The organism is Nonomuraea sp. NPDC049695, from assembly GCF_040674955.1.
Classification (GTDB): domain Bacteria; phylum Actinomycetota; class Actinomycetes; order Streptosporangiales; family Streptosporangiaceae; genus Nonomuraea; species Nonomuraea helvata.
Map to the genome: position 1 here is coordinate 1 of NZ_JBFANV010000033.1, position 57,157 is coordinate 57,157.

At 70.5% G+C, this 57,157-nt stretch carries 47 protein-coding genes and 3 tRNA genes (1 of these 50 cut by a window edge); 25 read left to right on the forward strand and 25 right to left on the reverse strand.

Features of this window, described 5'->3' with window-relative positions:
* The first annotated feature begins 162 nt into the window (after nt 1-162).
* The 3 genes from AB0J64_RS26705 to AB0J64_RS26715 are packed head-to-tail and all read left to right on the forward strand — an operon-like array spanning nt 163 to nt 3,964.
* The gene (locus AB0J64_RS26705; RefSeq protein WP_364032119.1) at nt 163-879 is read left to right on the forward strand and encodes a hypothetical protein; all 717 of its coding nucleotides are present in this window, start codon (nt 163-165) and stop codon (nt 877-879) included.
* A gap of 47 nt (nt 880-926) precedes the next feature.
* Complete coding sequence (locus AB0J64_RS26710) at nt 927-1,460, forward strand: N-acetyltransferase family protein (protein ID WP_364032122.1); 534 nt, start codon at nt 927-929, stop codon at nt 1,458-1,460.
* The gene (locus AB0J64_RS26715; RefSeq protein WP_364032354.1) at nt 1,457-3,964 is read left to right on the forward strand and encodes a DUF3516 domain-containing protein; all 2,508 of its coding nucleotides are present in this window, start codon (nt 1,457-1,459) and stop codon (nt 3,962-3,964) included. Before AB0J64_RS26710 ends, AB0J64_RS26715 begins: the two co-directional genes overlap by 4 nt.
* Nucleotides 3,965-4,146: 182 nt before the next feature.
* Here AB0J64_RS26715 and AB0J64_RS26720 read toward each other — a convergent pair whose 3' ends face one another.
* Nucleotides 4,147-4,710, reverse strand: a complete 564-nt coding sequence (locus AB0J64_RS26720) for a hypothetical protein (protein WP_364032124.1) — start codon at nt 4,708-4,710, stop codon at nt 4,147-4,149.
* An 8-nt stretch (nt 4,711-4,718) separates the two neighbouring features.
* Here AB0J64_RS26720 and AB0J64_RS26725 point away from each other — a divergent pair, with 8 nt between their 5' ends.
* Nucleotides 4,719-5,222, forward strand: a complete 504-nt coding sequence (locus tag AB0J64_RS26725; RefSeq protein WP_364032127.1) for a DUF2087 domain-containing protein — start codon at nt 4,719-4,721, stop codon at nt 5,220-5,222.
* Here AB0J64_RS26725 and AB0J64_RS26730 read toward each other — a convergent pair.
* Genes AB0J64_RS26730 through AB0J64_RS26760 form a run of 7 tightly spaced genes read right to left on the reverse strand, consistent with a single transcriptional unit; the run spans nt 5,219 to nt 14,733 of the window.
* Nucleotides 5,219-6,811 (reverse strand): beta-N-acetylhexosaminidase, encoded by a 1,593-nt coding sequence (locus tag AB0J64_RS26730; RefSeq protein ID WP_364032357.1) that lies wholly within the window; start codon nt 6,809-6,811, stop codon nt 5,219-5,221. The genes AB0J64_RS26725 and AB0J64_RS26730 overlap by 4 nt on opposite strands.
* Before the next feature lie 19 nt (nt 6,812-6,830).
* Nucleotides 6,831-8,768 (reverse strand): NPCBM/NEW2 domain-containing protein, encoded by a 1,938-nt coding sequence (locus AB0J64_RS26735; RefSeq protein ID WP_364032130.1) that lies wholly within the window; start codon nt 8,766-8,768, stop codon nt 6,831-6,833.
* An 11-nt stretch (nt 8,769-8,779) separates the two neighbouring features.
* Nucleotides 8,780-10,324 carry an alkaline phosphatase D family protein gene (locus AB0J64_RS26740; protein WP_364032133.1) on the reverse strand — a complete coding sequence of 515 codons (1,545 nt, stop codon included), beginning with the start codon at nt 10,322-10,324 and terminating at the stop codon, nt 8,780-8,782.
* Between the two features lie 10 nt (nt 10,325-10,334).
* A complete protein-coding gene (locus tag AB0J64_RS26745; protein WP_364032136.1) occupies nt 10,335-11,648 on the reverse strand; it encodes a sugar ABC transporter substrate-binding protein in 1,314 nt (437 codons plus the stop codon).
* A gap of 32 nt (nt 11,649-11,680) precedes the next feature.
* On the reverse strand, nt 11,681-12,490 hold the full coding sequence (locus AB0J64_RS26750) for a carbohydrate ABC transporter permease (protein WP_364032139.1): 810 nt from the start codon (nt 12,488-12,490) through the stop codon (nt 11,681-11,683).
* Nucleotides 12,491-12,499: 9 nt separating this feature from the next.
* Nucleotides 12,500-13,435 carry a sugar ABC transporter permease gene (locus AB0J64_RS26755; RefSeq protein ID WP_364032142.1) on the reverse strand — a complete coding sequence of 312 codons (936 nt, stop codon included), beginning with the start codon at nt 13,433-13,435 and terminating at the stop codon, nt 12,500-12,502.
* Nucleotides 13,432-14,733 carry a glycoside hydrolase family 36 protein gene (locus tag AB0J64_RS26760; RefSeq protein WP_364032145.1) on the reverse strand — a complete coding sequence of 434 codons (1,302 nt, stop codon included), beginning with the start codon at nt 14,731-14,733 and terminating at the stop codon, nt 13,432-13,434. The genes AB0J64_RS26755 and AB0J64_RS26760 overlap by 4 nt, the downstream gene beginning before the upstream one ends.
* Nucleotides 14,734-14,900: 167 nt before the next feature.
* Here AB0J64_RS26760 and AB0J64_RS26765 point away from each other — a divergent pair, with 167 nt between their 5' ends.
* Entirely contained in the window at nt 14,901-16,055 is a 1,155-nt protein-coding gene (locus tag AB0J64_RS26765) for an ROK family protein (RefSeq protein ID WP_364032148.1), read from the forward strand.
* On the opposite strand, the gene AB0J64_RS26770 is transcribed toward AB0J64_RS26765, so the two are convergent.
* The gene (locus AB0J64_RS26770) at nt 16,052-16,939 is read right to left on the reverse strand and encodes an AraC family transcriptional regulator (RefSeq protein ID WP_364032151.1); all 888 of its coding nucleotides are present in this window, start codon (nt 16,937-16,939) and stop codon (nt 16,052-16,054) included. The genes AB0J64_RS26765 and AB0J64_RS26770 overlap by 4 nt on opposite strands.
* A gap of 41 nt (nt 16,940-16,980) precedes the next feature.
* On the opposite strand from AB0J64_RS26770, the gene AB0J64_RS26775 reads away from it, so the two are divergent.
* Complete coding sequence (locus tag AB0J64_RS26775) at nt 16,981-17,760, forward strand: phytanoyl-CoA dioxygenase family protein (protein ID WP_364032154.1); 780 nt, start codon at nt 16,981-16,983, stop codon at nt 17,758-17,760.
* Here AB0J64_RS26775 and dusB read toward each other — a convergent pair.
* The gene (gene dusB / locus AB0J64_RS26780) at nt 17,757-18,869 is read right to left on the reverse strand and encodes a tRNA dihydrouridine synthase DusB (protein WP_364032157.1); all 1,113 of its coding nucleotides are present in this window, start codon (nt 18,867-18,869) and stop codon (nt 17,757-17,759) included. The two genes, AB0J64_RS26775 and dusB, sit on opposite strands and share 4 nt — an antisense overlap.
* A 79-nt stretch (nt 18,870-18,948) precedes the next feature.
* On the opposite strand from dusB, the gene AB0J64_RS26785 reads away from it, so the two are divergent.
* The 5 genes from AB0J64_RS26785 to AB0J64_RS26805 all read left to right on the forward strand — a co-directional run bounded on the left by AB0J64_RS26785 (nt 18,949) and on the right by AB0J64_RS26805 (nt 21,310).
* Nucleotides 18,949-19,584, forward strand: a complete 636-nt coding sequence (locus tag AB0J64_RS26785; RefSeq protein ID WP_364032160.1) for an amino acid-binding protein — start codon at nt 18,949-18,951, stop codon at nt 19,582-19,584.
* Nucleotides 19,585-19,671: 87 nt separating this feature from the next.
* Nucleotides 19,672-19,743, forward strand: a tRNA-Gly gene (locus AB0J64_RS26790).
* A gap of 16 nt (nt 19,744-19,759) precedes the next feature.
* Nucleotides 19,760-19,833: transfer RNA gene (locus AB0J64_RS26795), tRNA-Cys, on the forward strand.
* A gap of 2 nt (nt 19,834-19,835) precedes the next feature.
* A tRNA-Val gene (locus AB0J64_RS26800) sits at nt 19,836-19,910 on the forward strand.
* 179 nt (nt 19,911-20,089) lie between these two features.
* Nucleotides 20,090-21,310, forward strand: a complete 1,221-nt coding sequence (locus AB0J64_RS26805; protein ID WP_364032163.1) for a cytochrome P450 — start codon at nt 20,090-20,092, stop codon at nt 21,308-21,310.
* 148 nt (nt 21,311-21,458) lie between these two features.
* Here AB0J64_RS26805 and AB0J64_RS26810 read toward each other — a convergent pair whose 3' ends face one another.
* Together AB0J64_RS26810 and AB0J64_RS26815 are read right to left on the reverse strand one after the other, a co-directional pair.
* Nucleotides 21,459-22,424, reverse strand: coding sequence for a hypothetical protein (locus tag AB0J64_RS26810; protein WP_364032166.1), 966 nt, complete (start codon nt 22,422-22,424; stop codon nt 21,459-21,461).
* Between the two features lie 96 nt (nt 22,425-22,520).
* Nucleotides 22,521-22,865 (reverse strand): VOC family protein, encoded by a 345-nt coding sequence (locus AB0J64_RS26815; RefSeq protein WP_364032169.1) that lies wholly within the window; start codon nt 22,863-22,865, stop codon nt 22,521-22,523.
* A gap of 197 nt (nt 22,866-23,062) precedes the next feature.
* On the opposite strand from AB0J64_RS26815, the gene AB0J64_RS26820 reads away from it, so the two are divergent.
* A complete protein-coding gene (locus AB0J64_RS26820) occupies nt 23,063-24,043 on the forward strand; it encodes a LacI family DNA-binding transcriptional regulator (protein WP_364032360.1) in 981 nt (326 codons plus the stop codon).
* A gap of 6 nt (nt 24,044-24,049) precedes the next feature.
* Here the strand turns inward: AB0J64_RS26820 and AB0J64_RS26825 are convergent, their stop codons facing one another.
* Complete coding sequence (locus AB0J64_RS26825; protein ID WP_364032172.1) at nt 24,050-25,540, reverse strand: alpha-N-arabinofuranosidase; 1,491 nt, start codon at nt 25,538-25,540, stop codon at nt 24,050-24,052.
* Between the two features lie 222 nt (nt 25,541-25,762).
* Here AB0J64_RS26825 and AB0J64_RS26830 point away from each other — a divergent pair, with 222 nt between their 5' ends.
* From AB0J64_RS26830 to AB0J64_RS26860, 7 genes are all read left to right on the forward strand, one after another.
* Complete coding sequence (locus AB0J64_RS26830) at nt 25,763-27,094, forward strand: extracellular solute-binding protein (RefSeq protein ID WP_364032175.1); 1,332 nt, start codon at nt 25,763-25,765, stop codon at nt 27,092-27,094.
* Nucleotides 27,091-28,014: a sugar ABC transporter permease gene (locus AB0J64_RS26835; protein ID WP_364032178.1), complete on the forward strand. Its 924-nt coding sequence runs from the start codon at nt 27,091-27,093 to the stop codon at nt 28,012-28,014. Before AB0J64_RS26830 ends, AB0J64_RS26835 begins: the two co-directional genes overlap by 4 nt.
* Nucleotides 28,011-28,844, forward strand: a complete 834-nt coding sequence (locus AB0J64_RS26840) for a carbohydrate ABC transporter permease (RefSeq protein ID WP_364032181.1) — start codon at nt 28,011-28,013, stop codon at nt 28,842-28,844. The genes AB0J64_RS26835 and AB0J64_RS26840 overlap by 4 nt, the downstream gene beginning before the upstream one ends.
* A gap of 86 nt (nt 28,845-28,930) precedes the next feature.
* Complete coding sequence (locus AB0J64_RS26845; RefSeq protein ID WP_364032184.1) at nt 28,931-29,776, forward strand: sulfotransferase; 846 nt, start codon at nt 28,931-28,933, stop codon at nt 29,774-29,776.
* A complete protein-coding gene (locus tag AB0J64_RS26850; RefSeq protein ID WP_364032187.1) occupies nt 29,773-30,951 on the forward strand; it encodes a glycosyltransferase family 4 protein in 1,179 nt (392 codons plus the stop codon). The genes AB0J64_RS26845 and AB0J64_RS26850 overlap by 4 nt, the downstream gene beginning before the upstream one ends.
* Before the next feature lie 132 nt (nt 30,952-31,083).
* On the forward strand, nt 31,084-31,962 hold the full coding sequence (locus tag AB0J64_RS26855; RefSeq protein ID WP_364032190.1) for a D-alanyl-D-alanine carboxypeptidase family protein: 879 nt from the start codon (nt 31,084-31,086) through the stop codon (nt 31,960-31,962).
* Nucleotides 31,963-32,001: 39 nt separating this feature from the next.
* Nucleotides 32,002-33,060: an oxidoreductase gene (locus tag AB0J64_RS26860; RefSeq protein WP_364032193.1), complete on the forward strand. Its 1,059-nt coding sequence runs from the start codon at nt 32,002-32,004 to the stop codon at nt 33,058-33,060.
* A 152-nt stretch (nt 33,061-33,212) separates the two neighbouring features.
* On the opposite strand, the gene AB0J64_RS26865 is transcribed toward AB0J64_RS26860, so the two are convergent.
* The gene (locus tag AB0J64_RS26865) at nt 33,213-33,842 is read right to left on the reverse strand and encodes an alpha-ketoglutarate-dependent dioxygenase AlkB (protein ID WP_364032196.1); all 630 of its coding nucleotides are present in this window, start codon (nt 33,840-33,842) and stop codon (nt 33,213-33,215) included.
* Nucleotides 33,843-34,062: 220 nt separating this feature from the next.
* Nucleotides 34,063-35,322 (reverse strand): transposase, encoded by a 1,260-nt coding sequence (locus AB0J64_RS26870; protein ID WP_364032199.1) that lies wholly within the window; start codon nt 35,320-35,322, stop codon nt 34,063-34,065.
* Between the two features lie 22 nt (nt 35,323-35,344).
* Between AB0J64_RS26870 and tnpA the strand changes: the two genes are divergently transcribed.
* Nucleotides 35,345-35,761 carry an IS200/IS605 family transposase gene (gene tnpA / locus AB0J64_RS26875; protein WP_364032202.1) on the forward strand — a complete coding sequence of 139 codons (417 nt, stop codon included), beginning with the start codon at nt 35,345-35,347 and terminating at the stop codon, nt 35,759-35,761.
* Between the two features lie 69 nt (nt 35,762-35,830).
* Here the strand turns inward: tnpA and AB0J64_RS26880 are convergent, their stop codons facing one another.
* From AB0J64_RS26880 to AB0J64_RS26890, 3 genes are all read right to left on the reverse strand, one after another.
* Complete coding sequence (locus AB0J64_RS26880) at nt 35,831-36,106, reverse strand: hypothetical protein (RefSeq protein ID WP_364032205.1); 276 nt, start codon at nt 36,104-36,106, stop codon at nt 35,831-35,833.
* A gap of 62 nt (nt 36,107-36,168) precedes the next feature.
* Complete coding sequence (locus AB0J64_RS26885) at nt 36,169-37,134, reverse strand: hypothetical protein (RefSeq protein ID WP_364032208.1); 966 nt, start codon at nt 37,132-37,134, stop codon at nt 36,169-36,171.
* Between the two features lie 5 nt (nt 37,135-37,139).
* Nucleotides 37,140-38,123 carry a hypothetical protein gene (locus AB0J64_RS26890; protein ID WP_364032211.1) on the reverse strand — a complete coding sequence of 328 codons (984 nt, stop codon included), beginning with the start codon at nt 38,121-38,123 and terminating at the stop codon, nt 37,140-37,142.
* Nucleotides 38,124-38,233: 110 nt separating this feature from the next.
* On the opposite strand from AB0J64_RS26890, the gene AB0J64_RS26895 reads away from it, so the two are divergent.
* Entirely contained in the window at nt 38,234-39,466 is a 1,233-nt protein-coding gene (locus AB0J64_RS26895) for a hypothetical protein (protein WP_364032214.1), read from the forward strand.
* On the forward strand, nt 39,463-40,575 hold the full coding sequence (locus AB0J64_RS26900) for a hypothetical protein (RefSeq protein WP_364032217.1): 1,113 nt from the start codon (nt 39,463-39,465) through the stop codon (nt 40,573-40,575). Before AB0J64_RS26895 ends, AB0J64_RS26900 begins: the two co-directional genes overlap by 4 nt.
* A 17-nt stretch (nt 40,576-40,592) precedes the next feature.
* Here the strand turns inward: AB0J64_RS26900 and AB0J64_RS26905 are convergent, their stop codons facing one another.
* The 5 genes from AB0J64_RS26905 to AB0J64_RS26925 form a co-directional block, all read right to left on the reverse strand.
* Nucleotides 40,593-41,057 (reverse strand): hypothetical protein, encoded by a 465-nt coding sequence (locus AB0J64_RS26905; protein ID WP_364032220.1) that lies wholly within the window; start codon nt 41,055-41,057, stop codon nt 40,593-40,595.
* 75 nt (nt 41,058-41,132) lie between these two features.
* The gene (locus AB0J64_RS26910; protein WP_364032223.1) at nt 41,133-41,681 is read right to left on the reverse strand and encodes a GNAT family protein; all 549 of its coding nucleotides are present in this window, start codon (nt 41,679-41,681) and stop codon (nt 41,133-41,135) included.
* Nucleotides 41,682-41,724: 43 nt separating this feature from the next.
* On the reverse strand, nt 41,725-42,432 hold the full coding sequence (locus AB0J64_RS26915) for a hypothetical protein (protein ID WP_364032226.1): 708 nt from the start codon (nt 42,430-42,432) through the stop codon (nt 41,725-41,727).
* A gap of 22 nt (nt 42,433-42,454) precedes the next feature.
* The gene (locus tag AB0J64_RS26920) at nt 42,455-45,499 is read right to left on the reverse strand and encodes a glycoside hydrolase family 3 N-terminal domain-containing protein (RefSeq protein ID WP_364032229.1); all 3,045 of its coding nucleotides are present in this window, start codon (nt 45,497-45,499) and stop codon (nt 42,455-42,457) included.
* A 132-nt stretch (nt 45,500-45,631) separates the two neighbouring features.
* Nucleotides 45,632-48,142, reverse strand: coding sequence for a DNA topoisomerase IV subunit A (locus AB0J64_RS26925; protein ID WP_364032232.1), 2,511 nt, complete (start codon nt 48,140-48,142; stop codon nt 45,632-45,634).
* 393 nt (nt 48,143-48,535) lie between these two features.
* On the opposite strand from AB0J64_RS26925, the gene AB0J64_RS26930 reads away from it, so the two are divergent.
* Both AB0J64_RS26930 and AB0J64_RS26935 read left to right on the forward strand, forming a co-directional pair.
* Entirely contained in the window at nt 48,536-49,360 is an 825-nt protein-coding gene (locus tag AB0J64_RS26930) for a TauD/TfdA family dioxygenase (protein ID WP_364032235.1), read from the forward strand.
* 215 nt (nt 49,361-49,575) lie between these two features.
* A complete protein-coding gene (locus AB0J64_RS26935; RefSeq protein WP_364032238.1) occupies nt 49,576-51,681 on the forward strand; it encodes a RecQ family ATP-dependent DNA helicase in 2,106 nt (701 codons plus the stop codon).
* Here AB0J64_RS26935 and AB0J64_RS26940 read toward each other — a convergent pair.
* A complete protein-coding gene (locus AB0J64_RS26940; protein WP_364032241.1) occupies nt 51,674-54,424 on the reverse strand; it encodes an ABC transporter substrate-binding protein in 2,751 nt (916 codons plus the stop codon). The genes AB0J64_RS26935 and AB0J64_RS26940 overlap by 8 nt on opposite strands.
* 108 nt (nt 54,425-54,532) lie before the next feature.
* Nucleotides 54,533-55,426, reverse strand: a complete 894-nt coding sequence (locus AB0J64_RS26945; RefSeq protein ID WP_364032244.1) for a sugar kinase — start codon at nt 55,424-55,426, stop codon at nt 54,533-54,535.
* Between the two features lie 179 nt (nt 55,427-55,605).
* Between AB0J64_RS26945 and AB0J64_RS26950 the strand changes: the two genes are divergently transcribed.
* Nucleotides 55,606-57,157, forward strand: partial view of a GNAT family N-acetyltransferase gene (locus tag AB0J64_RS26950; protein ID WP_364032247.1) — the 5' portion only. Its footprint extends 1,190 nt past the window's final position; 1,552 of the gene's 2,742 nt are visible here — the first part of the coding sequence; the start codon lies at nt 55,606-55,608; its stop codon lies off the right edge, out of view.

The window sequence follows — 57,157 nt, forward strand, 5'->3', positions numbered from 1 at the left end:
GTGCCGTACATGCGGATGTAGTGGCGTGCCAGGCGATTGGCCTGACGCTCCACGCTGCCGGGGAACAGCGGCGACAGCAGGGGGTCGTCGGCCACGCCGCTCGCGCTGCGCCTGCACGAGAGGTACGGCCTGCTGGTCCCCGCCTCGCTGGCGGCCGGGGCGGTGCTGACGGACGTGATGCGCTTCTCGACCGGTTGGGACGCCTTGGGCTACCTGAACATCGTGTTCGTCTGGATGGCGGTCCACCAGCTCGGCTTCTTCTACGCCGAGGGACGGCTGCGTCACGCGTGGGCACTGGCCCTGGGCGGGTTCGCCGCGGCGGCGCTGCTGGTGGCGTACGGCCCGTACCCGGGCAGCATGATCGGCCTGCCGGGCGCCGAGGTGTCGAACATGGCCCCGCCCACCCTCGCCATGCTGGCCGTCGGGATCGGGCAGGTCGGCCTGGCCGCGCTGCTGCGGCCGTGGCTGGTGCGGCTGCCCACGCAGCGGCTGCTGGACTGGGCGGGCCCGCGCATCATGACCGCGTACCTGTGGCACATGCCGGCCCTGTTCGCGGTCACCGGCGTGGTGGTGGTCCTGCTGGGCATCGACACGCCGCGGCCGGGCAGCGCGTTCTGGCTGATGGGGTGGCCGGTCTGGTTCGGGCTGCTGTGCCTGGTCATGTGGCCGCTGCTGAAGGGGTTCGCCAGGTTCGAGGCGCCGCCCGCGCTGCCGTACGGGCAGGCCGGGTGGGGCGGCACGCTCACGGCGGTCGGCCTGGTCGGCGGCGGGGTTCTGGCGCTCACTGTCGGCGGGTTCGTGCCCGGCGGCGTGCCGTTCCTCGCGGTGCTCGCGCTGCTGGGCGGGCTGCTGATGACGGCGCCCCGGTCACGGGCGTGAGGATCCGGAAACACCCCTGTCACCGGCCATTGGGGAAAATGTGGGCCATGACGAACGTCCGGAACCTTGCCGAGGCCGATCTGCCGGCCGTCGCCGACATCTATGCCCACTACGTGACCGACAGCGTGGCCACGTTCGACGAGAGGCCGCTCGGGCTGGACGCGTGGCGGGCGAAGGCGGACGGCATCGTGGGCGCGGGGCTGCCGTTCCTGGTGGCCGAGGTGGACGGCGCGGTCGCCGGATACGCCTACGTCTCCCAGTACCGCCCCAAGCCCGCCTACCGGCACACGGTCGAGGACACGATCTACCTGGCGCCCGGCCTCACGGGACGGGGGCTCGGCAAGCTGCTGCTCGGCGAGCTGATCAGGAGGACCGGTGAGACGCCCGCCCGCCAGATGATCGCGGTGATCGCCGACTCCGGCGACCCGGCCTCGGCGCGGCTGCACAAGGGGTTCGGGTTCGAGGAGTCCGGACGGCTGCGGGCGGTGGGATTCAAGCACGGCCGCTGGATCGACACGGTGCTGTTCCAGCTCGCTCTTGACCAGAACGGTTCGACCACCCGGCAAACTTCGGCAGGATAGAGGGCGTGAGCCTTCTCGTTGACCGCCTGCCCGAAGACATCGACGCCGAGCCGGACGCCATCTTCGACGCGTTCGTGCAATGGAACTCCGAGCGGGGGCTCACCCTCTATCCCGCCCAGGAGGAGGCGCTCATCGAGGTCGTCTCCGGCAGCAACCTGATCCTGGCCACGCCGACGGGTTCGGGCAAGTCGCTGGTGGCCGCGGGCGCCCACTTCGCCGCGCTGACGCGCGACCAGCGCACCTTCTACACCGCGCCGATCAAGGCGCTGGTGTCGGAGAAGTTCTTCGACCTGTGCGCCGTCTTCGGCACCGAGAACGTCGGCATGATGACCGGCGACGCCAGCGTCAACCCGGGCGCGCCGATCATCTGCTGCACCGCCGAGATCCTGGCCAACGTGGCCCTGCGCGACGGCGCCGCGGCCGACATCGGCCAGGTCGTCATGGACGAGTTCCACTTCTACGCCGAGCCCGACCGCGGGTGGGCTTGGCAGGTGCCGATCCTGGAGCTGCCCAACGTGCAGTTCATCCTGATGTCGGCCACGCTCGGCGACGTGTCGATGTTCGAGCGCGACCTGACCAGGCGCACAGGCCGGCCGACGGCCGTGGTCAAGCACGCCGAGCGGCCGGTGCCGCTGATCTACTCCTACCGGATGACGCCGCTGCACGAGACGCTGGAGGAGATGCTCAAGACCGGGCAGGCGCCCGTCTACGTCGTGCACTTCACGCAGGCGGCGGCCATGGAGCGGGCCCAGGCCCTGATGTCCATCAATATGGCGACGAAGGCCGAGAAGGAGGCCATCGCCGCGATGATCGGCGGGTTCCGCTTCACCACCCGGTTCGGGCGGGCGCTGTCGCGGCTCGTGCGCCACGGCATCGGCGTCCACCACGCCGGGATGCTGCCGAAGTACCGGCGCCTGGTGGAACGGCTGGCCCAGGCGGGCCTGCTGAAGGTCATCTGCGGCACCGACACCCTCGGCGTCGGCGTCAACGTGCCGATCAGGACGGTGCTGTTCACGGCGCTGTCCAAGTACGACGGCAACAAGGTGCGCCGCCTGCGCGCCCGCGAGTTCCACCAGATCGCCGGCCGGGCGGGGCGGGCCGGGTTCGACACCATCGGCTACGTCGCCTGCCAGGCCCCCGAGCACGACATCGAGAACGCCAAGGCCCTCGCCAAGATCGGCGACGACCCCAAGCGGCGGCGCGGCTACGCGCGCAAGAAGCCGCCGGAGGGGTTCGTGGGCTGGAGCGAGGACACCTTCCAGAAGCTCCAGGAGGCCGAGCCGGAGCCGCTCAACTCGCGCTTCAAGGTCAGCAACGCCATGCTGCTCGCGGTGATCAACCGGCCGGGCGACTGCTTCCAGGCGATGAAGCACCTGCTGACCGACAACCACGAGGACCGCAAGTGGCAGCGGCGGCACATCAGCCAGGCCATCGCGATCTACCGGTCACTGCTGGCGGGCGGCATCGTCGAGCAGTTCGCCGAGCCCGACGAGCAGGGCCGGCGGGCCAGGCTGACGATCGAGCTGCAGGAGGACTTCGCGCTCAACCAGGCGCTGTCCACGTTCGCGCTGGCCGCGTTCGACCTGCTCGACCGCGAGTCGCCGTCGTACGCGCTGGACATCGTCTCGATCGTGGAGTCGATCCTCGACGACCCGCGCCAGATCCTGTCGGCGCAGCTGAAGAAGGCGCGCGGCGAGGCGGTCGCGCAGATGAAGGCCGACGGCATCGAGTACGAAGAGCGCATGGAGCAGCTCGCCGAGGTCATGTATCCGATGCCGCTGGAGGACCTGCTGCTCGGGGCCTACGAGACCTACCGGCGCGGCCACCCGTGGGTGGGCGACTACACGGTCAGCCCCAAGTCCGTGATCCGCGACATGTACGAGCGGGCCATGACCTTCGGCGAGTACATCCAGTTCTACGAGCTGGCCAGGTCCGAGGGCACGGTGCTGCGTTACCTGGCAGACGCCTACCGCACGCTGTCGCGCACGGTGCCCGAGCACCTCAAGACCGAGGACCTCGTCGATCTGATCGAGTGGCTCGGCGAGCTGGTCCGCCAGGTCGACTCCTCGCTCATCGACGAGTGGGAGAAGCTCACCAACCCGGCCGAGGCGCTGGAGCAGAAGGACCAGCTGGAGACCAAGGTGCGCCCGGTCACGGCCAACCCGCGGGCCTTCCGCGTGCTGGTGCGCAACGCGATGTTCCGGCTGGTCGAGCTCTGCGCCATCGAGAAGGAGGACGAGCTGGAGGAGCTCGCCCCCGACGTCGACTGGGGCGCGGCGCTGGACGCGTACTACGCCGACCACGAGGAGATCTTCACCGACGCCGACGCGCGCGGGCCCGCGCTGCTGCGGATCGAGGAGGAGAGCGGGCTCTGGAAGGTGCGGCAGACGATCAAGGATCCGGCCGGCGACGGCGACTGGGGCATCGACGCCCACGTCGACCTGGCGGGGTCCGACGAGGAGGGCCGCGCCGTGCTGCACGTGATCGGGCTCAACCGGCTCTGAGGCGCCGCGCCGGGGGCGCTGGGGCTGCCCCCGAAGCCCAATGCAACCCCAGAAAAGCGACAAGCCGTGTGCCGGAACGGACTGGCAAGGGCGCCCCGGCACAGGCCTGTCGATCCAGTGTCGTCCGGATTTCGTCGGGGTCATGTCATGATCGTGTCCCGAGATCGAGACATTTCCCGCGATCAGCAATCGGCGATGGTGCAGACTTTCGCGAGCATGCGGCCGGTGTCCTTGGTCTGCTGCCTGAAGTCGCTCTTGGCAGGCTTGCCCCACTCGCCGGACACCGTGTAGAGGATCAGGGCGTTGGCGCGACGGGTCACGATGGCCCGCTCGCCGCCGACGCCGACCTTCTTGCCCTGGTACGCCTGACCGGTGACCTTCAGCGCCTGGTCGCCGAGGTCCGCAGCGACGGCGGAGTAGCGGTAGCCGGGTCTGGAGCAGGAGCGCGCGGCGGCTGCGAGATCACGCAGGGCCTTGCCCGCGGCCGCGGGCGAGGCGTAGAGGATCACCTGCTCCGACTTGGAGTAGTCGGGCACCGCGGTGTAGGTGAGCGTCCTGGCCTGCGTGCGGCCGCTCTGGCCGAGCTTGGCCTGCTGGCACGGGTTCACGACGAGGTCGGCGCTCTTCTTGCCGCTGGTCGCCCAGTTCGTCTCCGGGTTCTTGTCCTTGGTGGCGGCGGCCTTCTCGTACAGCAGGAAGTTGCCGGGGATGGCGACGGCGACCGCGAGTAACAGCGCTGGGAACATGGGACAAAATGGTAGAGGTGAACGACGAAGAGATCAGGCGCGTCCTCGGGCTCCTCTATCAGGAAGAAACGTTACGGGCCTTCGCCTCCCTGGTGCTCGGCGACACCGACGGCCTGCCGCCCAAGGCGCTGCGGAAGCTGGCCGCCGGCGGTCTGGCGGCGTGTGACGAGAGCGGCAAGTGGCAGGCCACGCCCGAGCGCTTCCGCGAGCTGCTCCGGGCGCGGGCCGAGCCGGGCGAGGAGCTGAGCGCCGAGGAGCGGGTGCTGCGCACGTTCCTGGTGGACGGGCGGCTGACGACCATGGGGATGCGGCGCGACAAGCGGCTGGTGGTGCTGCGCTACATCGCCACGGTCTTCGAGCCCGGCGTGCGCTACCCGGAGAAGGACGTGAACGTGGCCCTGCGGGCCTTCCACGACGACTACGCGGCGCTGCGCCGCTACCTCGTGGACGAGGAGCTGCTGTCCAGGGAGGGCAACGTCTACTGGCGCAGCGGCGGTCACGTGGAGGTCTAGCGGGACCTCAGGTTGCTGGTCCAGGCGTCGAGCTTGGCCTGCCACCCCTCCGGGTCCTCGGGGCGTCCCGGCACGCCCGGCCGCGTCTGCCAGGGCAGCGGTCCCTCCGCGCGCCGGTACTCCACGCCCAGCGCGTCCAGCCGGGGCAGGTGCGCCGCCAGCCGGGCCAGGAAGTCGTCCAGGTCGCGTTCGGGAGAGCCCCACACCGTCTCGGCGAAGGCCGCCAGCCGCGGGAAGGCCATGTAGTCGGCGTGCCGGCTGGAGTCGATCAGCTCCGTCCAGAGGCCGCACTGCGCGCCCAGCACGTGGGCGGCGGCGGGTTCGCCGCGCAGCTCGGCCGGCACCGGCTCGAAGGCGTAGACGTCCTCCAGCGTGAGCACCGGCCCGAACGGCACCGGCTCCGCCTCCCCCGGTCCCTGGCGGTAATCGAGGTAGAGGCTCGTGTTGGAGCAGTTGATCACGTCGTGGCCGCTCCTGGCGGCGGCCACCGCGCCGAGCTCGCCGCGCCACGACGCGACCACCGCGCCGGGCGCCAGGCCGCCCTCCAGGATCTCGTCCCAGCCGACCAGTCGGCGCCCGCGTGCCGTCAGGTAGGCGTCGAACTGGTGGATGAACCAGCTCTGCAACTCCTCCTCGTCCCGCAGCCCCAGCTCGGCGATGCGCCGCTGCGCCGCCGGGCTGGCCTTCCACTGGTCCTTGCGGCACTCGTCCCCGCCGAGCACGATGTACGGGCTGGGGAACAGCTCGAGCACCTCGTCCAGCACGTCCTGGAAGAACTTGATCGTGCTGTCCTCGACGTTGAGCACGTTGTGGCCGACGCCCCAGGTCGTGCGCACCTCCAGCGGCGTGTCCAGGTTGCCGAGCTCCGGGTAGGCGGCGATGGCGGCCTGCGTGTGCCCCGGCAGGTCGATCTCGGGGACGACCGTGACGTGCCGGGCCGCGGCGTACGCGACGATCTCCCTGATGTCGTCCTGGGTGTAGTAGCCGCCGTGCGGGCGGCCGTCCATGGCGCCGTTCCAGCCGGTCTGGCTCTCCTTGCGCCACGCGCCGGCCTCGGTGAGCCTCGGGTGGCGGCGGATCTCGATCCGCCAGCCCTGGTCGTCGGTGAGGTGCAGGTGCAGGACGTTCAGCTTGTGCAGGGCGAGCAGGTCGATGAAGCGGAGCACGTCCCGCTTGGGCATGAAGTGCCGGGCGACGTCGAGGAGGGCGCCGCGCCACCCGAACCTCGGCGCGTCCTCGACGTACGCGCCGGGCACCTCGAAGGGCCCGCGCGCGGCCTTCCTGAGTGCGGCGGGCGGCAGGAGCTGCCGGAACGTCTGCGCCCCGTAGAACGCGCCGGCGGGGCCGCCCGCGACGATCTCCACCGTGTCGCCGACGGTCATCCGGTACGCCTCCGGCGGCAGGTCGCCGAGCGCCAGGGTGATCGTTCCCGAGCCCCCTGGCAGCAGCTGGCCTCCGGTGACGGGGGCGAGCTCGCCGCGCAGCCAGGCGGCCACCTCGCCGAGCGCCGGGTCGGCGGCGAGCGAGGTCTCGCGGTCGAGGACGAACGCACCCGGCCTGGGCTCGTGCTTGACGGGCTTGGGAACGATCAACAACGGCAGACTCCTTTTACTCGCAGGTGATGGCGGCGTCGGCGAAGTCGGCGTGGTCGGAGGTCGCGTTGTCGCCTCCGTTGGTCGCGACCAGCCGGACGTATCGGGCGCCCTCGACGGACGCGGTGACCTTGCGGGCGGGCATGGCGCCGGTGAGCACGCCCGAGTGGGCGACCCGGCCGCCGTCGGCCCAGACCTCGAAGTCGGCCGAGCCCGCCGGGCCGACCTCGTCGTCGATCCCGGCCTGGAACTCCACGGCCGAGCAGCGCCCGGCGGTGTAGAACTCGATCTCGGCGGGCGCGTGGGCGCCGAGGCCCTTGGCGTACGTGACGCCCTCGATGGTGATCGGCCTGCCGTCGCCGGCCGCCTTCTCGCCGTTGCTGGTGTCCTTCTCGACCGGGCCGAAGTAGTTCTTGGCGCTGGTCCAGGCCACGTCGCTGAGGAAGGTCCGCCCCGGGCCCGGCGCCGTCGCGACGGTGACGACGGCCACGGCGCTCTGCGTGCCCTGCGTGAACGTGAGCTCGTAGGTGCCGGGCGCGGCGCCGGCGGGCGGGGTGACGGCCCACTTCACGGTGAGCGTCTCGCCGCCGTCCAGCTTGCCGGCCCTGGCGGGCGTACGCGCGGCGACCTGCCACCCGTCCGGTACGCGCGCCGCGACCTCGACGTCGCGCAGGCGCGCGGTGGCCCCGGTGTTGGTGACCCTGGTCAGGATCTCGCCGCTCCTGCCCGGTTCGAGCACCGAGGGCCGGTCGTCACCGAGGAACTTCGGCGGGTCGGCCTCGAACGTCACCAGCGGCGGCGCCTGCTCGCGGCTCTCGCTCACCCGGTAGAGCAGGGCCGCGTGCGCGGGAACCTGGGCCGCCAGCTCGCCCCTGGACGAGGCGACCGCGCCGCTCCACAGCTCCTCGACCCGGTAACGCGAGGAGCCGAGGCGGGTGGAGATGGTGGCCGCGCGGTCGCTCTCGTTGAACAGCGCGACGGCCCGGTCGCCGCCCGCCAGCGGCTTGGCCAGCACGTGGTACCAGCCGTCGGTCTTCACGAACGTGCCGTGCGCGCCCAGCGGGTCCTGGTCGACCGCGACGACCTTGGGGTTGGCCACGATCGCGGGCGGCGCGGCGGCCGGGTCGGCCTGGAGGATCAGCGGGGAGGCGCCCATCGCCCAGAGCGTGAACTGGGTACGGTACTCGGTCTCGGTCATCCCGCCGCGCCCGGCCTGGATCAGGTCGGGGTCGGCCCAGCTGCCCGCGCCCGCGTACTCGGCCCTGAGCTGGTTGGTCTCCCAGATGTCCACCATGTTCGGGTAGGCGTCGGGGATGGGGCGGTTGTAGACGTTCGTGCGCCAGGTGGTGGCGCCCGCGCCCTTGCCCCAGAGCCACGGCACGGTGCTGCCGTCCTCGTTGTTCATGGCGAACACGACGCCGTCGCCGAGGGCCTGGCGCATGCGCGGGTAGAGGACCTGGGCGATCTGCTGCACGTTCTGACCGGGGAAGTCGGCCGTGGCGACGGTGCACCAGTCGTACTTGACGTAGTCGACGCCCCAGCCCTTGACCTGTTCGGCGTCGGCGGCCTCACTCTTGTAGGAGCCGGGACCGCCGCCGGAGCACGCCTTGGTGCCCGCCGACAGGCTGAGGCCCAGCTTCATGCCCTTGCCGTGCACGTAGTCGGCGAGGGCCTGCATGCCGCCGGGGAAGCGGGTGGCGTCCGGGGCGAGGGCGCCGCCGGTGCGCTGGGCCGCCAGCCAGCAGTCGTCGATGATGACGTACCGGTAGCCGAGCGGGACGAGGGGCACGAGGGCGTCGGCGGCCTTGCGTACCGACACCTCGGAGACCGAGCAGCCGAGCGAGCGGCTGCTCCAGCCCATCGGCGGGCCGGAGGCGGCTTCCGCGGTGCTCGATAAGGGCACGAACGGCAGGGCGAGCAGGGCCGCCGCGGTGGCGGCCGTGAGGATGCGCATGGGTGGTCCTGTCAGACGGGGTTGAGTCTGGCGGCGCCCGGCTCGATGACGAAGGAGCCGGAGGTGTAGGCGGGGGCGTACGGCTCGGTGACGCGCGACAGCGACCGGAAGTCGACCTTCATCTCCTGCTGTGTGATCGTGGTGCGTACGTAGCCGCGGCGGCCGTTGAAGAACTTCACGTGCGGGTTCTCATTGAGCAGGACCTGCGTGTTGGGGTACTCGTCCAGGCCGTTGCCGGCGCTCGTCACCGAGGTGGTGACCAGCTCCACGGCGACGGACTTCGACCCGGGGTCCTGGTAGTCGCGCTTGACCTCGCCGGCCCAGTGGGAGTGCACGTCGCCGGTGAGCACGACGGCGTTGCGCTTATAGGTGTCGATGGCGGCCGCCAGGCGGTTGCGGGAGGCGACGTAGCCGTCCCAGCCCTCGTTCGAGTAGCCCTTGCCCTCGCCGTTCGTCCAGTCCATCTCCATGAGGAAGACCTGCTGGCCGAGCAGGTCCCAGGTGGCGCGCGAGCCCTTCAGCTCGCCGTCGAGCCAGGCCTCCTGGTCGTGGCCGAGCATCGTCCGGTTGGGCTCGAGGCGGTCGAGGCAGTCCGGGCCGATCGTGCCGCTCTTGCCGGTGCACGCGTACAGGTCGCGGTACTGGCGGGTGTCGAGCAGGTGCAGGTTGGCGACCGCGCCCCAGCGGATGCTGCGGTAGAGCTTGAGCGCGGAGCCATGGGGCTTCTGGGCGCGGCGCAGCGGCATGTTCTCGTAGTAGGCCTGGAAGGCCGCGGCCCTGCGCGCGAGGAACGGCGGGTCGGGCTGCTCGGGCACGTCGCCGGCCCAGGCGTTCTCGATGTCGTGGTCGTCCCACACCACGACCCAGGGGGCGATGGCGTGGGCCAGCTGCGACTCGGGGTCGGCCTTGTGCTGGGCGTGCCGCAGCCGGTATCCGGCCAGGTCGAAGCACTCGCCGCCGGCCTGGTCGCGGACCGGGTACTTGTAGTCGCCGTACTCGTAGATGTAGTCGCCGAGGAAGGCGATCAGGTCGGGCTGGTCCTCGGCCATCCTGCGGTACGGCGTGAACCAGCCCACCTGGTAGTCGGCGCAGGAGGTGAACGACAGGTTCAGCGCCCGGCCGCGGGTGCCGGGGGCCGGGGCGGTGAGGGTGCGGCCGACGGGGCTGATCTCGCCCTCGGCCCTGAAGCGGTAGAAGTACTCGGCGCCGGGAGCGAGCCCTTCGAGCTCGACGTGGACGCTGTGGGCGGCGTCGGGGCGGGCGACCTCCACGCCGGCCCGTACGACATGCCGGAAATTTTCGTCTTTGGCGAGCTGCCACTGGACCGGCACCGGGCGGCCCGGCATGCCGCCGAGGCCGTCGAGCGCGATCGGGTCCACGGCGAGCCGGGTCCACAGGACCACGCCGTCAGGCGTGGGCTCGCCCGAGGCGACGCCGAGCTGGAAGGGGTCGGAGAGAGGGGCGCGACGGGCCGCCGCGCGCACTGGAGGGGTGCCCAGTGCGGCGGAGAAGCCCAGGCTCGCGCCCCCGGCGAAGAGCGAACGCCGGGTGATCATGGGGGGTTCCTTACTTGACGGTCGCGTTGCCCTCGGTGACGGCCTGGTCGGCGGCGGCCTGCGGCGTGAGCTTGCCGAGGTACATCTCGTTGAAGATCTGGTTGAGCTTCGTCTCGAAGCCGGTGAAGCCGGTGGTGATCGGCAGCGGGAAGGTGGAGCCCTCGGCCTCGTTCACGAACGGCGTGACGTCGACCTTCTTCGACTTCCAGTAGTCGACGTAGCCCTGGCTGAGGCCGTTGAGCGCGGGGAGGACGTAGCCGCCGTCGGCCATCATCTTCTGCGGCTCCTGCGTGCCGAGGTATTCGGCCAGCTTCATGGCCTCCTTGGGGTGCTTGCTCTTGGCGTAGACGGCCTCGGCCAGGCCGTTCAGGTTGACCGAGCGGCCCTTCGGCCCCTCGGGCATGGGCGCGACGCCCATCTCGAACGTGGCCTCGGGCGCCACGAACGGCAGCAGCGCGTTGTTGGCGGGGAACATCGCGACCTGGCCCGCCTTGAACATGTCGGTGACCTTGCCGGTGGGCGGGTTGGTCTGGGTGGCGGGCGGGGAGACGTGCTCCTTGTTCACCAGGTTGACCCCGAACTGCAGCGCCTGCACGGACGCGGGGTCGTTGAAGGCGTACTTGCCGAAGGGCTTGTCGACGAGCTTGCCGCCGTTCGAGACGACCCAGTTCATCCACTGCGTCTGGTAGTGGTTCCAGGAGGCGAAGCCGTACGTCTTGACCTTGGCGGGGTCGAATCCGGCGTCGCCGGGGTGCTTGCCGGCCTCGTCCACGGTGAGCTTGCGCGCCGTGTCGAGCAGGGTGCCGCTGCCGTCGGCCGCCCAGGTCAGCTTCTCGGGCATCTCCACGCCGGCCTTCTTGAACAGGTCCTTGTTGTAGAGCAAGCCGACGATGCCCCAGTCCTTGGGGACGCCGTACAGCTTGCCCTGGTAGCTGAAGGAGCCGACGACGGTCTGGTGGTACTTCGACGCGTCGACCTGGACCGGGCTGAGGACGCCCTTGGTGACGTACTCGGGGAACTGGGTGGGGGTCATCCAGAACACGTCCGGCGCGGTGCCCGCGACGACGTCGGCGGTGAGCTTCGTCCAGTACTGGTCGTACGGCAGCAGCTCGATGTTGACGTCGATGCCGGGGTTGGCCTTCTCGAAGGCGGCCATGACCTTCTCGTAGCCGACCTTCTGCTGGTCGTCCCAGAGCCGGTAGGTCAACGTGACCTTGCCGGACTCGCCGCCGGACTCTCCGCCGCCCGAGCCTGAGCCGCACGAGGTGAGGGCGAGCAGGACGGCGCCGAGCAGCGCCCAGCGAATCGGGGGGTTGTGCAACATTCGCTGACCTCTTCTTACTTGAGACCGGTTTCTCACTTGAGACCGGTAAGGACGACCGATCTGACGATGTGCTTCTGGAAGAAGACGAAGACGGCCACCATCGGCACCAGCGCGATGAGGCTGCCGGCCATCATGAGGTTGTAGTCGACGCCGATGCCCTGCTTGAGCGTGGCGATGGCCACCGTGATGACCTTGGTGTCGTCACCGCTGGTGATGATCAGCGGCCAGAGGAAGCTGTTCCACGAGGAGATCACCGTGATGATCGCCAGCGTGCCGAGCGCCGGGCGGCAGAGCGGGAGCATGACGCGCAGGAGGATCGTCAGCGGCCCCGCCCCGTCGATCCGCGCCGCCTCCTCCAGGCCGGCGGGCAGGGTCTTGAAGAACTGCCGCATCAGGAAGATCCCGTACGGGGTGCCGAGCACGTACGGGGCGAGCAGGCCGTACCAGGTGTTGACCAGCTCCAGCTCCCGCATGATCAGGAACAGCGGGATCATCGTGACGGCGCTCGGCACCATCATCGTCGCCACGAACAGCCAGAACAGCACGTCCCTGCCCCGGAAGCGGAGCCGCGCGAACGCATACGCGGCGAACGTGGTGAACACCAGCTGGCCCGCCGTCAGCAGCGCCGTCATCACGGCCGTGTTGAGCAGGTAGCGCGGGAAGTCCCCCGCCAGCATCTTCGCCAGGTTGTCCGCGGTGGGCGGCAGCCCGGGCAGCCAGGGGGCCGTCCCGCTCAGCTGCGCCTGGGTCTTGAAGGCGGTCAGCACGACGAGCAGGTACGGGAAGACGGAGACGAACGCACCGACCGCGAGCACGGCGTACAGGAGGATTCGCTTGGCCATGGTCTTCTCTCAGCTCAGGTCGTAGGTGGTGCGCTTGCCGAAGAACCTGACCTGCGCCATCGTCACCAGGAAGATGATCAGGAAGAGCAGCGTCGACAGCGTGGCCGCGTAGCCGAAGTCGAACTCCTTGAACGCGGTCTGGAAGATCCTGAAGTTGATCACTTCGGTGGTGTGGCTGGGGCCGCCGTCCGTCATCGCGTACACGGTGTCGAACACCTGGAAGGAGCCGATCAGGTTCGTCACGCTGACGAAGAACATCGTCGGGTTGAGCAGCGGCAGCGTCACCCGCCAGAACCGCTGCGCCGGGGTGGCGCCGTCGGTCTCGGCCGCGTCGTGCAACTCCTTGGGGATGCCCTGGAGCCCGGCCAGGAAGAACAGCATGTTGTAGCCGGTGTACTGCCAGACGCTGACCAGCGCGACGGCGGGCAGCGCCCACGTGGGGTCCGAGAGCCAGTCGGGGCCGGTGACGCCGACCAGGGCCAGGGCGCTGTTGATGGCGCCGTCGCGAGGGTCGAAGATCCAGCCCCAGATCAGGGCCAGGACGATGGGGGTGGCCATCCACGGGACGACGAAGAGCGAGCGGTAGAACCTGACGCCCTTGACGCGCTGGTTGAGCAGCATGGCCAGGCTCAGGGCGAGGACGGTCTGCAGGGGGATGCAGAGCAGGACGTACGCGATCGTCACGCCGAGCGAGTGCCACGTCTGGCCGTCGCCTGCCAGACGGCGGTAGTTGTCGAGGCCGACGAACGTCGGGTCCGAGAGCAGCTCCCAGTCGAAGAGGCTGAGGACCAGCACGATGACCATGGGCAGCAGCAGGAAGGCCAGCACGCCGAAGAGGCTGGGCGCCACGAACAGGTACGCGTGCCAGCCGCTCCCCCGCCTGCGCCGCCCCTTCGCCACCTGGACGTCCGTCCCGAGGCTCCGCTCCGCGGTGTGGCTGGTCACGACGGGTCCGTCGCGGTCGGGACCATGAGGCGCCTGGTCGTCTCCAGGCCCCAGTCGTCCAGGGACGCGATCGGGTCGCTCGATCCGCGCAGGCCGCCCGTGCCGGCGATGTGGGCCGCCCACTCCTCCCGCGCCTCCACCTCGGGGCGCAGGATGATGCAGTCGGGGTCGTTCACCCACCACCGGGCGTGCAGGAACTCGCGGGCCGCCCCGGTGAGGCGGGCCCCGAGCTGGGAGGGCTGGCTGATGTCGCCGGACTTGGGCTGCACGGTCGGCGCGATGTCCGGGCTGACCCGCATGATGTCCACCAGGCCGATGCTGGGCAGCATCGGCGCCCCGCACCCGTGCAGGGTCGCGTTGGCGCCCGCGCCCCGGCGGATCAGCTCCAGGCCGCGCCGGTACGCGGCGATCGGGTCGAGGTCCTCGTGCCGCTCGCCCGCGAGCGCTCCCGCGTAGACGAAGTCGAGCTTGAAGTGGCTGAGCCCCATCGCGCTGAAGGTGCGGAAGACGTTCACCAGGTGCTCGGCCGCCTCCGGGTGGGTGACGTCGAGCACCGCCAGCTCCTGGTCCCACATGCGGCCCGCGTACGCGCCCCGGACCAGCCAGTCGGGGTGCTCGCGGAAGATCCGGCTGCGGTGGCCGACGAGGAACGGCGCGGTCCAGATCCCGGCCCGTCGGCCCGCGTCCGTGACGGCGTCCACGGCCCGCGCCAGGGAGCCGAACCCGGGGCGTCCCTCCAGCCAGTCGCCGATCTCGGCCTCGTAGCCGTCGTCGATGAGGAACATGTCGGCGCCCAGGCCGAGCCGCTCGGAGAGCTTCAGGTTCTCGATGACGTCGGCGTCGGTGACCTTGTCCCAGTAGCCGTACCAGGTGCACCACATGGGCGGGACGGCTGGGAACGTCCGGGGTTCGGCCATGGTGTCCGCCCAGTCGCGCAGGGCCTGGTCCAGGCCGCCTTCCACGCGGTGGTGGCGTACCGGGCCGTCGGCGGAGACCACCAGGCGGCCGCCCTCCTCGCGCGCCCTGATCGACGGCGCCTGGAGGGGGTCCGGCGCCGACCAGAGCTCGACGGACCCGTCGCCCGGCTCGACGGCCAGCAGCCCCTCACCCTGGAACACCCCGTCGGGGATCGGGGTCTCGGGGCGGTAGGCGAGAATCTGGATGGTCTCGTCGGCGGGCCGGGGCGGGGTGTCCGTCAGGCGGTACGCGCCCGTGGGGCTCCACGACTGCCAGCCCTGCTCGAACACCCGGGTCTCACCAGGGCCACACCTGATCTCGCCGACGTCAGCGAAGGCCATCCTGATTCCTCTCGACTTTCAAAGGAGCCCTTCATTAGTAGCACCGGCGCTTGCGCGGGGTCAATGACCGTCTTTTCCTCGTGATAACGGGAGATGTGCGGGGCGTGCACACCGGTCGATCGCTGGCATAATCTGTGGTTACAGAGGAGACCTACTTAAGGACGGCGATGGCGGACGTTCGCGGCGGCGACCTGTCCCGGCTGCGGCAGCTCAACTCGCTGACGGCCATCCGGGAGCTGCGCAGGGCGGGCCCACTCACCCTGTCGGCGCTCGCCGAGCGCACCGGCCTGTCCCGGCCGTCCATGAAGGAGGTCACCGACGAGCTCATGGAGCTCGGCTGGGTGGAGGAGGTGCCGCCGAGCCCCGGCACCATGGGCCGGCCTGCCCGCCGCTACCGCTTCCGCGCCGACAGCGGCTATCTGGTCGGGGTGGACATAGGGGGCCACAACATCCGCGCCGCCCTGTCCGACCTGGACGGCGAGATCCTCGCGGAGACCCGGCAGCCGGTGCTGCCCGACGCCCCGATCGAGGAGCGCCTGGCCGCGATCGAACGGGCCGTCTCCGGGTGCCTGGCGCTCAGCCGTACGTCGGTCTCCGACCTGTGGACGCTCTCGGTGGGCACCGTCGGCGTGATCGACGTCGAAGGGCGCGTCATCTACTCGGCCGCCGTCCCCGCCTGGCGGGACCTCGACCTGGCGGGCAAGATGCGGGAGATGTTCCCCTGCCAGGTGCTCATCGAGAACGACAGCCGCCTGGCCGCCATGGCCGAGTCCAGGCGCGGGGTGGCCAAAGGCGCCAGAGACGTGGTGTTCCTGCACGTGGGGCGGCGCATGGGTGCCGGCCTGATCATCGGCGGGAAGGTACACCGGGGGTTCGGGGCGGCGGCCGGGGAGATCTCCATGCTGCCCGAGGCCCGCTGGTTCGACGCTCCCGAGCACCTCAACACCTGCCCGTCCGTCCCCGAGGGCACCCCGCCCGAGGACGCCGCCGGGTTCACGCTGGCCGCCGCGCGCAACGGGGATCCTGCGGCGATCGCCTCCGTCGAGCGGTACGTGGACGACCTCGCGGTCGGCACGGCCGCGATGGTGCTCATCCTGGATCCGGAGATGGTCGTGCTGGGGGGCGGGTTCTCGCGCTCGGCGGACGTGCTGCTGGAGCCGCTGCGGGAGCGCCTGGAGCGCACGTGCATGCGCATGCCGGAGGTCCGCGCGTCCACGCTCGGTGACGAGTGCGTGGTGGTGGGGGCCATCGACTACGCCGTCGACCACCTGGACGACCAGCTCTTCACCCCGGACAAGGGCCCCCTCCCCGTCACCCGCTAACCGCCGCGGAGCCGGGCGCGGTAGTCGCGGGGCGGCAGGCCGTACTCGCGCTTGAACGCCCTGCTGAAGTGGAACGGGCTGACGAAGCCGGACGCCACCGCCACCTGCCCCACGTCCAGGTCCGTCACCTCCAGCAGGCTCGCGGCGTGCCGTACCCGAGCCTCGCGGACGGCCTGCATCGGCGTGCGTCCGGTCTCGGCGGCGAACAGGTGGGCGAGGCGGGACGGCGAGAGCGCGACGGCGCGGGCCAGCGAGGCGACCGAGTGCGGCGCTCCGGGCTCGGCGGCGATGAGCGCGAGGACCCGGCGTACCCGCTCGTCGCCCTCGTCGGACCGGCGCGCCCCCTGCGGCCGGGCGGAAGCGGTGGCGAGCACGAGCACCTCCTCGACGGCGCCCAGCACCAGCTCCCTCGCCGCTCCCGCCACGACGACCGCGGGGCTCGGGGCCACGGACACGGGAGGAAAGGGCGTGTCGGGGACCCAGCGGGCGTCCTGGAGCGCCCGCTGGAACGCCAGCCCGATCCGCTCGTGCACGCCTGCGGGCACTCCCCCGACCAGGTGGCACCCGTCGGCGAGCGCGTACGGCCCCAGCCAGGCTCCCCACGAGGGCCGCGGCTGGAAATGCACCCACCAGAAGCGCCACCGCTCCTCCCCCGCCAGCACCCGGTAGTGCTGCGGCACCCCCGAACCCAGCACCACCAGATCCCCGGCCCGGGCCGCCGACGACGCCCCGCCCTGCTCCACCAGCCCCGCCCCCGCCTCGGTCCACAGCAGCAGCCAGCTCGGGGACCCGGTGGGGCGGCGCGTGGCGTAGCCGGGAGCCTTGTCGTAGTGGCCCACGATCGTCAGCTCGGCAGCAGGAACAGACAGGTCCTCAGCGGTCACAGGCATACCGTTCCACGATCCGCCTCCTTAGCGTGGAAGACATGAGGCTCAACGACTTCCACGATCAGGGATTCTTGCTGGTGCCCGGACTCCTCGCTCAGGAAGAGGTGGCCGCGCTGCGCGACGAGTTCATGGCGCTGCACGCCGGAGGACCCATCCCCGGGCATTTCTCCCCCCAGCCGCAGGAACCCGGCCGGCCGTACGACATTCTCCGTGACTACCCGCGGATCATGCACCCCCATCAGGTGAACGACCTGGCCCTGCGCTACCTGCTCGACACGCGCATCGCCGCCATACTCCGCGACCTCCTGGGCGAGGAGCCGATAGCAGCCCAGAGCATGTTCTACTTCAAGCCGCCGGGCGCCAGGGGCCAGGCGCTGCATCAGGACAACTTCTACCTCCGGGTCGAACCGGGCACGTGCGTGGCCGCGTGGGTGGCGCTCGACCGGGTGGACCGGGCGAACGGCGGCCTGGAGGTCGTGCCGGGGACGCACCTGATGGACCTGTTCTGCCCGGAGGAGGCCGACCAGGACATCTCGTTCACCAAGGAGTACGTCCCGCCGCCCCCCGGCCTGGAGCGGGTGCCCGTGGACATGGACCCCGGCGACGTGCTCTTCTTCAACGGCAGCCTGGTGCACGGCTCGGAGCCGAACAGCACGGCCGACCGCTTCCGGCGCAGCTTCATCTGCCATTACGTCGGGCGCTCCGCCGAGCGGATCGCCGAGTACTACCCGACCCTCACGATGTCGGGCGAGCCCGTCCAGCTGGAGACGGCCGTCGGCGGGGGTCCCTGCGGCACCGAGGCCACCGGCCCCCACTAACCCCCGGAGATGTCGGACTCGGCGTCACCGTCGGGGAGCGCGCAGTCCCAGGGGTCGTCCAGCCACCCGTCCGGAAGAAGCACCTTGGACCGCTCCCCCGACTTCCCCCGGGGCGTGTCCGTGTTCGGCGGCCACGGCTGATCGTGCTCCAGCTTCGCCAGTCCTTCGCGCAGCCCGTCGAGCGACTCGGCCGTGGCCAGCTCCCGCCGCAGCTCGCTCCCGACCGTGAACCCCTTCAGGTACCACCCGACATGCTTGCGGAAGTCGGCGACGGCGTACCGCTCGATGTCGAAGCACTCGGTCAGCCCCTCGGCGTGCCTGGCCATCACCTCGGCGACCTCGCCGAGCGTCGGCCGCGCCCGCTCGGGGCTGCCGTTGAACGCGTTCTCCAGGTCCTTGAACAGCCACGGCCGCCCCAGGCAGCCGCGCCCGACGACCACGCCGTCGCATCCCGTACGCGCCACCATCCGCAGGGCGTCGTCGGCGCACCAGATGTCCCCGTTCCCCAGCACGGGGACGTCGGGAACGGCCTCCTTCAGCCGGGCGATGGCCTCCCAGTCGGCCACGCCCCCGTAATGCTGCTTGGCCGTACGCGCGTGCAGCGCGATCGCCGCGACCCCCTCCTCGGCCGCGATCCGCCCGGCGTCGAGATACGTCAGATGATCGTCGTCGATGCCCTTGCGCATCTTCATCGTCACGGGCAGCGGTCCCGCGTTGGCGACCGCCTCCCGCAGGATCCGCCGCAGCAGATTCCTCTTGTACGGCAGCGCGGACCCGCCGCCGCGCCTGGTCACCTTGGGCACGGGGCAGCCGAAGTTCAGATCGATGTGATCGGCCAGATCCTCCTCGGCGATCATCCTGGCCGCCCGCCCCACGACCCCGGGATCCACGCCGTACAGCTGGATGCTCCTGGGCCGCTCCGACTCCGCGAACCTGATCATCCGCAGCGTCTTGGGATTGCGCTCGACCAGCGCGCGCGTCGTGATCATCTCGCACACGAACAGCCCCGCGCCCTGCTCCCTGCAGAGCACGCGGAACGGCGCGTTCGTGATGCCCGCCATCGGCGCGAGCACCACCGGCGGCCAAACCTCAATCGGCCCAATCTTCACTTCGACAGTTAACCGCAGGTCGGTCCGTAACGGGTATTCGCGGATAGGGTGTTATGTGGATCGTCGTTGGAGGGGACGGATGCTTCTTCGCGTGCGCTTGGCGCTGCCCGACAGGCCGGGGTCCCTGGCACAGGTGACCAAGGTCCTGGGCGTGGCGGGCGCCGACATCACGCAGGTGACCGTGCTCGACCGGGGCGCCGGCTCGGCCGTCGACGACATCACGATCTTCTGTCCGGAGAGCACGCCCCGGCAGTCTCTGGTCAAGAGCCTGGAGACGGTGGACGGCGTCGCGGTCGAGGGCATCTGGACCACCAGGGAGGCCCCCGGCACGTACCCTGAGCTGGAGATCCTCAAGTACATCACCACGGCGGGCGACCGGGCCCTGACCACGCTCGTCGACTCGCTCCCCGTCCTGTTCAGCGCCGACTGGGCCGCCACGACGTCCGGCGATCGCGTCCTGTACGCGAGCTGGCGCGCCCCGAAAGACCTGACCGTCCCGGAGCAGACGCCCTCCCGCCCGACGGCCCTCACCCTTGAGGACGACCTCCACGCCATCCACGCCCCGCTGCCGCCCCTGGCCCTCTCCCTCATCCTGGCCCGCTCGGAGGGCCCGGCCTTCCACCGCATCGAGGTCCACCGCCTCACCCGCATCCTGGAGATCTTCCTCAGCCTGCCCGCCACGGAGCGCAGCGTGGCCCGGCAGCTTCGCAAGTAGGGCGCACTCCGCACCCTGCCGTGGACCGCTGAACGCGGCCCACGGTGAGCATCTGGTCGGCAAACGCGCTAGAGTTATCGAAGCAACGCGGAAGTGGCTCAGTGGTAGAGCATCACCTTGCCAAGGTGAGGGTCGCGGGTTCGAATCCCGTCTTCCGCTCGGAGAGATTCGACTCGGTGGAGTGGCCGAGAGGCGAGGCAGCGGCCTGCAAAGCCGTCCACACGGGTTCAAATCCCGTCTCCACCTCCAAGGGACGATTAGCTCAGCGGGAGAGCGCTTCCCTGACACGGAAGAGGTCACTGGTTCAATCCCAGTATCGTCCACCATCCATGAAAGCCCCAGGACGCGGCACCTGCCGCAGCCTGGGGCTTCTTGTTTGTCCAGAGATGGCAGCGCTATGTAACCATTGGGTTACTGATCACTTCACCCTGTTGTTCGGAGATCACAACAGATATTTGATGAGGGCGCTCGTCGCATAGCAGCCCCATCCACGCAAAGGGTGTAGATGACAACAACCCTCCCTTCGTTCCCCGCTGCGAACGAAGCGCCCCTCGACACCTGCGTCCGGCTCCGGGAGATCGGCCCCGTGGTCCAGGTGGAGTTCCCCGGGGGCGTGCCCGCCTACCTGGCACTGACCCACAACGCCGTACAGGAGATCCTCGCCGGGGACAACACGACCTTCCTCAGGGATCCAAAGCACTGGCCCGCCCTGTACGACGGATCGATCCCCGAGGACTGGCCGCTGCGTGCCATCGTCCAGGGCGGTCACCTGGCCACCAAGGACGGCGACGACCACCGGCGGCTGCGCGGCCTGGTCGGCAAGGCGTTCACGCCGGCCCGGGTGCGGGCCCTGGAGCCGCGGGTCCAGCAGATCATCGACGGCCTGCTCGACGACGTGGTGGCCGCCGGTGACGGCGTCGATCTGGTTCCGGCCTTCACCGAGGCGCTGCCGATGTGGGTGATCTGCGAGCTGTTCGGGGTGCCCGCCGAGGACCGGCTCCGGCTGCGCAACTGGACCGCCACGCTGCTGGCGCACACCACTCCGCCGGAGGTCGCGTTCGAGACGCAGAACAGCCTTCAGGCCTACCTGCACGCGCTGGCGGAGCGCAAGCAGCGCGAACCGGGCGACGACCTCACCTCCGGCCTGGTCCAGGCCCGCGACGAGGGCGACAAGCTCACCACCGACGAACTGGTCGGCGTGCTCTGGCTGATGCTGGTCGCCGGCCACGAGACCACCGTCCACCTCCTCGGGCACGCGATCGTGGCGCTGGCGCAGAACCCGGGCCAGCTCGAGCTGGCCAAGGCCGAGGACCGGTGGGACGACGTGGTCGAGGAGACCCTGCGCTACCGCCACTCGGTGATGATGACCAGTTTCCGGTTCACCGCGGAGGACGTGACCATCTCCGGGGTGCACATCCCCAAGGGCAACGCGGTCGGCGTGGTCTACCAGTCGACCGGCATCGACCCGGAGGAGTACGGCGAAACCGCGGACCAGTTCGACATCACCAGGAAGCAGACCGGACACCTCGGGTTCGGCCACGGCCCGCGGTACTGCATCGGCGCGCCGCTGGCCCGGCTGGAGAGCCGGCTGGCGCTCGCCTCGCTGTACCGGCGGCTGCCGGAGCTGAGCCTGGCGATCGAGCCGGGGGACATCCCGTACTCTCCGTCGTTCTTCACGGTCGGACCGCTGTCCTTGCCGGTCGACCTCGGTCCCGTGCGGCCCTGACGTACCGCCGTCGATCCCGGCGGCCCGCGGCTGCCGGGATCGACCTGTCCGCTCATCCAGCAGCAACGGACCGGCGATTTGAACGGGTACAGCTTCACGCCGACGCGGACGTTGCGCACCCGGCCCTAGCAGCCGGCGGAGTCGGTGGCTACGACGCTGTAGCCCTTTTCCATGCGCGGCGCGCGGCCAGTACGAGCAGGAGCGCCGCGCCGAGCCCGAAGACGAGGTGGCTGATCAGGTTGACCGCCGGTGTGGCCGCCACCATCGGATGGGTGAAGAAGGTGTGCCAGACGTAGGTCAGCAGCGCCCCACCGGCCAGCGCCATCCGGTGCCTGCCGTCCCACCCCTGCCTCGCCGACCAGGTCAGCGCCAGCACGGCCATCCCCGCCTCGGACGCCACCAGCGTCAACAGGGTGAGCCAGAGCGGGGTGGGGACCGTCACCACGAGCGTGATCTCGAACACGACCCCGGCCACCAGCGTGACCCCGAACACCAGCCAGGGAGAGGGCGCCTGCCGATCGGCCCTGATCGTACGGCGGGGCATCCGGAAGGCGAGCACCACGAGAGCGATCACGATCACCACGACGGACACCAGTTGCGGCACGGACGCGATGAAGGAGTTGTCCTGATGGGTGCCGTACGTCGTCACCGCGGCGCCCAGCACAGCCAGGACCGCGGCCACGGCCAGGCCGACCCGGCCCAGCCACGGTGTCGTGCGCTCCTCGCCCGCCAGCTCCTCCGCCAGCGCGATCGGCACGCTCACGCTCCACACCGTGTGCAGGCCCAGCACGAACAGCGTCCACGGCACTCCGATGCCCAGCGCGGGAACGTAACCGCTGTCGAGTAACCGCATCCCCGCGAAGTTCGGGTTGAACAGGGACATCGTCATGATCCCCTCCTCGAGGACGCCGTAGGCGAGCGCCATCAGCACGATGCCCGGCCAGCCGAGGCCCGCCCGCCGTGCCGTCTCACGTATCAGCACCGTGGCGCCGCCGTACGTAGGGGCGAGCAGAACCAGGTAGAAGAGGTGGGTGATCGGGAAGTCGCCGAGCAGGAACTCGGCGATCAGCGGAGAGAGCAGAGCCAGCCCGAGGGCGGAGATCATTCGACGCATGGCGCCCATCGTCCGCCGGTCATGGGGGGATGTGACGTGCCATCGATCCTGACCTGACCGTGACAATCGTCATGGGGCGTCGCCCCGGCCGGCCGGCTACTGGGCAGGTGCCTCCGCGAGCGACAGGCTGTTGCCGTCCGGGTCGAGGACGTCCACGTGGCGTACGCCGTTCCCGTAGGTCTCCACGGGCTCGTGCTCGATGCCGTGCGCGGCCAGCCGGGCCAGGATGTCGTCGAGGTCGGTCACGCCGAGCGTGATCATGGTGCCGCCCACCCGTGCGGCCCGCATGTGCCGGTCGTCGATGACGACCCACGCGTTCTCACCGACCTGCCACAGGTACTCCTCGCCGATGATCTCGTCCGCCGGCCGCCCGAAGAACGCCTCGAACCACTTCTGCGATGTCACCCGGTCACGCACGCACACGACGCTGTACAAGTCCACCTGAGCCGCTCCTTCCAGTCGTTTCGGGGAGTGAGACCGCTTCCGCGGCCGAAATTCATCGGCGTCCCCCGGGGACTTTCTGGGAACGCCTTGGGGGGGCGATATCGGTCCGCGCGTTCGGGGACTTGGGCTGTTAGCGTTATCGGTGAGGGGGGTGAGCCTCGGTGAGATCCAGGGACGGCAGGCCCGCGGTGCTCATGGACGTCGCCGTGCTCGCCGGCGTTTCCGCCATGACCGTCTCGCGCGTGCTCAACGCGCCTGACCGGGTGAGGGCCGAGACCAGGGCCCGGGTGCTGGCCGCCGTGCGCGAGCTCGACTATCGGCCCAACCAGGCCGCGCGGCAGCTCGTCACCGGGCGCTCCGGGGTGCTGGGCGTCGTCAGCATCGACACCACCCTGTACGGCCCCGCCTCCACCCTCTACTGCATCGAGCAGGCCGCCAGGAACGCCGGCTTCAACGTGAGCATCGCCAGCCTGCCCTCGCTCAACCGCAGGTCGATGGAGGAGGGCGTGGAGCGGCTGCGCGCCCAGGCCGTCGACGGGGTGATCATCGTGGCGCCGCACGAATCGGCCGCCGACGGGCTGCGGCACCTGCCGCCCGAGATGCCGGTGGTCGCGGTCGACGCCGGTGACGACATCCCCGTGCCCGTGGTCAAGGTCGACCAGCGGGTCGGGGCCGTACGGGTGACCAGGCACCTGCTCAGCCTCGGCCACCGGACCGTGTGGCACGTGGCGGGGCCGGTCGACTGGCTCGACTCCAACGGCCGCATCGAGGGGTGGCGTGAGGTGCTGGAGTCCGCGGACCGGCCGGTGCCCGAGGTGCTGCGTGGCGACTGGAGCTCGCGCTCCGGCTACCAGCTCGGACAGGGGCTGGCCCAGGATCCCGAGGTCACCGCCGTGTTCGTGGCCAACGACCAGATGGCGCTCGGTGTGCTGCGCGCCCTGCGCGAGGCCGGGCGGCGCGTGCCCGAGGACGTGAGCGTGGCCGGGTTCGACGACATCCCCGAGTCGGCCTACTTCTGGCCGCCGCTGACGACCGTACGGCAGAACTTCGGCGAGGTCGGCAGGCACGCCTTCCACCTGCTGCTCGACCGGATGGCGGGCGCCGAGCCCGACCGGCGGCGGCTGGTCGAGCCCGAGCTCGTGGTGCGGGAGAGCACCGCCCCCGCCCCTGGCTGATGGTCCTCAGCCCAGTCGGATCACGTTCCACGAGACCGGGGGCAGGAGCACGCGGGCCGGGTCCTGTTCCACGTCCGCGTTGGGCCGGGGGGCGACCCGGTCCGGGTCGTCGGCCGTGTTCCGGGCGTACACGTCCGGATGCGTCAGGGTGGTGGCCTCCAGGATGCGCGCGCCTCCGAGCGCCCGCACGTCGATCTCCAGGGAGAGCGGCCCGTCGGTCGAGCGGTTGACGGCGAACAGCGTCGTCCCCTCCTCCGAGTGCGTGGCCACCGCGTGCAGCAGCGGCACCTCGCCGTACTCGGCCGTCTCGTACGACGGAGAGACCGGCTCCACCCGCAGCACGTCACCGGCCGCCAGCCGGGACGCCTGCGCGAACGGGTGGAACGTGGTCTGCCGCCAGGCCCGCCCGCCCGGCTCGGTCATGATGGGCGCGATCACGTTCACCAGCTGGGCCAGCGACGCGGAGGTCACCCGGTCGCTGTTGCGCAGCAGCGTGATCAGCAGCCCGCCGAAGGCGACGGCGTCGGCCAGGTGGTAGTGGTCCTCCAGCAGCGGCGGCGCGACCGGCCAGTCCGCGGGCGGCGCGGCGTTCTGGAAGCGCGACAGGTACCAGACGTTCCACTCGTCGAAGGAGATGTCGATGCGCTTGCGCGACTTCAGCCGGGCCCCGACGTGGTCGGCGGTGGCCACGACCGAGCGGATGAAGTACTCCATGTTGGTCGAGCAGGCCAGGAAGCTGCCGAGGTCGCCGTCCTTCTCCTCGTAGTACGCGTGGCAGGAGATGTAGTCGACCAGGTCGTACGTCTCCTCCAGCACCTCGGCCTCCCACGTGCCGAAGGTCGGCATCGACGAGCTCGAGCTGCCGCAGGCGACCAGCTCCAGCGAGGAGTCCACCATGCGCATGGCGCGGGCGGTCTCGGCGGCGAGCCTGCCGTACTCGCGGGGGGTCTTGTGCCCGGTCTGCCAGGGGCCGTCCATCTCGTTGCCCAGGCACCACATCCTGATCCCGTGCGGATCCTTGGAGCCGTTGGCGGCGCGCAGGTCGGACAGCGCGGTGCCGGACGGGTGGTTGCAGTACTCCAGCAGGTCGAGCGCGGCCTCGATGCCGCGGGTGCCGAGGTTGATCGCCATCATGGGCTCGACGTCGGCCTTACGGCACCAGCGGACGAACTCGTCCACGCCGACCTCGTTCGTCTCGGTGCTGTGCCAGGCCAGGTCCAGGCGGCGGGGGCGGCTCTCCCGAGGGCCGATGCCGTCCTCCCAGCGGTAGCCGGAGACGAAGTTGCCGCCCGGGTAGCGGACCGTGGACACGCCCAGTTCCCTCGTCAGCTCGAGCACGTCGCCGCGGAAGCCGTCGTCGTCGGCGGAGGGGTGGTCCGGCTCGTAGATGCCGGTGTAGACGCAGCGCCCGAGGTGTTCGACGAACGTGCCGAAGGTGCGCCGGCTCACCGGGGCGACCTTGAACGCGGGATCGAGCGTGAGCTTTGCCTGGTGCACGGAGGGGACTCCTGGGTTTCGCGGGCGTTACCTGATCCGAATTGTTAGCGATAACAAGGAAGGTGGTCAAGGGGTGAACCGGCAGGTCGTCCCAGCAGCCGAGGGGTCTTGACATGGGACTTGTTACCGCTAACACTCGGGTAACTCCAACGTAACAGGAGCTCCTTGAGCTCCCGGCCCCCTAGAAACCAGCCGAGCGATGGCTCGTAGGAAGAGGCCACCGTGCAAGATCCCCCCGACATCTCCCGCAGGCTCCTCCTCGGCGGCACCCTCGCGCTCGCAGGCGCCGCCGCCGCAGGATGTGCCATCCCGATGGGGCTCGGCTCGTCCCAGACCCGCGTCAAGTACTGGCACTTCCTCGGCGCGAGCGACGGCATCATCATGAACAAGATGGTCCAGGCGTTCGCCAGGGACAATCCCGAGACCTTCGTCGAGGAGAACGTGCTCGCGTGGGGCGAGCCGTTCTACACGAAGATCGCGATGGCCGGCTCCGGCGGGCGCTCGCCCGACCTGGCCACCTTCCACCTGGCCCGGCTGGCCGGGATCGGCGCCGGCGCGACGCTCGACCCGATCAACGTCAAGCTGCTGGAGGAGAACGGCCTGACGGCCGCCGACTTCAGCCCGCCGATCTGGGAGCGCGCCCACATCGACGGGGTGCTGTACGCGGTCCCGTTCGACGCCCACCCGATGGTGCAGTACTACAACACCGAGATCTGCGGCAAGGCAGGACTGCTCGGCCCCGACGGCAAGCTGAAGCCCACCAAGGGCGTCGACGAGCTGATGGCCGCGCTGCGCAGGGCCAAGGACGCCATGGGGGGCAAGCCGCCGCTCGCCTTCGACGCGCTCGGCCTGGGCACGGTCGGCCCCTGGCGGGTGTGGTGGACCCTCTACGCGCAGAGCGGCGGCGCCCTGCTGTCCGCCGACAACACGAAGATCGCCATCGACGACGCCAAGGCCCTCGAAACGCTCCGGTTCATGCAGCAGCTCGGCAAGGACGGGCTGCTGGACTGGCGCACCGACTACGGCGCGTCGGTGGCCAATTTCACCAACGGCCAGGCGGCGTTCCTGTGGAACGGCGACTGGGAGACGACGGGGCTCAAGGAGCGCAAGACGCCGTTCAGCATGACCCGCTTCCCCAGCGTCTTCGGCACGGGGGCGGCGCAGGCCGACTGCCACTCGTTCGTGCTGCCGCACCAGCGCAACCGCGATCCCGAGGTCGAGCGGGCCACGTACCGGTTCATCGCCTACCTCGTCAAGAACAGCGCCGACTGGGCGGTCGCCGGTCACGTGCCCGCGTACCTTCCCGCGCTCAAAGAGCCCGACTATCTCAAGCTCGAGCCCCAGTCGGAGTACCGCTCGGTCATCACCGAGGTCGCGCTCGATCCCCAGGTGTGGTTCGCCGGCTCGGCCTCGCGGCTGTGGATCGAGTTCGGTCAGGCGTTCTCCCCGGTCATCGGCGGCCAGCACACCCCGGAGGAGGGCCTGGCCACCGCCAAGGCCGCGCTGAACCGGCTCCTGTCCGCCCCGAACCCCTTCCCCGACCAGGAGCGATGATGACGACCACCGTCGCCGCCCCCGCGGCCGCCGCCCCCGTCACCGAGGCCAAGGTCCGGCGCGGCTGGACGCAGCACGGAATGCTGTTCGTCGCGCCCTTCCTGCTGATCTACGTGGCCTTCCTGGTCTGGCCGGTGCTGCTGGGCCTGCGGATGAGCCTGTCGAGCGTCAACATCGCGGGCACCAACAACCATTTCATCGGTTTCGCCAACTACGGCGAGGCGTTCAGCGACCCGCTCATGTGGCACTCGCTCTGGAACACCGTGGTCTTCACCGTGCTGAGCACGATCCCGCTGGTCCTCCTGGGCCTGGTGTTCGCGCTGCTGGTGCACAACCTGCGGTTCGTGCAGTGGCTGTGGCGCCTGTCCTTCTTCGGGCCGTTCCTGCTGCCGTCGGCCGTGGTGTCGATCCTCTGGCTGCAGATGATCTACCCGCCCGGCTACGGCCTGATCAACGGCACGCTCGGCACGGACGTCCCGTGGCTGAGCGACACGTCCACGGCCATGCTGTCCATGGTGCTGACCACGGTCTGGTGGACGGTCGGCTTCAACTTCCTGCTCTACCTGGCCGCCCTGCAGTCGATCCCCCAGCACCTGTACGAGGCCGCCGCCATCGACGGCGCCTCGGCCTGGCACCGGCTGCGTTCCATCACCCTGCCGCTGCTCGGCCGCACGACGGCGCTCATCGTGGTGCTGCAGCTGCTGGCCTCGCTCAAGGTGTTCGACCAGATCTATCTCATGACGGCCGGCGGCCCCGAGAACTCCACCAGGTCGATCATCGAGTACGCCTACGACATGGGCTTCACGGGGTACCGCACCGGCTACGCGTCGGCGGTGTCGTACATCCTGTTCGTCCTCATCGTCATCGTCTCCCTGGTGCAGCTCCGGCTGTTCCGCAAGCGCGCGGAGGTCTCGTCATGACCAAGCGGTTCAGCCCCGGCCAGCTCGTCCTGATGGTGGTGGCGCTGGCGCTCGCGGTCATCTGGCTGGCCCCCATCGCCTGGGCCGTCGCCACCTCGCTCAAGCCCGAGTCCGAGACCACGAAGATCCCGCTGCAGTGGTTCGGCAGCGAGCTCACCTTGGACTCCTACCGGCTGGTCCTGGGAACCGGCGGCATCGTCAAGTGGGCGATCAACTCCACGGTCACCTCGGTGGTCGTCACGTTCCTGACCGTGTTCTTCTCGGCGATGGCGGCCTACGGGTTCGCCCGCACACAGTTCAAGGGGCAGCGGGGACTGCTGGCGGTGATCCTGGCGGGGATCATGGTGCCGCCGCAGGTGCTGATGGCGCCGCTGTTCGCGGAGATGGTGGGGCTCGGGCTGGTCGACACCTGGTGGTCGATCATCCTGCCGCAGGTGGCCGCGCCGCTGATCGTGTACATCCTGTACAAGTTCTTCCAGGACGTGCCGCCCGAGCTGGAGCAGGCGGCCTTCGTGGACGGGGCCGGGCGCTGGCGGGTGTTCTTCACGATCGTGCTGCCGCTGTCGCGTCCTGTGCTGGCCGCGGTGTCGATCTACACGTTCATCGGGAGCTGGAACAACTTCCTCTGGCCGTTCCTCGTCTCCACCGACCCGAACACCATGACGCTGCCGGTCGGTCTGGCCAACGTGGTGCAGGGGACGTTCGGGTTGCGGTACGCGCAGATCATGGCCTCCGTGGTGCTGGCCGGGCTGCCGCTGCTGGTGATCTTCGTGCTCTTCCAGCGGCAGATCGTCCGCGGCGTCGCGCATACAGGCCTCGCCGGCCAGTAACGGTATTCATCCATTAATTTCCTGGCATTGCGTGCTCTTTACCATTGCCAGGGAATTGCCAGGAACTGTCGGTAGTCTGCCTCGGCATGAACTGGCAGCGCAAAATGAACAGCGCGCTGGTCAGGTTCACCGGATTCCAGATCGAACGGGTGGGGAAGGCTCCCTCTTCCCCACCCGCCCCCGAGATCAGACCCCCCGCGGATCCGCTAACCGACCGGCTGCTCGAAGCCCCCGTGTTCCTCCTGTCGCCCGTCCGGTCCGGTTCGACGCTCCTTCGCGCGATACTGAACGCCCACTCCGCCCTGCACGCCCCCCACGAGCTCCACATACGCCGCCTCCGCGTCCAGTTCGACACGAACCTCGCCTCCAAGGCGATGACCGCGCTCGGGCACAACCAGGCCGACCTCGAGCACCTGCTGTGGGACCGCGTCCTGCACAGAGAGCTGGTACGCAGCGGCAAGCGGTTCATCGTGGACAAGACGCCCGCCAACGCGTTCGCCTACCAGCGCATCGCCACCTGCTGGCCCGACGCGCGCTTCGTCTTCCTGCTGCGTCACCCCGCCTCGATCGCCACGTCGTGGCACGAGGCCAGTCCGGACAGGCGCACCCCGGAGGCGGCCGCGCTGGACGCGCTCCGCTACATGAAGGCCGTCCAGCGGGCCAGGTCGGCGCTGCCCGGCCTGACCGTCAGGTACGAGGAGTTGAGCGCGGAGCCGGAGCGGGTGACCCGCGAGATCTGCGCGTTCCTCGGGCTTGAGTGGGAGCCGCGGATGCTCTCGTACGGCGAGCAGCCGGTCCTGGAGAAGGGTCTCGGGGACTGGCGCGAGAAGATCCGGTCCGGCACCGTCCAGCCCCCGCGCGAGCTTCCCTCCGAGGACCAGATCCCGGACGTGCTGAAACCCATCTGCCGGACCTGGGGGTACCTCGCGTGAAGATCCGCTATCTGATGCTGCACGCCTACGGCATGGGCGGCACCATCCGCACCGTCGTCAACCAGGCCAACGCGATGGCCGCCGCCGGCCATGACGTCGAGCTGGTCAGCCTGGTACGGCGGCGCGACGACCCGCAGTTCACGCTCGACCCGCGGGTCCGGATCACCGCCCTGGTCGACCAGCGCGGCGGCACCCAGCCGGACTCGATCGGCCGCCGGGCCTGGCGCCGGGTACGCGGCAAGATCGTGCCGCGTGGCGAGTTCGCGGCCGACTACTTCACCGAGCGGGTGGAGTGGGCCGCCATGGAGTACGTCTCCCGGCTGCGTGACGGCATCCTGGTGACCACCAGGCCCGCGCTGAACCTGATCGCCGCCCGCCGCGCCCCCGGGAACGTCGTCAAGGTCGCCCAGGAACACATGAACCTGTCGGCGTACCCCGACAGCATCCGCAGGGAGATCGCCCGCCACTACGGGCGGTTCGACGCGATCACCGTGCTGACGCGCACCAACCGGCTCGAGTACCAGCGCCTGCTGCCCAAGACCCCCATCGTGCAGATCCCGAACGCGGTCCACCGGGTCAACCAGGAACGTTCCCAGCAGGCCAATCCCGTCGTGATCGCGGCCGGCCGGCTGGTGCCGCAGAAGGGGTTCGACCTGCTCATCCAGGCCTTCGCGCAGGTGGTGCGGGAACATCCGGACTGGCGGCTGCGCATCTTCGGCACCGGGCCGCGCAGAAGCCAGCTGGAGGGGCTCGTCGCGCAGCACGGGCTGGGCGGGCACGTTGAGCTGCCCGGCCGTACCGAGCGGCTGGACAAAGAGCTGGCGGCCGCCTCGGTGTACGCCCTGAGCTCGCGTTTCGAGGGCCTGCCGATGGTCATGATCGAGGCCATGACGCACGCGCTGCCGGTGGTCGCGTACGACTGCCCGACCGGTCCGCGCGACGTGCTGACGGACGGGGTGGACGGCGTGCTCGTGCCGCCGCGAGACGTGGACGCGCTGGCCGCGGCGCTGAGCCGGGTCATCGGCGACCGGGAACTGCGGGTGCGGATGGGGAAGGCGGCGGTCAGAGCGTCGCGTGCGTACGCGCCGGAATTGGTGATGCCATTGTGGGAGGATTTGTTCTCGGAGCTGCTGGCGGGCGAAAGAGTGGCCGACACCTTCTGGAGCACTCACTGACAGCACTCACGACATAGCCAGGAAAAGATTTACCTACCGATTCCTCGGCTGTATCGGCGTTTCCGCATGCCCTTTCGCAAAATTCCCCTCATTTCGACTAAAGCACGCTAAAGGACACGGCAGCCTGGGTGAATGCGTATCCGGAAAGCCCGCCTGGCCGCCGTGGGAGGCGCGCTCGCCCTCGCCACGGGGCTCGCCGCGCCCGCGTATGCCCAGGTTTCCGCCCCTGCCGTGGCCACCGTCCGGCAGCAGGCACCCGCGGTGTACGCCAACGCCGCCTACCTGATGGACGCCTCGTCCGGCAAGGAACTGTTCAGCAAGAACGCCGGCGACCGCCTGCCGATCGCCAGCGTCACCAAGACCATGACCGCGTACCTCGTGATGAAGACCGCCAAGCCCACGGACGTGGTGCAGATCAAGCGGGAGGACGTCCAGTACGCGGAGGACGGCGGCGGCACCACCGCCGACCTGCAGCCCGGCGATCGCATCCCCGTCGGCGAGCTCCTGTACGGCCTGATGCTCCCCTCGGGCGCGGACGCCGCGCACGCGCTGGCCCGCACGTACGGGCCCGGCGTCAAGGGCTTCGTCGCCAAGATGAACGCGACGGCCCGCGAACTCGGCATGAAGGACACCGAGTACGTCAACGCCGACGGCCTGCCCACGCCGGACGGCGACGGCTACTCCACGGCCCACGACCAGACCGTGCTGGCGGCCAAGGCGCTGCAGGTGCCGCTGATCAAGCAGGTGGTCGGCACCCGGTACCACTCGCTGGACGCCAACGGCGAGCACGGCACGTACGGCTGGCGCAACACCAACCGGCTGCTCGGGACTCCGGGGGCGATCGGGGTGAAGACCGGGTTCACGCGGGCGGCGGGGTACACGCTGGCGTTCGCGGGCGAGCAGGACGGCCACACGCTGGTCGGCGTACTGCTCGGCGAGTCCGACTCCAGCCGCCGCTTCGACACGGCGGAGGCCCTGCTGTCGTGGGGCGAGGCCCGCGCGGCCGCCTGATCTTCCCAGCCGAGTGCGGTCTGGGCTAGTTTGCCCGACATGAAGCTTCGATTCGCGTTAGGCGCGCTGTCAGCGGCGGCCGTCGTACTCGCCGCCGCGCTCCCCGCCCACGCCGGGACGCCCAGGCTCTCCTGGGAGCTCAAGGAGACCGGGGTGACCGCGCGCCTGCGCGGCCTGTCGCCCGTCAGCCGCGACGTGGCCTGGGCCTCCGGCTCGGGCGGCACCGTGCTGCGGACCGTGGACGGCGGGCGCAGCTGGGAGAACGTCTCGCCGCCCGACACCACCGCGCTCCAGTTCCGCGACATCGAGGCCTTCGACGCGCGCCGGGCCGTGGCGCTGTCCATCGGCGAGGGTACGGACTCGCGCGTCTACCGGACGGAGGACGGCGGGCGCACCTGGGCGGAGACGTTCAGGAACGACGAGCCGAAGGCGTTCTACGACTGCCTGGCCTTCTTCGACCGGCGGCACGGGCTGGCCATGAGCGACCCCGTGGACGGCAGGTTCCGCATCCTGGCGACGGAGGACGGCGGGCGGAGCTGGCAGGTGCTGCCCGCCGACGGGATGCCCGAAGCGCTGCCTGGCGAGGCGGGCTTCGCGGCGAGCGGGCAGTGCCTGGTCACGGCGGGCGGCCGGGACGCCTGGCTGGCCACCGGCGGGGCGGAGCGGTCGCGGGTGTTCCACTCGGGCGACCGCGGGCGCACCTGGACGGTGGCCGACACGCCGATCCCCGCGGGGGACGCGGCGCGCGGCGTGTTCGGCCTGGCCTTCCGCGACCGCCACCACGGCATCGCGGTCGGCGGCGACTACCGGCCCGACCAGCCGTCCCCCAGCGCGGGCGCGGTGACCGCCGACGGCGGCGCCACCTGGCGGCCGGCCACCACGCCGCCTCCCGCGTACCGGTCGGGCGTCGCCTGGCTCCCGCACCTGCCCTTCGCGGCCATCGCGGTCGGGCCTTCCGGCAGCGATGTCACGTGGTCGGGCGGGCGCAGCTGGGAGACGTTCGACAGCGGCTCCTTCGACACGGTGTCGTGCACCCCTGACCTGACGTGCTGGGCCTCGGGCGAAGGGGGCCGCGTCGCTCGCCTCACTCTGAAGTAACCGGAGCCACGGCCCCGCACTGCCGACGCCGGTCCCCGCACCCTCGACCCCGAACGCGCACTCGCGATCCCGGTCGCGCGTCAAGCGGTCGCGGGAGTCCGACGGGACGCCCGGCGAGGGCGAGGCGCGTCGGGCCGGGACGCCGGGGGCCGTCAGCGAACCCCGCGGGGCCGGAACTGGATGCTGATACGCGGCCCCGTGGGCCGGGCCGTCTTCGGGATCGCGTGCTCCCACGTACGCTGGCAGCTCCCACCCATCACGATCAGATCCCCATGCCCCAGATCGCGCCGGATGGACGGCCCGCCGCCGCGCGGGCGGAGCAGGAGCGGGCGGGGATCGCCGACCGAGATGATCGCCACCATGGTGTCCTCGGTGCCGCCCCTCCCGATCGTGTCGCCGTGCCAGGCCACGCTGTCACGACCGTCGCGGTAGAAGCAGAGCCCGGCCGTACGGAACGGCTCCCCCAGCTCCTCCTCGTAATGCTCGTTGAGCGCGCGCCTGCAGTCGTCGAGCACCGGATCGGGCAGGGTCTCGTCCTCGTCGTAGAACTTCAGCAGCCGCGGCACGTCCACCACCCGGTCGTACATGTGCCGCCGCTCGGCCCGCCACGGCACCGTCTCGGCCAGCCGCTCGAACAGCGTGTCCGCCCCCGAGAGCCAGCCCAGCCGCAGGTCGATCCAGGCGCCGCGGTCGAGGTGCGTCCTGCGGACCGTGTCGCCGAGCGGCCCGACCCCCAGCTCCTCGTCCAGGCCGAGCAGAGATGCTTGGAACGGGGCATTCATAGTGCCGATTCTACGCCATGGTTCAAACGTATATTCGACTCCTACTGGGTCCGAAACGCTCAGCCGCCGACGTCCGGGGATGAAGGAGCGTGGTGTGCGGCGACCTCCGATGACGAGCGGGAGCGGTGGGCGGCGACGCGCTAGCGGGGTGGCGCAGCGCGTGGTGCATTGACGCGCTCCCCGGCGTGAACGCCGGGGATTCAGCCTGTGCCGCCTGGTGTCACGCGGCACTTCTGTGGCTTCCTGTTTCATCGACCGTGCCCCCGCGCTCGCCCCGAGGAGCGGGCGAAGGGGTCTTACCGGTCTCCGCAGGCGTTTTCCGTCTCCGCTTCCCGCCCATCTCAGGCACGGGTTTCCGTCCAGCGGCGACGATCCGGCGCCCTTCGGCGCGGATGTTGATCTCGGCGTTGACATCCCGGTCGTGGGTGACCCCACACGGGCAGGTCCACCGGCGTACGGCCAGCGGCATCTGTTCGGCCAGCGCCCCGCAGGCCGAACAGAGCTTGGAGGAGGGGAAGAACCTGGCGATCTTCACGAACGTCCGACCGTACAGCTTCGCCTTGTACTCCACCATGCCGATGAACGACGCCCAGCCCGAATCGTGCACGCTCTTGGCCAGCCCGGTGCGTGCCAGTCCCTTGACTGCCAGATCCTCCACATAGATCGCTTGGTTTTCGCGGATCAACTTCGTGGAGAGCTGGTGGTGGAACTCGCGGCGCGCGTCGGTGACCTTGGCATGCCGGCGGGCGACCTTCATCCGGGCCTTGGCCCGGTTGTTGCTGCCTTTCTCCTTACGTGACAGGGCTTGTTGTGCCTGCTTGAGTTTCTTCTCCGCTCGGCGCAGGAACCGCGGGCTGTCGATCTTCCGTCCGCCCGACAGCACCGCGAAATGCGTCAGGCCCAGGTCGATCCCGGTCTCGGCCTCGGTCGCAGGCAAGGGGGTTTCGGCCGCTTCGACCACAAACGATGCGAAATACCTTCCGGAGGCATCCTTGACCACGGTGACGGAAGAGGGCTCAGACGGCAGGCTCCGTGACCAGCGCACCGCCACATCGCCGATCTTCGGCAGCCGCAGCTTGCCGGCCGCGGTGATGGCGAAACGGGCGTTACGGGTGAAGCGGATCGCCTGCCGGTTGTCCTTGCGGGACCGGAAACGCGGCGGCCCCAGCTTGGGCCCCTTGCGGGTCCCGGCCCTGGAGGCGAAGAAGTTCCGGAACGCCACGCAGCCGTCGGCCAGCGCCTGCTGGAGCACCACCGCCGACACCTCGCCAAGCCATGAGCGTTGCGGCGTCTGCTTCGCCTGGGTGATCACCAGGCGGGACAGTTCCGCGTCTGTGAGAAACGGCAAGCCCTGCTGGTGGGCGTGGTTGCGTAGTGCGATCGCGTCGTTGAACACCACCCGGGCGCACCCGAACGCCCGCGCGAACGCGATGCGCTGGCGGGGGGTCGGGTCGATCCGGAAGGAGTGCCGCAACTGCACACGATCATCCTACAGTTGGGTTATGGCCGAGTACAGCGATATCAGGACCGGCAGACATTGCCTATTCGTGTTGCACGCGCATTTGGTTTTCGTGACGAAGTTCCGGCATCGGGTGTTCACCGGCGAGCACCTGACCCGCCTGCAAGAGATCATGAGGTCCGTGTGCGCCGACTTCGAAACCGAGCTGCGCGAGTTCAACGGCGAAGACAACCACGTCCACCTGCTGGTCAACTTCCCACCCAAGGTGGCCCTGTCCAAGCTGGTCAACAGCCTCAAGGGCGTGTCCTCGCGCCGGATGCGTCAAGAGTTCCCCGAACTGGCCCGCCACTACTACCGGGCGAACAAGCTGTGGTCGGGCTCCTACTTCGCCGGATCGGTGGGCGGCGCTCCGCTCAGTGTCCTGCGCCAGTACATCGAGCAGCAAAACCGGCCCGCCTGAGCTGGGTGGACGCCGATTCGCCTGACGGCGAATCGGCTGTTCTTGCCCCGCTACGCGGGCTGGTCGGCTTCACCCCCGGCCTGAAGGCCGGAGCACTGCCGACGATTCCGGTAGCGGCGCGGGCTGCCGCCGCCGAAGTCCGTGTACGGCCGCCCGCACCTCGCAGAGCCGCGTCGCCGCCGCGCGCATCGCCGCGACGTCCGCCTCGCCGAGGTCCAGGTCTCCGGTTTCGCCGTGGTCACGCAGGATCCGCGAAACCGACTCGATCGACGGCTGCTCGTGCAGCAGCGCCACGCACAGGTCGACGGCCCTGGCGGCCATCGCCTTGGTCGAGTGAGACTCCACCGGAGAAGCGTATGCCAGTACGGCGGGGCTCCCCAGGCCCCGCCGTACTGGCCAGAGGGGCGTCAGCCGCCGCACGCGGCGAAGACGAACGTGTCCTTGAGCGTCGTGTACCTGTCCCTGACCTTGACCGCGCCCGTCTCGGTGTCGATCTGAACGATCGTCATCCTGTCGCCACCGGACAGCATGTGGAGGGTCACCTGGGTGTCCCCGGTCCAGTCGACCATGTCGACGTCCGCGTCCGGGAGCTTGATCTTCTTACGGCTGGTGACCTGGTCGGTCTGCAGGTCGTACAGGACGAGCTGCGGCTTGCTCCCCTGCACGACGCTCGCGACCGTGCGGCCGTCCGCGGACAGCGCCTGCGGCCCGTTCGACGCGACGACCTGCGGCGGCGCGACCCGTACGGCCTCCTCGCCCGTGTCGCTGTAGACCGCCAGCTCGGTGACGGACTCGTCGCCGTCGACGCTGGTGAGGAGCTCGTCCCCGTCGAAGCTGAAGCCCAGCACCGATCGGTCCGCCGGCACGGTGCCGAGCCGGGCGCCGGTGCCCGTGTCGAACACGCGTGTGCTCGCGGGCTTGTCGCCGCCGATCATCGCTGCCAGCCGGCCGCCGTCGTCGGACAGGAGCAGGGTCACCTCGTTCTGGGCCACGCGGGGCAGCGCGTTCTTGGCGAACACCTTGACGCCGCCGTCGAGCGTCCGCACGGCCAGCCTGCCGGTCTTGGTGAAGTACGCGATCCGCCGGCCGTTCCCGCTGACCGCGATGGGCGCCGGGGAGTAGCGGAGCGGCTTGCCCTTCGCGTCGAGGGCGACCCCCTGGGCGTCATGCAGGACGCTCTTCCCGCCGTTGTGCATGACGAGCCGCCAGTCGCCGCACGGCCTGTCCCCGTCCTTGGACGTGCACTTCTTGATGGAGGCGTACCTGATGCTGTCGTGCCCCTGATGAGCGTGCGCGTGCGGCTCGGCGTACGCGACGCCTGGGGCCGCCGTCAGGGCGGCGGCCACGAGTGCCGTGAGGATCTTCACTCTCATGTCGTTCACTCCCCCGCTTCGACGTGCTCGAACCTGGTCTTGCTGATCGTGTATGCGTCGGTCTGCGTGGCCTTGCCGGACTGAGGATCGACGGTGAGCACCCGTACCACCGCCGCCTCCCCGTCGTCACCGCGCCGCACGGTCGCGTGGATCCGGCCGTCGGGCCCCCACCAGGCCGTCTCCGTCTCCGTGTCCGGCTTGAGCGGCAGGTCTGCGCCCGCGGACAGCTCGCCGCTCTCCAGGTCGTACGTCCGCACCCTTGGCGGCTTCTTCCTGTCGGCGTTGCCCCCGATGAACGCGGCCACCGTCCGGCCGTCGGGGGCCAGGGCCAGGGCCTCCGCGCCGTAGACGACCTGGGGCGGCGTCCGCTTGATCGAGCCGCCGCCGAGCCGGTACGCGGCCAGCCGCGTGGTGTTGTCGCTCAGGTCGCGACTGGTCAGCACCTCGTCGCCGTCGCCGCTGAACCCGAGCATCGAGTCCCCGAGTGGCAGGGTCGTGGTCTGGCCGGTGGCGACGGTGATCACCGTGATGGGCCGGCGCAGCGGCTCGTTCCCGTAGTCGATCATCACTCTGTCGCCCTTGGGGGACAGCATGACGGCGAGGGCGCCGGCGCCCTTGGGCACCGCCGACTTCGGCAGCACCTTGGCCGGGCCGCCGGCGACCGGCTGGACGACCAGGCGGTGATCGCGGGCGCGCTGGTAGGCCAGCACACGGCCGTCGGCGCTGATCGCGAACGCTGCCGTCTCGTCCTTGGCACCGGCCTTGCTGCCGGCCGCGTCGCGCACGACGACCTGCCTGCCGTCCCGCATGACCAGCTTCCAGTGGCCGCAGGGGTAGTCGGTGTCGTCCTTCTTGTCGTGGCAGGACTTGATCCAGGCGGCGCGGGCCGCCGGTGTCCCTGCCTGGGCGTGGGCGGCGCCGGGTGTGAGCCCCAGCCCGCCGATGACCGCCGACGCCAGCAGCGCCGCGGTCACTGAGGGGTGCCTCATGGTTGGGATCCTTTCGCTCACCCCGTTTAGACACCCACCTGATGTGCGCGGTTGGTCACAGATCAGCCACGTTCGAACGGAGGGCGCGGGGTGTTCATAAGGTGCGGACCGTGAGGATCATCCAGCGCCTCGGTGTGGTGGCGGCCTGCCTCGGGGGGCTGACCACGTCCTCCGTGCAGGCGCAGTGGGAGCAGGTGGAACCGCCGGAACTGAAGGCTCCTTCGGAGTGGGCCGGCCTCCTGGCCCTCGGCCCGCGCGACGTATGGGCGGCCGGTTCTGAGGACGGCCACGACGGCGTCTCCTGGTCGTACGAACCCGGCGCCAAGAACGCGGGTCGGCCCGTCCTCCAGCGTTGGGACGGCTCGCGGTGGGCCAGGACCGTGATCGGCCGCCGCTTCCAGGTGTCGGCGTTCGACGCGGACGGGCCGGACGATGCCTGGGTCGTCGGCAACCATCCCATCGACGCCTCGCAAGAGCGGGCCTACACCTATCACTGGGACGGAGCACGCTGGCGGGAGATCGGTCTGCTCTCCGCCGAAGAAGGAAGAGTGCACGACGTCGCCACCGACAGGGGTCAGGTGGTGCTGCTGGGCCGTGACAGGAACGACTACGCAACGGGCCCTCGAGACACAAGCCTGGGGTACCGATCGTTCGCCCTCTCCTGGGACGGCAGGCAGACCCGCGTCGCGGTGGGACGGGAAGGGACGTTCGAGTCGGTCGACTCGGGTGCCGGGCACACCTGGATCGCCGGGGCCAAGCCGCGCCGGAACTGCGACGGCATCGTCCCGGCGATCTGGCACAGGCCGGCTCCCGACTCCCCGTTCGAGGAGGTGAAGCTGCCGCTCGTACCCGACGGACATCTGGTGAAGGTCCGGCAGAACAGCCCGTCGGACGTGTGGGCCGTGGGCACGGTCGGATACAGCGAGAAACCCGAGTTCATGGCCTGGTCGTACGAGCCCTGGACCGCCTGCCGGGCAACGGGACCCTGGACCTACCCGTTTTTCCACTATCAAGGCGCCCCCGGCTTCCGGCCGCTCGTCCTGCACTGGGACGGCACCGCGTGGCGGCGGATGGAGTTGCCCGACTGGCAGGGCGGGCTGCTCGACGTCACCGCCTCCGCAGCAGGCGGGATGTGGGCGGTGGGACACGATCCGGCCCACGCGGATCGGCTCATGATCGTGCACTACGACGGGCGCAGGTGGACACGGGAGTATGTCCGCACCGGCGAGGTCTACGACGCGGTGTTGGCACAGGTGCCGGGCACGGACCAGCTCTGGCTGATAGGACAGGCCGCCTCGGAGAGCAAGCGGGGAGACGTCATGTTCCGGCGGAGGGCGCGATGAAGAAGATCGCGGCCGCGCTCGCCTGCCTGGGCGTGCTGACCGCCTGCACCGCCGAGCCCCGCGCCACTCCTCCACCACCGGGGCCGATGCTGGAGGAGTTCACCCTGTCCCAACGGTGGGAGCAGGTCAAGATCGATGCGACGGCCGGCACGGCGCTGGTGGACATGACAGCGACCGGTCCTCGAGACGCCTGGGCCGTCGGCCTCTATGCCAGCGCCGAGGACGAGCCGGGCTACTTCGTCCTGAAACACTGGGACGGCTCCCGATGGCGCGCGGTCAGCGCACTACGGCGCTTCACCGACGAGGAGTTCTCGAGCGGGGCGGCGGTCGACGCCGACGGTCCGCGCAACGTGTGGGTCGCGGGCGACGACGAGAACGGCCCCTGCACGCTGCAGTGGAACGGGCGTCGCTGGCTGGAGCGCAGGGTCCCGGGTGACGGCTGGGTGGACGACATCGCCGTGGACGGCAAGCGGGTGGTGCTGATCGGTGCCAGGAGCCGTGCGGAGGGCACCGTGCCGTACACCTCCTCATGGGACGGCAGCCGATTCGTCAACGAGACGTTCGAGGGCAAGTTCACCGCGGTCGTCGCAGGCGCGGGGCACACCTGGATCGCCGGTGAGCACGCGAACCTCCCCGCCGTCTGGCACCGGCCACCTGGTGGGCGCCTCGAGCGGATGGCCGTCCCGGCCGTGCCGGGCGGCTCACTCGCGGACATCTGGCAGAACGGCCCCGACGATGTCCTGGCGGTAGGCACGATCGCGGGGCCCAAGGATGAGAACGCGACCTACGGCGCGCGCCCGCTCATCCTGCGCTGGGACGGCACCGCGTGGCGGCGGACGGAACTACCGGATTGGCACGGTGAGCTGCAGGCGGTCACCGCCCTCGGCAAGGACGACGTGTGGGCGGCGGGCGTGGACGTCGAGCTCCAGCCGGGGCGGGTCATGATGCTGCACTATGACGGGCGGAGCTGGACCAGGGAGTTTCTGAGATCGGCGGGCATGGTCAACAAGCTCTCCCTGACCCGCGTCCCCGGCACCTCGCAGCTGTGGCTCACCGACGCCCGTGAGGTGGGCGAGGGCGACGAGCCTGTCGTCTTCCGCCGCCCCTGAGGCAGGAGCCTGCCCGGCTACAGGTACGACCTGGTCGCGGTCACCAGCTCGGGTGCGACGTCGCTGGTGTCGATGGCGACGGCGGACTCGGGGGTGCGCTCGCGTACGTCCTGGTCGCGGATGGCGAACACGGCCGGGGCCACCCCCACGTCGCCGTAGCGGCCCGCCACGGCCGCGCCGATCGCCTGCCGCACGTCGCGGACCACGTCGTGCGAGGTGTGGCCGGGGCCGGAGGCGGCGAGGTAGCCCAGCATCCCCGCGAAGCGCAGCTCCGTCTCGGCCGCCGGACGCTGCTCCGGCAGCACGGGGCGGTCGAGCCAGAACACCTTGCCCGCCAGGAACGCCTCGTAGCCGGCGCCCTCGCGGCCCAGCATGCGCGCGGTCTCGGCGAGCAACTCCCCGAACTCGGCCAGCTCCGCCTCGGGCGGCAGGTCCGTGGTGACGAACAGGGGCACGATCAGCGCGTCGAGCATTGGACTCATCCCTCCGTGAGGTGCCTCATGGTAGGACGTGCCACCGACAATCGCGGTCCGCGCCACTCCCACGGCCCTGCGGGTTTAACGCTCGATCCACTCGTCTTCCAGCGCCGAGTGCACGATCGAGTCGCGCCACCCCTGCGGCGTGTGCACGTGGTGCCGGATGCGGCCCTCCTCCACCATCCCGGCGGTCAGCATGGCCAGCTGGGCAGGCAGGTTGGCCGGGGAGCGGGCGCCCCACACGCGGTGCAGCCCGAGCTCCTTGAACCCGAACGACAGGAGTAATCGCACGAGGTCGGTGCCGATCCCACGGCCCCATTGCTCGGGGTGGAGGCCGAAGCCGATCTCCGCGCTGTGGGGGTGGACGGCCTCGATGGACAGGCGGGCCACCCCGATCACGTCACAGCGGGCCGCATCGACCACGGCGAGCACGTAGAGCAGGCGCGGCTCCGCGGTGGCCGCCTCCATGGCCTGCTCGACGAGCCGCGCCACCTCGGCCAGGCTGCGCGGCCCGAACGGCATGTGCTGCGTGGCGGCCGCGTCGCCGTAGAGGGCGTGCAGGGCGGGTACGTCGGCCTCCGTGACCTCACGCAGGCCGAGCCGCTCGCCGTTGTACACCACCCGCCGCATTCGCCGACGGTAACTCGAGTCCCGTGATCTCTACAAGCCCTTGTCAAGTGGCAAGTTGACTACCGTAAGCCCGTGCGACAAGTTCGGCGACGGCGCTGTGGGAGCCGAGCGGTTCGGCGTGCCCGGCGCTGATCGCCGCGGCGGCCTGCTCGACGATCCCCGCCGGGGCCTCGTGTCCGATCATGCAGGGTGCGATGGCCAGCCGCTCGGCGCCCGCCGCGCGCAGCCGCTGGGCCGCCGTGCCGACGCCCGGCTCGCTGTCGAGTGAGGCCGACACGACGGGCAGCGTAAGCCTGGAGGCCAGCAGCACCGCCGTGGCCTGCACGGCGTGCACCGCGCGCTCCCCGCCGACCGTGGCGAGGATGACGGCGTCGACGGGGCTGGAGACGTTCAGCAGGCGCACGCGGTCGACCCTGGCCAGGCCGCGATCGGCGAGCCTGATGTGCAGGGCCTCGGCCAGCAGCGGGTGCGGGCCGAGCGCCTCGGTGACGACGGCGCCGGTGCCGGTGGCCGCCACGGCCTTGCCGATCTCGGCCAGGACGACGGGGTCGTCCCAGGTGAGCAGCGGCACGATGATGGCGTCGCGGCCGGTGGGCAGGGAGTCCGCCAGGTTGGTCACGCTCGCCAGCCGGACCTCGATCTGCGGGTTGTCGACACGTACGACAGCCGCGATCTCCTCGGCCACGCCGGCCGTGTCGCCCGGGGTGGCGAGCACGAGCACAGGGGCGTCCGGCGGCAGGGACGTAGGCACAGGACGGCGGTGGCGCTCCGTTTCAGCGGGCGGCCTGGGCCAGCAGGTCCACCGCCTTGCGCAGGTTGCCCGCCGCCAGCTCGTGGTCGGCCGACGCCTGCAGGTCGGGACGCTTGCCCGCGCTCTGCGCGATGTCCCTGGCCACCGACACGACGGCGTCGTCCACGGCGTACGTGTCGGTCTTCGACCGTTCGAGCAGCGCCGCGGCCGTGCCCAGGGCGGCCAGGACGGCGCGCGCGTCACGTACCGACCCGTCGGTGTTCCAGCCGCGCCCGGACAGCGTCAGGGCCGCCGCCGCGGCCTTGGAGTGGCCGTCACCGAAGGCGAGCCGGACGCGCGCGGCCTTGAGCCGGTCACGGGGCCGGTCCGTGCGCAGGCCCCACCCGTACGGCCAGAGCGGGTCGTACGCGGCGTCGCCCACGTTGATCGGCAGCTGCTCCACCGAGCGGAACCAGGTGAACGGCAGCCGCCCGGTGTACGGGACCGCGCCGAACAGCGGGTCGGCCACGCCGTCGCCCTCGGTGCCCGGCAGCCAGGAGGCCACCACGGCCTCGACGCCCGACAGGTCGCCGAGCAGCAGCGGACGACCCGAGACGACCAGGACGACGCACTTCATCGCCCCGCACACCTTGTCGATCGCCGCCCGGTCGGCGGTGGCCAGGTTCAGTGTGCGGCCGGCGCGGCCCACGTCGCCCTGGCCCTCGGCGTACGGTGTCTCGCCCACCACCACGACGCCCACGTCGTGCCCGGACAGGTCGGCGGAGGCGTCCTTCGAGTAGGTCGCCGAGGCGGCACGGGAGCGGACGGCCTGCAGGATCGTGGTGCCGGGGGTGATCGGCCCCGACGAGCCCTGCCAGCTGATCGTCCAGCCGCCGGTCTGGTTGCCGAGGTCGTCGGCGTTCGAGCCGGCCACGTAGACCTTGGCGTCGCGGCGCAGGGGCAGCAGGCCGCCGTCGTTCTTCAGCAGCACCTGCGACTTGGCCGCGGCCGCGCGCGCGACCGCCCGGTGCGCCGCGGAGCCGACGTCGCCGATCCCCGACCGGTCGGCGTACGGATGCTCGAACAGCCCCAGCCTGAACTTCTGCGTCAGGATCCGCGCGACCGCGTCGTCCACGCGCCGCACGGGCACGCGCCCGGCTTCCACCTCGGCCTTGAGCGTGCTCTCGAACGCCGGGTAGGCGTACGGCACCATGATCATGTCCAGTCCGGCGTTGATCGAGGTACGCACGTCGCTCGCGTAGTCGCCGGGGATCTGGTCGATGGCCTGCCAGTCGCTGATCACGAACCCCTTGAAGCCGAGCCGGCCCTTGAGCACGTCCGTGATCAGCTCCTTGTGGGCGTGCATCTTGAGCGGGCCGTCGCCGAGGTCCACGCTCGAGAACGACGGCATGACGGTGGCCACGCCCCGCTTGACCGCCTCCTTGAACGGCGCCAGGTGGATCGCCTCCAGCTCCTGACGGCTGACCTTGGTGACGCCCTGGTCGATGGTGTAGTCGCCGCTCGTCGATGAGCCGTACGCGGTGCCGCCGTCGCCGACGTAGTGCTTGGCGGTGGCCAGCACGCCGTTGTCCTGGAGGCCGTCGACGATCGTGGTCATCCGCGACACCAGCGCCGGGTCCTCCCCGAACGACTCATATGCCCGGCCCCACCGGTCGTCGCGCGACACGCACAGGCACGGCGCGAAGTCCCACGGAATGCCGGTGGCCTTCACCTCCTTCGCGGTGATCTCGCCCTGCCGCTTCACAAGGTCGGGGTCGCGGGTGGCGCCCATGCCGGCGTTGTGCGGGAAGATCGTCGCGCCGGCCACGTTGTTGTGGCCGTGCACCGCGTCCACGCCGTAGATCAGCGGCACCTGGAGCCGGGTCCGCTGCGTCTGGAGCTGGAACGCGTCGACCATGTCGGCCCACGCCTCCGGGGTGTTCGGCGTGGGGGCGGAGCCGCCGCCCGACAGGAGCGAGCCGAGCGCGTACGTGGCGATGTCGCTCTGCTTGCCCAGCGCGTTGCGCTCGGCCTGCGTCATCTGCCCGATCTTCTCCTCCAGCGTCATCCGCTGGAGCAGGTCGGTCACGCGGTCCTTGACGGGCTTGCGGGGGTTCACGTACGGGAGGCCGTGCGCGTTGATCACGACGACCGGCGCCTCGGCCGGGGGTCTGGTGCCGGCGCCGGACAGCTCGATCGGGATGGTCTCGGCGACCTCGTCCTGGCCGTCCTTCAGCGTTCTGATCGTGAACGACCTGGCGGCCCCGGAGGCCGTTCCCGCCGGGAACGTCAGGGTGCCTTCGGCGGGCGTGTAGTCGCTGCCGGGGGTGGCGGTGCCCGTACCGGTCCGGTAGTTCACGGCCAGGTCGGCGGGCAGGGGGCGGCCGGTGGCGGTGGTGACGGTGACGATCACCTTCGCCTCGCCCTTCTCGTTCACCGGATAGACGGGCCTGTCGGTGGAGAGCCTGGCGGGGCGTGGGGGAGCCGTCCCGTAGAGCTCGACCTGGTCCCATTCCAGCGTGCCCTGCGCGGTCGGCAGCCGCATCGAGTAGCCCCACATGGCCACCAGGTCCAGCTCGCCGTCGGTGGGCGCGCCGCCGGGCTGGTAGTCGGCGCGTCTGGTGAAGCTCGAGAACGGCACCTTCACCTGCCGCCAGCCCGCCGCGTCGTCGGTGAACGACGACTCGAACAGCTCGGCGGCGCCCGCTCCGGTGCCGCCGTCCTTGATCTCGAAGAAGATCTTCTGGCCCGAGCCCGCGCCCTTGACCCAGAAGGAGAAGCCCTCGTACGGGGACCAGTCCTGCGCGGCGGCCAGGTCGTGCGACCAGCCGCCCCACTGGCTGACGTTGTAAACGGACGTGAGCACCCGGTTGGTATCCGCCGCCCCTGGCCGGTCCGGACCGGGCCCGACCGTGAGCGTGGGGGTCGAGGCCGCGTCGTTGCCCCAGGCGTACACGCCGGTGGGGACGGCGTCCGACTCGAAGTCGGTGATGACGCCCGGCTCGGCGGCCACGGCGGCGTGCGGCGCGACGATCAGGGACGCGACCAGGGCAAGGGCCGCCCATAACGGGGGTCTGGATCGGGACACGGTACCTCCGGCTGGCAAAGAGAGCGCTCTCTCACAGGAGATCGGCGGCAGGAGGCATTTCATAACAGCGGCACGCCGGGCCGTTGCCGCTCCCATGGGAGAGTCCGGCAACGGCCCGGGGAAGCGTCAGCGCTAGGGTTGTTCGTCCTCCGCGGCGGCCGGTGCCGCCGTGACCTCCGTGAGCAGGGACTCGGGCGTCGAGGCGAGAGCGCCGCCGACGGCGCCGATGGTGTGGGTGAGGCGGACGCCGGAGCCGTCCCGGCGCCCCACCTCCTCCGGAAGCGGCACGGGCTTGCCCACGTTGGAGACCGCCTTGGCCGGAGCCGGGCCGGCCCAGGCCAGCAGCAGCTCGTCCTCGCCCTTCAGGAAGCGCTGGGCCCGCACGCCGCCCGTCGCCCGGCCCTTGGCGGGGAACTCGGCGTAGTCGGACACCTTGCCGCCCCCCACCTGCGTGCCGGGCAGTGCCGTGGAGGAGCCGGCGACCGTCACCACGTGGGCGGGACGTTCGGGATCCACCACCCCGAACCAGATCACCCGGGCGTCGTCGTCGAGCCGGATCCCCGCCATGCCGCCCGCCGGTCGGCCCTGCGGGCGCACCAGCGAGGCCGGGTAGCGCAGGAGCTGGGCGTCGGAGGAGATGAACACCAGGTCGTGGGACTCGGACACGAGCTCGACGGCGCCCACCACGCTGTCGCCGTCCTTCAACGTGATCACTTCGAAGTCGTCGCGGTTGGCCGGGTAGTCGGGCACCACCCGCTTGACCACGCCCTGCGCCGTGCCCAGGGCCAGGCCGGGGCCGTCGGGGTCGAGCGAGCCCAGGCCGACCACCTTCTCGTCGGGCTGCAGCGAGACGTACTCGGAGACCGGGTGCCCGCCCGACAGGGACGGCGGGTTGGCCGTGGGGGGCAGCGTCGGCAGGTCCACGACCTGGACCCGGATCAACCGGCCCAGCGACGTCACCACGCCGACCTCACCGCGTACGGACGTCTTGACGACCGACACCAGCACGTCGTGTGCCGAGCGCTCGCCCTCGCCCGGCAGCGGCGTGGCGTCGGAGGTGCGGGCCAGCAGGCCGGTCGAGGAGAGCATCGCCAGGCACGGGTCGTCGGCCACCTGCAGATCCACGACCGGGGTGCGGGTGACGCCCGGCGCCTCCAGCAGCACGGTGCGGCGCGGCGTGCCGTACTTCTTCGCCACGTCGGCCAGCTCGCCCGAGACCACCTGGCGGAGCTTGGTCTCCGAGGAGAGGATCTCGGTGAGCTGCGCGATCTCGTCGCTCAGCGTCTGCTTCTCCTGATCGAGCTCCAGCTTGTCGTACTTGGTGAGCCGCCGCAGCGGCGTGTCCAGGATGTAGGCGGCCTGGATCTCGGTCAGGTCGAACACGTCCATCAGCCGCGTGCGCGCCTGCGCCGAGTCGTCGGAGGCGCGGATGACCTGGATGACCTCGTCGATGTTGAGCAGGGCGATGATGAGGCCGTCGACCAGGTGGAGGCGCTCCTCGCGCTTGCGCCGCCTGAACTCCGACCTGCGGCGCACCACCTCGAGCCGGTGGTCGACATAGACCTGGAGCATCTCGCGCAGCCCGAGCGTGCGCGGCTCGCCGTCGACCAGGGCGACGTTGTTGATGCCGAACGTCTCCTCCATCGGCGTCAGCCGGTAGAGCTCCTCGAGGACCGCCTCGGGGATGAAGCCGTTCTTGATCTCGATGACCAGCCGCAGGCCCTTGTGGCGGTCGGTGAGGTCCTTGAGATCGGCGATGCCCTGGAGCTTCTTGGACGTCACCAGCTCCTTGATCTTGGTGACGACACGCTCGGGGCCGACGTTGTAGGGGAGCTCGGTGACGACGATGCCCTTGCGGCGCGGCGTGATCTGCTCCACCGCGCACTTGGCCCGCATGCGGAAGGTGCCGCGACCGGTCTCGTACGCGTCGCGCACCCCTTGGAGCCCGATGATCGAGCCGCCCGTCGGCAGGTCGGGACCCGGCACGAACGTCATCAGCTCGTCCAGCGTCGCGCCCGGCTTCTTGATCAGGTGGCGGGCGGCGGCCACGACCTCGACGAGGTTGTGCGGCGCCATGTTGGTGGCCATGCCGACCGCGATGCCGCTCGTGCCGTTGACCAGCAGGTTGGGGAAGGCCGACGGCATGACGACCGGCTCGGTCTCCTGCCCGTCGTAGTTGGGCTTGAAGTCGACGGTGTCCTCGTGGAGCGACTCGACCATGAGCATCGCCGCCGGGGCCAGCCTGGCCTCGGTGTAACGCATGGCGGCGGGCAGGTCGTCGGGGGAGCCGAAGTTGCCGTGGCCGTCGACGAGGGGCAGGCGCATGGAGAACGGCTGCGCCAGGCGCACGAGGGCGTCGTAGATGGCGCTGTCGCCGTGGGGATGCAGCTTGCCCATGACGTCGCCGACGACGCGCGACGACTTGACGTGCCCGCGGTCGGGCCGCAGGCCCATCTCGCTCATCGAGTAGAGGATGCGCCGCTGCACGGGCTTGAGGCCGTCACGCGCGTCGGGCAGGGCGCGCTGGTAGATCACCGAGTACGCGTACTCGAGATAGCTGGTGCGCATCTCCGAGGTGACGTCGATGTCGACGATCCGCTCCTCGAAGTCCTCAGTAGGGGGTGCAGTCGTGCGTCGGGCCATCTTGTGCTGCGCGGCTACCTCGGCCGTCGCGCCGAGGGGAAGCGCATCCTCCTTCTGTCCTTGTGCTGTAACCGTATCCGTCAGCTCGCTGGAGAAGCGTCAGATCGGCGGTGAGGCGGCGGGTTCCGATGTGTTTGCCCCTGGAGATGATGGCACGAGCCACGTCCACTGTGGCGTATCCATCGCGGTCCTCACGCGTCGGCGGGCGAAGCCGCTCACGTCACCGAAGCACCTCCTCACCGATAGCCGCGCATTGCGCCGAAGTCAAGATGATACTTGATCCGGGTCGCTTCTCGCATACTTGTTCGATGTGCGTCACCGGAAGCTCACTTGACCAAGCAATTGCTTGGTGTTACGTTCGCGGCACGAGGATACGGCTGTCCCGGAGGCGTCATGATCGAGTTTCATCCCGTGACCAAGCACATCGGCGCCGAGGTCACCGGGGTCGATCTGCGCAAGCCGCTGTCGCAAGAAGAGGTCGCGACCCTGCGCGCCGGCTGGCTCGAGCACCTCGTGCTGTTCTTCCGCGACCAGCACATCGACGACGAGCAGCACCTGCAGTTCGCCCTGAACTTCGGCACGCTCAACCACCCCGCCTTCAAGAAGGACTCCACCAGCCCCATCCACGTCCTCGACCAGACCTCTCCGAAGGGCGAGGGCGGGGACGAATGGCACAGCGACAACACCTTCGAACCCACTCCGCCGATGGGCTCCCTGCTCCGCTGCGTCCAGCTGCCGAGCGTGGGCGGGGACACGTGCTGGGCGAACACGTACCTGGCGTATGAGACGCTCTCGCCCTGGCTGCAGCGGCTGTGCGACGAGCTGACGGCCGTGCACGACATCACGATGTCGATGAGGAAGGCGATCGCGAAGGGGCACCCGTTCGACCTGGCCGAGATCCAGGCGCAGTGGCCGCCGGTGGAGCGCCCGGTGGTCCGCGTGCACGCGGAGACCGGCCGCAAGGCCCTGTTCGTCAACCGCGCCTCCACGACGCGCCTGGTGGGGCTGACGGACCGCGAGAACGAGGCGCTGCTGCCGCTCCTGATCGACCACATCCGCTCACCCGAGTACCAGCTGCGCCTGCGCTGGCGGCCCGGCACCCTCGCCTTCTGGGACAACCGGCCGACGCAGCACTACGCCGTGGCCGACTACACGGAGCGCCGCCGCATGCACCGCGTCACGATCAACGCCTTCCCCGAGCACGCCGATCCCGCTTGAGCCCGCGTCGGCCTCGTTCCGCGCACGTGCGGTTCGTCCCAGGGCGTCGCACCATGGGCGTCGCGGCCCCGTGGCGTCACTCTCCTCGAAGGACTCCCGCCGAAGGGTTCAGTGGAGGCGGAGAACGCGGCCGGCCGTACAAGACGGGCGCTCTGACAGGGCCCTGGCCACGCCGATGGTGCGTGACGGCCGCGGGAGCGTGGTAACAAGGGGGAATGATTGAAGCCCCCGATGTGGCGATGCTGCGGGAAGAGGCCGAGGAGCGGTTGCGGGCGCTGGCGGGCGAGCACGCCGCGCTCCGCGACGACCAGTGGGCCGCCATCGAGGCCCTGGTGGTGGACCGGCGGCGGGTGCTCGTCGTGCAGCGCACCGGCTGGGGCAAGTCGGCCGTCTACTTCGTGGCCACCGCGCTCCTGCGCGAGCTGGGCGAGGGTCCCACGGTCATCGTCTCGCCGCTGCTGGCGCTCATGCGCAACCAGATCGCCGCCGCCGAGCGGGCCGGCATCAGGGCCGTCACGATCAACTCCGCCAACCCCGAGGCGTGGGAGGAGATCTACGGCCAGGTCGCCGACGGCATGGTCGACGTGCTGCTGGTCAGCCCCGAGCGGCTCAACAACCCCGACTTCCGCGACAACGTCCTGCCTGAGCTGGCCGAGAGCGCCGGGCTCGTGGTGGTGGACGAGGCCCACTGCATCTCCGACTGGGGGCACGACTTCCGGCCGGACTACCGCAGGCTGGCCACGCTGTTCGAGGACCTGCCGCCGGGCATCCCCGTCCTGGCCACCACCGCCACCGCCAACGCCCGCGTCACCCGTGACGTGGCCGAGCAGATGCGCCTGCCCTACGACGACGGCGACGGCACGCTCGTGCTGCGCGGGCCGTTGGAGCGGGAGAGCCTGCACCTCAGCGTCGTACGCCTGCCCACCGCCGAGCAGCGGCTGGCCTGGCTCGCGCAGACGCTGCGCGAGCTGCCCGGCTCCGGCATCGTCTACACGCTCACCGTCGCCGCCGCCCATGAGATCGCCGGATACCTGCGCGAGCAGGGGTTCGAGGTGGCCGCCTACTCCGGGCAGACCGACCCGGCCGAGCGCCTGGCGGCCGAGGAGGCGCTGCTGAACAACAAGCTCAAGGCGCTGGTGGCGACGAGCGCCCTGGGGATGGGCTTCGACAAGCCGGACCTGGGGTTCGTGGTGCACGTGGGGGCGCCGCAGTCGCCCGTCGCCTACTACCAGCAGGTCGGCCGGGCGGGGCGCGGCGTGGAGCGGGCCGAGGTGATCCTGCTGCCGGGGGTCGAGGACCGCGAGATCTGGGCGTACTTCGCCTCGCTGGCGTTCCCGCCCGAGCCCGTCGTGCTGACCACGCTGCGTACGCTCGAAGAGGGCGGCGTCATGTCCACACCGGCGCTCGAGACGGCCGTCGACCTGAGCCGGAGCCGGTTGGAGATGATGCTCAAGGTGCTCGACGTGGACGGCGCGGTCCGGCGGGTCAAGGGCGGCTGGCAGGCCACCGGCGAGCCGTGGACCTACGACGCCGAGCGTTACACCCGCATCGCCGCCGAGCGCCGCGCCGAGCAGGAGGCCATGCTCGCCTACCTGACGACGTCCGAGTGCAGGGAGCAGTTCCTGCGCCGGCACCTCGACGACGAGGCCGCCACGCCGTGCGGGCGCTGCGACAACTGCACCGGGCGGCACCGCTCGCCGGAGATCGGCACACAGGCCGTCGAGAGCGCCCGCCAGCGGTTGAGCAGGCCGGGCGTCGAGATCGAAGCACGCAAGCAGTGGCCGACCGGGCTGCCCGACCTGTCCGGGCGGATCAAGCCCGAGCTCGGCGCCGAGCCCGGCAGGGCGCTCGGCCGGCTGACCGACATCGGGTGGGGCAACCGGCTGCGGGAGCTGTTCAACGGGGACGACGGGCCCATGGCCGACGACATGTTCAAGGCCGTGGTGCAGGTGCTGTCCTCCTGGGAGTGGCGTGAGCGCCCCGTCGCCGTGGTGAACGTCCCGTCCGCGACCCGGCCCGCGCTCGTGCGCGCGTTCGCCGAACGGCTGGCGTCGGTGGGGCGGCTGACCTACCTGGGGGAGCTGGGCTATCGGGCGGGCTCGCCGGGGCAGCAGTTCAACAGCGCCAAGCGGGTCCAGGCGGTCCGGGCCACGCTCGCCATGCCCAAGGAGCTGAGCGCGTCGATCGCCGGCTGCGGCGGGCCGGTGCTGCTCGTGGACGACCGCGTCGACACGGGGTGGACGATGACGCTGGCGGCGGCCCTCATACGGCACGCGGGCGCCCCGGCGGTGCTCCCGCTCGCCCTGGCCACCACTACCTGACGCCCATGGTCAGCAGGTCATAGTCGCCATAGACCGGGCTGACGTGGACGTTCGTGGCGTTCTGGCCGCGCAGCAGCACAGGGCGCCTCCAGGCCAGCGGGACGAGCACGGCCTGCTCGGCGAGCTTGGACTCCACCTGGCTCCACAGGGCGGCGCGTCTGCCCGGGTCGAGTTCGGCCCTGGCCTGGTCCATGAGGGAGTCGATGGCGCTGACGCGGACGCTCACGTTGAACGAGTACTCCTTGGGGTTGATCTGCCTGCTGTCCGCGATCAGCGTGAGGAACGACTCGGGGTCCGGCCAGTCGGGTGCCCAGGACTTCGCGACCAGGCCGATCTTGTTCTGTTTCAGGTATTCGGGGCTGCCGCCGTACTTCCGGAAGAAGTCCGCGACGGGGACCTGCTTCAGCGTGACCTTGATGCCCACGCGGGCGAGGCTCTGCTGAACGGCCTCGGCCGCGTTCCGCTCCCAGGCCACGTCCCGATAGACGTACGTGACGGCGAACCCGTCCGGATGCCCGCACGCGGCCAGCGACTCCTTGGCGGCCTGCTGGCCGCCGTCCGCCGTGAGGTCGGGATCGCGCTGACGCCGGCCGATGATCAGGGGCGGCAGGAGCGACGTCGGCACCTCCGCCTGAACGGTGCCGTAGGCGAGGGCGAGGTTCTTGAGCTGCAGGGCCCGGACCACGGCCCGGCGGCACTCGACGTTGTCGAACGGCTGCACCTCAGGGTTGATCGCCAGCATCCGCACGACCGTGGTCACCGGCGCGTCCGCCCGTTTCTTGAGCGCCGGGTCGTTGAGCACCCCGGCCGCGCCTTCCTGCGGGACCGAGGGGCCGAACTCGGCGCGGCCTTCGCGCAGCCGGCGTTCCGCGTTCTCCCCGTCGTACTCGATCACGTACCGGTCGGGGAGCGGCCTGCGGTTGGGGTCGGTCGAGGCGTCCCACTGGTCGTTGCGTGTGAGGACGACCATGTTCTTGCCGGCCGACACGCTCTCGATCTTGTACGGGCCTGAGGCCAGGACGGTGTCCTTGCCCTCCGGCACGGGGACGGTCTCCGGCATCTGCACGACCTCGTCGAACGTGGAGTACGGCTTCCTGAGGCGGAAGACGATCGTGCGCTCGTCGGGAGTCTGGATGGCCGAGTCGGTGTTCATGCCCGGCGACTTGACGGGGCCCCGGTAGCCGGAGGGGAGGTCGAGCATGAGGTCGAAGTAGGTCGAGCCTCCCGAGCGGCTGGGGTCCATGCTGCGCAGGACCGCGTACTTGACGTCCTTGGCGGTGATGGGCGTGCCGTCCTGAAATTTCACGCCTTGTCGGAGTTTGTAGGTCCAGGTCTTCCCGTCGGCGCTCGGCACGCCCAGCGACTCGGCGAGATCCGGGACGATCTGCGTCCCGGCGGTTCCCGGCACGGGCTTGAACATCGTCAGCGCACGTCCGTAGAGGCGGACCAGGTTCAGCGACAGCGGCAGGTAGATGTCTCCTGGATCGGTGGTCTCCAGGGGCTGCGCCGAGACGACGCGCAGGGTGCCGCCGGTCTTCGCCGAGGGGCTCGCGACCGACTCCACCGCCGCTCCGAACCCGGATGCCGCCGAGGACGAGGGCGTGGGGGAGGAGCCCGGCCGGGTGAAGACGCCGCTCTGGGCCACGAGCCACACCGCGACCCCTGCCACCAGGGCGGTGGCCGCCGCGCCCACCGTGATCACCGCCGCCCGCCGCCGTCGCCACTGAGGCTCGGTCGTGACCCCCTGCTGGGGCGGCGTGACAGGCCCGCCCACCGGATAGGGCAGCGGCTGCCCGTACGCCTGAGGGCCGCTCGTCGGCTGCGGGGTCGTGCCCGGCGAGCCCAAGGGCTTCGGGGTCGGGCTCGGCGATCCTGGGAACGGCGGGGTCGTGGCTGGTGCGGCCGGCGGTGCCGGGGACCTGGTCGGCGAGCCGGTGGTGCCGGCGCGGATCAGATCCCGCATCAGCTGCTCGGCCGTGGGCCGCTGCCGGGCGTCCTTGGCCAGCGACGCCCACAGCAGCGGCGCTATGTCCCCCGGCACGCCCGACAGATCGGGATCCAGGCTGAGGATGCGGTGCATCACCACGGGCAGCGGCCCGAACCCGAACGCCCCCCGCCCCGTGGCCGCGAACACCATCGTCCCCGCCCAGGCGAACACGTCGCTCGCCGGGGACGCCTCCCCGAGGAACTGCTCGGGCGCCATGAACGCGGGCGTCCCCACGATGCCGGTCGTCAGGCTCTGGCTGACGTCGAGCGCCCGCGCGATCCCGAAGTCGATCACCCGGGGGCCGTCGGGACCGAGCAGGACGTTGCTCGGCTTGAAGTCCCGGTGCACCACCCCGGACCCGTGAATGGCCACCAGCGCGGTGGCGGTCGTGATCGCCAGCCGCATCAGCGCCGGTCCCCGTACCGGCCCTTCCCTGGTGACCTGGTGCTGCAGGGACGGCCCGTCGACGTACTCGCCGACGATGTACGGCTGATCGTTGACGGCTCCGACATCGAGCACGCGAGCCGTGCAGAACTCCGCCACCCGCCGCGCCGCCTCGGCCTCGCGGCGGAAGCGGCGTACGGCCTGCTCGTCGTCGGCGAACCTGGCGTGCAGCAGCTTGATCGCGACCCGCTCGCCGCCGGGGGAGACGCCGAGGTAGACGCTGCCCTGGCCGCCCTCGCCCAGAAAGCCGGTGACCTCGTACGAGCCGACCGAGGTGGGATCGCCCGGCCGTAACGGACGCACGCCCTGCATCCGGCTCCCCTATGTCGCGCTAAATCCCGATCTGCCCACCATAGCGATCGAAGAGCCGCTCACAAGGGGATCAACGCTCAAGCCTGAGCGACCGGCGAGAGGGGCCGGTCAGAACGGCGGGCGGGCGCCCAGGTGCATGATCGCCTTCGCCGCCAGCCGGCAGCCGGAGGCGAGCGCCTCCGCCGGAGGCTTGCCCGCCAGCCAGGCCGGCAGGAAGCCGGCAGAGAACGCGTCGCCGGCCCCGGTGCCGTCCACGATCTTGTCGACCGGCTCGGCGGCCACGCGGACCGGCTCGGGGCGGCCGTTGCCGTACCAGAGGGCGCCTTCGGCGTTCATCTTGATGACGACCTGCGGGAACCACGCGGTCAGCACCTTGGCGGCGGCCTCGGCGTCGTCGCGCCCGGTCAGCACCTTGGCCTGCTCGATGTTGGCGAACAGCAGCTTGACCCCGTTGGTCCACTCCAGGAACGGCTCCGCCCCCGTGCGGTCCAGAGGCGCGGACGAGGCGCAGTCGACCGAGATCGACATGCCGCCGCGCCTGGCCATGTCGAGCGCCGCGAGGCCCGCGTCGCGCGAGCCCTCGTTGATCAGCGTGTAGCCCGACAGGTGGAGGTGCGAGCCTCCGGTGAACAGGTCACGCGGCAGGTCCTCGGGCGACAGCGCCGCGTTGGCGCCCGGGTCGGAGAGCATGGTGCGCTCGCCCTTGTGCGTGACGAGCACCACACAGGTGCCGGTGGGGCGCTCGGGGTCCATGACGAGCCGGGCGTCGACGCCGTAGCCCATCAGCTCCATGTCACGGTTGCGCCCCGTGATGTCGGCGCCCCTGCGGCCGATGAAGGCCACCTCGGCGCCCTCGACGGCCAGCCACGAGGCGATGTTAGCCCCCGAGCCGCCGCCGTGCATGGTCACGATCGCCGGGGTGTCGCTCGCCCTGGCGAGCGCATAACGGGCGCGCGCGACCGCGTCGGTCATGAGATCGCCCACCACGACGACCCGCGTCATGATGCCACCACCTTGCTGCCTTCAGAACGAGCCTGGCCACGGCAAAAGTAACAGCTTCCGGGCTGCCCGTGGGGCGGTCCCAGGACACCGGGCTGCAGTCGATGCACAAGCGTTGCCCAACAGGGGTCCAACAGGGGCTGAGGTCTTGGCATGTGGGACACGGGTTTACGCTCGTGGTTGTGGAGGCACACTATCCGGCCCACTGGGAGGCCGATGTCGTCCTGGCCGACGGTGGCACGGCACATGTCCGTCCGATCAAGCCCGCCGACGCGGACCGCCTCCGCTCTTTTTACTCGCGTCTGTCGGACGAGTCGATCTATTTCCGGTTCTTCGGGCCGAGACCCCGGCTGTCCGACAGGGAAGTCGAGCGGTTCACGAACGTCGACTACGTCAACCGGGTCGCCCTGATCGCCACCATCGGCACCGAGATGGTGGCCGTCATCCGTTACGACCGCACCGGGCCGGGCGAGGCGGAGGTGGCCTTCCTCGTGGAGGACGCGCACCAGGGCAGGGGAGTGGCCTCCGTGCTCCTGGAGCACCTGGCGGCCACCGCCCGCGAGAACGGCATCGAACACTTCGTCGCCGACGTCCTGCCCGCCAACATGCGCATGACGGGCCTGCTGCGCCAGGCCGGTTACACGGCCCAGAGCCAGTTCGAGGACGGCGTCGTACGCATGACGCTCGACCTCACCCCCACCGAGACCTCGACGGAGGTCACGCTCGCGCGCGAGCACCGGGCCGAGTCCAGGTCCATCGCCAGGCTGCTCACCCCCGGCTCGGTGGCCGTCATCGGCGCTTCACGGGAGCCCGGCGGGGTCGGCCAGACCGTTCTCCGCAACCTGCTGGCCGCCGATTTCACCGGCCCCGTCTATCCGGTGCACCGGGAGGTGCGGGCCGTGGCGGGCGTGCGGGCCTATCCGAGCGTGAGGGCCATCGACGGCGACGTGGACCTGGCCGTGGTGGCCGTGCCCGCCTCGGGCGTGCTCGACGTGGTCAAGGAGTGCGCGGAGAAGGGCGTCCACGGGCTGGTGGTGGTCTCCTCGGGGTTCGGGGAGACGGGCCCGGAGGGCAGGGCCAGGCAGGACGAGCTGGCCCGGATCGCGCGTTCGTACGGGCTGCGCGTCGTGGGCCCCAACTGCCTGGGCATCGCCAACACCGACCCCGGCGTCAAGCTCAACGCCACCCTCGCCGCCACCCTGCCGTGCCGGGGAAAGGTGGGGTTCTTCAGCCAGTCGGGCGCGCTCGGCACCGCGCTGCTCCAGCGGGTGGCGCAGCGCGGCATGGGCATCTCGTCGTTCGTCTCCGCCGGCAACAGGGCCGACGTCTCCGGCAACGACCTGCTCCAGTACTGGGAGGAGGACGACTCGACCGAGGTGATCCTGCTCTACCTGGAGTCGCTCGGCAATCCGCGCAAGTTCACCCGGCTGGCCAGGCGCATCTCCCGGAGCAAGCCGGTCGTGGTGGTCAAGAGCGGCGGCACGCCCGCCGGCCACTCGGCTGAGGAGCTGGGCCTGCCGGACTCGGCGATCAGCTCGCTGTTCGAGCAGGCGGGGCTGATCAGGGTCGACGACCTCATCCAGCTCTTCGACGTCGGCCAGTTGCTGGCCTACCAGCCGCTGCCGGCCGGGCCCAGGGTCGCGCTCGTGACCAACTCCGACGCGCTCGGCCTGCTCGCCGCCGACTCCTGCCTGGCCGCCGGGCTGGAGCCGTGCCCGCCGGTCAACCTCGGTC

Excerpts from the sequence above, each read along its gene's own strand:
- AB0J64_RS26760 (WP_364032145.1), bottom strand. The coding sequence starts at position 14,733 with ATGGCCTTCGCTGACGTCGGCGAGATCAGGTGTGGCCCTGGTGAGACC.
- AB0J64_RS26925 (WP_364032232.1), bottom strand. The coding sequence starts at position 48,142 with ATGGCCCGACGCACGACTGCACCCCCTACTGAGGACTTCGAGGAGCGG.
- AB0J64_RS26910 (WP_364032223.1), bottom strand. The coding sequence starts at position 41,681 with ATGCGGCGGGTGGTGTACAACGGCGAGCGGCTCGGCCTGCGTGAGGTC.
- AB0J64_RS26720 (WP_364032124.1), bottom strand. The coding sequence starts at position 4,710 with ATGTTCCCAGCGCTGTTACTCGCGGTCGCCGTCGCCATCCCCGGCAAC.
- AB0J64_RS26845 (WP_364032184.1), top strand. The coding sequence starts at position 28,931 with ATGAACTGGCAGCGCAAAATGAACAGCGCGCTGGTCAGGTTCACCGGA.
- AB0J64_RS26900 (WP_364032217.1), top strand. The coding sequence starts at position 39,463 with ATGAAGAAGATCGCGGCCGCGCTCGCCTGCCTGGGCGTGCTGACCGCC.
- AB0J64_RS26805 (WP_364032163.1), top strand. The coding sequence starts at position 20,090 with ATGACAACAACCCTCCCTTCGTTCCCCGCTGCGAACGAAGCGCCCCTC.
- AB0J64_RS26930 (WP_364032235.1), top strand. The coding sequence starts at position 48,536 with ATGATCGAGTTTCATCCCGTGACCAAGCACATCGGCGCCGAGGTCACC.
- AB0J64_RS26865 (WP_364032196.1), bottom strand. The coding sequence starts at position 33,842 with ATGAATGCCCCGTTCCAAGCATCTCTGCTCGGCCTGGACGAGGAGCTG.
- AB0J64_RS26840 (WP_364032181.1), top strand. The coding sequence starts at position 28,011 with ATGACCAAGCGGTTCAGCCCCGGCCAGCTCGTCCTGATGGTGGTGGCG.
- AB0J64_RS26810 (WP_364032166.1), bottom strand. The coding sequence starts at position 22,424 with ATGCGTCGAATGATCTCCGCCCTCGGGCTGGCTCTGCTCTCTCCGCTG.
- AB0J64_RS26735 (WP_364032130.1), bottom strand. The coding sequence starts at position 8,768 with ATGCGCATCCTCACGGCCGCCACCGCGGCGGCCCTGCTCGCCCTGCCG.
- AB0J64_RS26855 (WP_364032190.1), top strand. The coding sequence starts at position 31,084 with ATGCGTATCCGGAAAGCCCGCCTGGCCGCCGTGGGAGGCGCGCTCGCC.
- AB0J64_RS26785 (WP_364032160.1), top strand. The coding sequence starts at position 18,949 with ATGCTTCTTCGCGTGCGCTTGGCGCTGCCCGACAGGCCGGGGTCCCTG.
- AB0J64_RS26750 (WP_364032139.1), bottom strand. The coding sequence starts at position 12,490 with ATGGCCAAGCGAATCCTCCTGTACGCCGTGCTCGCGGTCGGTGCGTTC.
- AB0J64_RS26740 (WP_364032133.1), bottom strand. The coding sequence starts at position 10,324 with ATGATCACCCGGCGTTCGCTCTTCGCCGGGGGCGCGAGCCTGGGCTTC.
- AB0J64_RS26940 (WP_364032241.1), bottom strand. The coding sequence starts at position 54,424 with ATGCAGGGCGTGCGTCCGTTACGGCCGGGCGATCCCACCTCGGTCGGC.
- AB0J64_RS26765 (WP_364032148.1), top strand. The coding sequence starts at position 14,901 with ATGGCGGACGTTCGCGGCGGCGACCTGTCCCGGCTGCGGCAGCTCAAC.
- AB0J64_RS26835 (WP_364032178.1), top strand. The coding sequence starts at position 27,091 with ATGATGACGACCACCGTCGCCGCCCCCGCGGCCGCCGCCCCCGTCACC.
- AB0J64_RS26935 (WP_364032238.1), top strand. The coding sequence starts at position 49,576 with ATGATTGAAGCCCCCGATGTGGCGATGCTGCGGGAAGAGGCCGAGGAG.
- AB0J64_RS26775 (WP_364032154.1), top strand. The coding sequence starts at position 16,981 with ATGAGGCTCAACGACTTCCACGATCAGGGATTCTTGCTGGTGCCCGGA.
- AB0J64_RS26725 (WP_364032127.1), top strand. The coding sequence starts at position 4,719 with ATGGTAGAGGTGAACGACGAAGAGATCAGGCGCGTCCTCGGGCTCCTC.
- AB0J64_RS26710 (WP_364032122.1), top strand. The coding sequence starts at position 927 with ATGACGAACGTCCGGAACCTTGCCGAGGCCGATCTGCCGGCCGTCGCC.
- AB0J64_RS26860 (WP_364032193.1), top strand. The coding sequence starts at position 32,002 with ATGAAGCTTCGATTCGCGTTAGGCGCGCTGTCAGCGGCGGCCGTCGTA.
- tnpA (WP_364032202.1), top strand. The coding sequence starts at position 35,345 with ATGGCCGAGTACAGCGATATCAGGACCGGCAGACATTGCCTATTCGTG.
- AB0J64_RS26945 (WP_364032244.1), bottom strand. The coding sequence starts at position 55,426 with ATGACGCGGGTCGTCGTGGTGGGCGATCTCATGACCGACGCGGTCGCG.
- AB0J64_RS26885 (WP_364032208.1), bottom strand. The coding sequence starts at position 37,134 with ATGAGAGTGAAGATCCTCACGGCACTCGTGGCCGCCGCCCTGACGGCG.
- AB0J64_RS26820 (WP_364032360.1), top strand. The coding sequence starts at position 23,063 with ATGGACGTCGCCGTGCTCGCCGGCGTTTCCGCCATGACCGTCTCGCGC.
- AB0J64_RS26905 (WP_364032220.1), bottom strand. The coding sequence starts at position 41,057 with ATGAGTCCAATGCTCGACGCGCTGATCGTGCCCCTGTTCGTCACCACG.
- AB0J64_RS26890 (WP_364032211.1), bottom strand. The coding sequence starts at position 38,123 with ATGAGGCACCCCTCAGTGACCGCGGCGCTGCTGGCGTCGGCGGTCATC.
- AB0J64_RS26745 (WP_364032136.1), bottom strand. The coding sequence starts at position 11,648 with ATGTTGCACAACCCCCCGATTCGCTGGGCGCTGCTCGGCGCCGTCCTG.